Here is a 43130-nt window from a genome sequence, read left to right as displayed (position 1 = left end):
CAGAAGGTGCCCTCCGGCTCGACTGTGACGTGCTGGTGATCGGCGGCGGCACCGCAGGAACGATGGCCGCTTTGACGGCGGCCGACAACGGCGCCCAGGTGCTGCTGCTGGAAAAGGCGCACGTGCGACACTCCGGTGCGCTCGCGATGGGCATGGACGGGGTGAACAACGCCGTCATCCCCGGCAAGGCCGAGCCTGAGGACTACGTCGCCGAGATCACCCGCGCCAACGACGGAATCGTCAACCAGCGCACCATCTATCAGACCGCGACGCGCGGGTTCGCGATGGTGCAGCGTCTCGAGCGCTACGGCGTCAAGTTCGAGAAGGACGAACACGGCGAGTACGCGGTGCGCCGGGTGCACCGGTCCGGTTCCTACGTGCTGCCGATGCCCGAGGGTAAGGACGTCAAGAAGGCGCTGTACCGGGTGCTGCGGCAGCGCTCGATGCGGGAGAAGATCACGATCGAGAACCGGCTGATGCCGGTGCGAGTGCTGACCGACGACCCGGGCGAGCGCAGTGACGGGAAGTCAACATGCCGGGCCGTCGGCGCCGCCGCAGTCAACTCGCGCACGGGGGAATTCGTCGCGGTCGCGGCCAAGGCGGTGATCCTCGCCACCGGTGCTTGCGGGCGGCTTGGCCTTCCCGCGTCGGGATACCTTTACGGCACCTACGAAAACCCGACCAACGCCGGCGACGGCTATTCGATGGCGTATCACGCAGGTGCCGAACTGTCCGGTATCGAGTGTTTCCAGGTCAACCCGTTGATCAAGGACTACAACGGGCCGGCGTGCGCATACGTGGCCAATCCGTTCGGCGGTTATCAGGTCAATGCGTTGGGGGAGCGGTTCGTCGACTCCGACTATTGGTCGGGCCAGATGATGGCCGAGGTGAAACGTGAGATCGAATCGGCCCGCGGGCCCATCTATCTGAAGGTCTCGCACCTGCCCGACGAGACGCTGACCGCGTTGGAAAACATCCTGCACACCACCGAACGGCCCACCAGGGGCACGTTCCACGCAAACCGCGGTCACGATTACCGTACCCACGACGTCGAGATGCACATCTCCGAAATCGGCTTGTGCAGTGGGCATTCCGCGTCCGGCGTGTGGGTTGACGAACACGCTCGCACCACGGTTCCTGGACTGTATGCGGCAGGGGATCTGGCCTGCGTACCGCACAACTACATGATCGGCGCGTTCGTCTATGGCGACCTTGCCGGGGAGCATGCGGCGTCGACGGTTCCGCACGTCGCTGCCCCGCAGACGGTTCCCGCCGATCAGTTGCGTGATGCCCACGAGCTGGTTTATCGCCCACTGCGTCAGCCCGACGGCCCGCCGCAGCCACAGGTCGAATATAAGCTGCGCCGGTTCGTCAACGACTACGTGGCCCCACCCAAGACCGCGACCAAATTGTCGATCGCTGTGCAGAGCTTCGAGCGGATGCACGCCGAGATCGCCGAGATGGGCGCCACCACACCGCACGAGCTGATGCGGGCCGTCGAAGTGTCGTTCATCCGCGACTGCGCCGAGATGGCCGCGCGCGCGTCGCTAACCCGCACCGAATCGCGATGGGGCCTCTACCACGATCGCGCCGACATGCCGGAGCGCGATGACGAGTCATGGCGCTACCACCTGAACCTGCGGAAGGCCGCCGACGGCTCGATGGAGTTCCTGAAGCGACCCGTCGCAGCATATTTCGTGCCCGTGCCCGACCTGGAACACCTGCCATCTGAGCTGCCGGTGATACACGTCGAACAGCCGGCGCTGGCGAACAGCCGGGCACCCGCCACCGCGGCATCACGGCTGCGTACGGCGGGCGCCACCCAGCCGCCGTCGCCGCGAATAGTCGAAGTGCTGGCCCTGGAATCGCCTACGGTCACCGACCTGGCAGACTTCCTGAGCGATGCCGACCCCGGAGTGCGACGTACCGCGGTGTCCACGCTCGTCGAGCATCTGCCCGACGGTTATCCCGGCGCGCTGCTGAAGGCGTTGGGTGACGACGACACCGAGGTGCGCCGGGTTGCCGCCGACGGTGTGCGCGAACTCGTCGAGGTCCTTCCTGCACCGGAACATGTTGGGAAGCAGCTGAATTCGGAGGATCCGGTGGTGCGGGCGGTGGCGGTGTACCTGCTCGGCGCCCGCCGGGTGGGCGAACAGGGGCAATACCGGCACGCTTCAGCGGACGTCGACCACCGGGTGCGCATCGAAGCGGTGCGGGCACTGGTGTCCGTCGACGACTCCGACGGTGTCGCGGCCGCGGCCGGTGACGACAACCGTGAGGTCAGAATCGCGGCGGCCAACGGGCTTTCGACGCTGCGCAGGGGCGCGAACGCGGTGCGCCGGCTGGTCGGCGATGCCGACCCGTTGGTGCGCGCGGCGGCGCTGGCCGCACTCGGCGCCGTCGGATGCGGCGAAGACGATCTGGCCGATGTGCAGCGCGCGCTGACGGAGCCGGCATGGCAGGTGCGAGAGGGCGCGGCCAGGGCGCTGGCGGGAGCGGCGCCGACAGTCGCAGTGCCGAGGCTGTCACGCGCGCTTACCGATCAGCACCTCGACGTGCGTAAGGCGGCGGTGCTGACCCTGACGCGGTGGGCGGCGTCGGAGCAAGCGGCGCGCGATGCGCTCGGACTGGCGCTGGAAGACGGCGACGCCGACGTACGTGCGTACGCCCGCCACGCCCTGGCGGCTCAGGTCAGCTGACGGACGATGGTCGCCGACGGGGGTCCGCTGGCTGTGAAGAGCCCTGTTGAGGACGGCCGAACCCGGCGGCGCAACGATCAGTAGTCCGGCAGCTCGATGGCGTCGGCGGTGGTGAACCACTTTCTCTCGGCGACGTAACGAAAGGGCCAGCGCTGCATCCACTTCATCACCGCGGCGGTGACCGCGATATCGCTGGCCGACTTCGGGAGGTAACCGTCGATACCGTTCGGCAGGTCCTGGCACCGGTCGATGTAGGGCCGCATGACGGATTCATAGCGCTGCAGTGCCGCGGCCATCTCATTCGCGTCAAGGGAATCGGCGTGCCCGAGCTCGCCTGCCAAGACATACGCGCCGACGAGCGCGAGACTGGTGCCCATGCCGCTCAGCGGTGAGGCGCAGTATCCGGCGTCACCCGCGAGCGTGACCCGCCCCTGCGAGATCGTCGGCATGTGTACTTGCGCGAACGCGTCGAAGTAGAAGTCGTCGGCTGTTGCCGCCCCCGCAAGCAACGCGTCGCACTCCCAACCCGCGCCTGCGAAATATCTTGTCAGCAAGGCGCGTTGCTCGTCGGCACTGCGGCGGTCATAGGCGACGGGTCTCAACGCGTCGGAACGAAACGCCAGCCCCGCCTTACACATCGTCGGGTCATGCGACGGTCGCATCGACGCGTTGAGGCCCGGTGCCTGATACATCAGATACCAGCCGTCGAGCCCGACGGTGTCGGGCGCAGTGAACCATGCGTTGTATCCGCCGAGTTGCTTGACGAACTGCTCCTCGGGGCCGAACACCAAGCGGCGCACCGTCGAATGCGGCCCGTCGGCGCCGACCACGAGGTCCACCGACAGCGTTGTCCCGTCGGTCAGGGTGGCTTCTGCGGTGTCGCCGTTCTGGCTGAGTTCTGTTATGCCGGTGTTGAAGCGGTACTCGGCCCGATCCTTGGTCGCCTGATACAGCACATCGACCAGGTCGCCACGCAGGATCTCGAGCTTGGAGACCAAGCCGTTGCCGTGAAAGGCCGTCACCGGCATCTCCGCTCGGCGCTGTCCGTCGGATTTGATCCAGGCCACGCCGCGCTGGTCGAGCGAGTGTGCGCGCATCTCGGGGAGCAGGCCCATCCGCCGGGCCGCTTCACCGCCGGCACCCCGCAGATCTACGGTTTGTCCGCCAGGGCGGATGCCATCGGCGAGCTCAACGATCGTTACGCGAAAACCGCTTTTGTTCAGCCAGAAGGCCAGTGCAGGCCCCGCGATTCCGGCTCCGCTGATCAGGACGGTCGGCTGCGCCATGGCCGCAACGGTAACGCCTAGATGTCGAGCGCCTGATATGTCCGGCGCACAAATTTCGGCTGTGTTGATTGAAGCTTCAGCAATGACGTGTTGCCCGCAACCGCGGCCGCCGCGTCGGCGCCGAAGTTCGGGAGGTTCTGGATGAGGTAGATCAAGATGAGATTCTCGCTCGGATCAGCCTGCCACCATGTGCCGTAGGCACCGGGCCAGCTGAACGTCCCGACACCTCCTGGCCCGAACAGCGGACGGGACTGGGCCGGGTCGGTCACCACCGAAAGGTTCAGGCCGAAACCGCGGCCAATCCAGAAAGGCATACCGAGAAATGGATGACGCTTCTGCTCGTCGGTCAGCCGGTCGCCGCGCATCAACCGCACCGACTCTTCGGATAACACCCGTACACCGTCGACTTCACCGCCGGCCAGGAGCATCCGCGCAAAGGTCAGATAGTCGTCGGCGGTAGCGAACAGATTCGCGCCACCCATGCAGAACGGGGGCGGCGAGATGGGCGGTGGGCCCATCGCGTCATGGCTGAGCGTGTCGTCGTCCTCGAGCTTGTACATGGTGGCGGTCCGACCGCGGTTGCGAGCCGCCACGAAGAATCCGGTGTCGGACATGTTCAGTGGACCAAGGACCCGCTCGGTGAGCACGTCCTGAAGGGACTTGCCTTCGCTGCGTTCAAGCACGATCCCCAACACATCGGTGGCGTTGCTGTAGGTCAACCTGTCACCGGGTTGATGCTGAAGCGGTAATGCGGCCACCTCGGCCAGCCAGCTGTCCGGGTTCTGCCGCGCCGAGATGCGCGAGTACGCCTTCGCCAGTGGCCCTGTCACGGAGAAGAAGTACGCGAGCCCGCTTCGATGGGTCATCAGGTCTTCGACGGTGATCGGCCGGCGCGCCGGATGCGTCTTGTCCAGCGGGCCCCCCGGTGAGTCGAGCACCCGCATGTTCGACAGCTCCGGCAACCACTTCGCGACCGGGTCGGTCAGGGCCAGCTTGCCTTCGTCGAGCAAGGACATCGCGGCGGCGACGGTCACGGGCTTGGTCATCGATGCGACGCGGAAAATCGTGTCCCGTTGCATCGGGAGGCCGGCATCGACGTCGCGGTGGCCGAGTTCATGGACCTGCAGCACCTCGCCGGAGCGCCAAACGAGCGTGACCGCGCCCGCTAGCAGGCCGGCATCGATCGCTTCGCTGATGGAGGCCTGGTTGGTGTCGAGCTTCATCGGCGCCAGCGTACCCAGCGACGCAGCCGGCTCCGCTGGTGGCGCCGATTCGAGTACCCGACTACTCAATCGGAATCGGTCAGACCCGCGCACCATCGAGTTAGGTCTACCGAGCGGAGGAACGGACATGGACGACGCATCGGCTGTGAGTTCACCGACCGACGAATCCTCGCTGGTTGATGGCCATCGGCCGGCACCACCGCCGCCAGATGGCGGGTCGCCGTCTGCCGAGCCGATGTCGGCGAAGGTGGCCCGGCTGCTCGCCAACGGCTTCCCGCACTGAGATCTGCGGTGATCGACACGACCGCGGTCAGTTGTTCGCCACGCTGTCGCGGGCAGCCAATGAGCGGCGGTGTCGCTGCCGGCCGCCCGGATCGCGGGTGCTAAGCTCCCCCGGAAGTTCGACGTCCTTTAACGATCCGTCCCGAGAGGCGGAGAAGGAGGTCAGAGTCGCATCGTGGGCTCTCCCGACACCGAAAGGGAATTGTTGTCCGCCGCGGACGTCGGCAGGACCATCTCCCGCATCGCCCATCAGATCATCGAGAAGACCGCACTTGACGGTCCCGACGCTCCCGGGGTCATCCTGCTCGGCATCCCCACCCGCGGTGTGACACTGGCGGCCCGGCTCGCCGACAAGATCAAGGAATTCTGCGACGTCACGGTGCCGCACGGTGCCTTGGACATCACGCTCTACCGCGACGACCTCAACTTCAAGCCGCCTCGGCCACTGGAGGACACCTCCATTCCCGAGGGCGGCATCGATGACGCGCTGGTGATCCTCGTCGACGACGTGTTGTACTCCGGGCGGTCCGTTCGCTCCGCGCTGGACGCCCTGCGCGACATCGGCCGGCCTAGCGCCGTGCAACTCGCTGTGCTCGTCGATCGCGGCCACCGCGAACTGCCGCTGCGCGCCGACTACGTCGGAAAGAACGTGCCCACCTCGCGCAGCGAGAACGTCAAGGTGCGGCTGGCCGAGGACGACGGCTACGACGGCGTGTCCATCACACCGCACGGAGGGCCGAGACGATGAAGCATCTACTTTCGGCGGCCGATCTGACCCGCGACGACGCCATCGCGATCCTCGACGACGCCGACCGATTCAGCCAGGCGCTGCTTGGCCGCGAGGTCAAGAAGCTGCCGACGCTGCGCGGCCGCACCATCATCACGATGTTCTACGAGAACTCCACCCGCACCCGGGTCTCGTTCGAGGTGGCAGGCAAGTGGATGAGCGCCGACGTGATCAACGTCAGCGCATCGGGATCCTCGGTGTCCAAAGGGGAATCGCTGCGCGACACGGCGTTGACCCTGCGCGCCGCGGGGGCCGACGCGTTGATAATCCGCCATCCGGCGTCGGGGGCCGCCCAGCAGCTCGCAGAATGGACCGCCACCACCGACGGTGGTCCGTCCGTGATCAACGCCGGCGACGGTACCCACGAACACCCCACTCAGGCGCTGCTCGACGCGCTGACGATCCGGCAGCGGCTGGGCAGCATCGAGGGCAAGCGGGTGGTGATCGTCGGTGACGTGCTGCACAGCCGGGTGGCGCGGTCCAACGTCCTGCTGCTCGACACGCTGGGCGCCGAAGTGGTTCTCGTCGCGCCGCCCACGCTGCTGCCGGTCGGCGTCGCCGACTGGCCGGTGACCGTGTCCCATGACCTCGACGCCGAGCTACCCATCGCCGACACGGTGCTGATGCTTCGGGTGCAGGCCGAGCGGATGAACGGCGGCTTCTTCCCGTCGGCCAGGGAGTACTCGGTGCTCTACGGGCTCTCCGAGAAGCGGCAGGCGATGCTGCCCGGCAATGCGGTAGTGCTGCATCCCGGCCCGATGGTTCGCGGCATGGAGATTGCTTTCTCGGTCGCCGATTCGACGCAATCAGCGGTCCTGCAACAGGTTTCCAACGGCGTGCACGTTCGAATGGCGGTGCTGTTCCACCTGCTGGTTGGCGCTGAGCGGGAAGCGATCAGCGCATGAGCCTGCTGATCCGAGGAGTGCGGCTCTACGGCGAAGGCGACCGCCTCGACGTGCTCATATCCGATGCCCAGATCGCCGAGATCGGTCCGGAGCTGGCCATCCCCGACGATGCCGACGTTGTCGACGCCACCGGCCAGATCCTGCTTCCTGGCTTCGTCGATCTACACACCCACCTGCGTGAGCCCGGTCGCGAGTACGCCGAGGACATCGAAACCGGTTCGGCGGCAGCGGCGTTGGGCGGCTACACCGCGGTGTTCGCGATGGCCAACACCAATCCGGTCGCCGACAGCCCCGTCGTCACCGACCACGTCTGGCACCGCGGCCAGCAGGTCGGCCTTGTCGACGTGCATCCGGTCGGCGCCGTCACCATGGGCCTGGCCGGATCGCAGCTCACCGAGATGGGCATGATGGCCGCCGGCGCCGGCCAGGTGCGGCTGTTCTCCGACGACGGCGTCTGCGTGGACGATCCGTTGATCATGCGCCGCGCGCTCGAGTACGCCACGGGCCTCGGTGTGCTGATCGCGCAGCACGCCGAAGAGCCGCGGCTCACGGTCGGCGCCGTCGCCCACGAGGGACCCAACGCCGCGCGGCTCGGTTTGGCCGGCTGGCCCCGCGCCGCCGAGGAATCCATCGTCGCCCGCGACGCGCTGCTGGCCCGCGATGCAGGAGCGCGCGTGCACATCTGCCACGCCTCCACGGCGGGCACCGTCGAGATCATCAGATGGGCTAAGGCGCAAGGCATTTCGATCACAGCCGAGGTAACGCCACATCACTTGATGCTTGACGACCGTCGGCTGGCCACCTACGACGGCCGCAACCGGGTCAACCCGCCACTGCGGGAGGCCACCGACACCGATGCGCTGCGCCGTGCCCTCGCCGACGGCGTCATCGACTGCGTCGCCACCGACCACGCACCTCACGCCGAACACGAAAAGTTCTGCGAGTTCTCCGCCGCCCTGCCCGGCATGCTCGGCCTGCAGACCGCTCTGTCGGTCGTCGTCGACACGATGGTGCGGCCCGGCCTGCTGACGTGGCGCGACGTCGCCAGGGTGATGAGCGAGAACCCGGCCCGCATAGTCGGATTGCCGGACCAGGGCCGGCCCCTCGAGATCGGCGAACCGGCCAACCTGACCGTCGTCGACCCCGACGCTACCTGGACCGTTGCCGGTGGGCAGCTGGCCAGCCGCTCGGACAACACCCCGTACGAATCCATGGAATTGCCTGCGGCCGTGACGATGACGCTGCTGCGGGGCAAGGTCACCGCGCGCGACGGGAAGAGCCCGGCGTGAACGGCGAGCGAGGAGCGGATCGCGCATGAACGGCAAGCGAGAAGCGCAGGCGGATCGCGCATGAACACCGGAACCCTCGTCGCGTCGCTGACCATGGCCGCGGTGCTTGCGGTGCTGGTCGCGTTCCTGATCCGGCAGATGATGCGCGGCTGGCTGCACCGCGCGCAGCGCCAGGCGCAATTGATTGGCACGCTGCCGCCGCTGCCGGATAGCGTTGGCCCGGCGCTGATCCCCGCGACCAAGGGCCTCTACGTCGGCAGCACGCTGGCGCCCAGCTGGCTGGACCGCATCGCCGTCGGTGACCTCGGCTACCGCGCCAAGGCCGTGCTGACCCGCTATCCCGAAGGAATCATGTTGCAGCGCAACGGTGCCGGCCCGATCTGGATACCCGACGACGCGATCGCGGCGATCCGCACCGAGAAGGGCATCGCGGGCAAGGCGATGACCCACGAAGGCATCCTTGCCATCAGGTGGCGGTTGCCGTCGGGTGCCGAAATCGACACCGGATTTCGCGCCGACGATCGCCGGGAATACGACCGCTGGCTGAAGGAGGCCGCATGAGGGGCGTGGCGGTGCTGGTGCTCGAGGACGGCCGCATCTTCACCGGCACCCCGTTCGGAGCCGTCGGGCAGACGCTCGGCGAGGCGGTGTTCTCCACCGGCATGTCGGGCTACCAGGAAACCCTCACCGACCCGAGTTACCACGGGCAGATCGTGGTGGCCACGGCGCCGCAGATCGGTAACACCGGGTGGAACCATGAGGACGCAGAGAGTCGCGGCGACAAGATCTGGGTGGCCGGCTATGCGGTGCGCGATCCGTCGCCGCGGGCGTCGAACTGGCGCGCCACCGGCACGCTCTCCGACGAACTGGTCCGGCAGGAGATCGTCGGCGTCGCGGGCATCGACACCCGCGCCGTGGTGCGACACCTTCGCAGCCTCGGCTCGATGAAGGCGGGCGTGTTCAGTGGAGATGCGGCGGACGCGGCCGTTGACGAGCTGCTCAGCCGAGTGCGCAGCCAGCCGTCGATGCTCGGCGCCAACCTCGCGGGCCAAGTCAGCACCGAGGCCAGCTATGTGGTGGAACCAGATGGGCCACAACGGTTCACCGTCGCAGCCATCGACCTCGGCATCAAGACCAACACGCCGCGCAACTTCGCAAGGCGCGGCATTCGCAGCCATGTGCTGCCGTCGACGGTGGCGTTCGACCAGATCGCCGAGCTCAAGCCTGACGGGGTGTTTCTGTCCAACGGGCCCGGCGACCCGGCGACCGCCGACCACATCGTCGGGGTCACTCGAGAAGTGCTCGGTGCCGGCATCCCGCTGTTCGGCATCTGCTTCGGCAACCAGATTCTCGGTAGGGCGCTCGGCCGCTCGACCTACAAGATGGTGTTCGGGCACCGGGGCATCAATGTGCCGGTCATCGATCACGCCACCGGTCGGGTCGCGGTGACCGCGCAGAACCACGGATTCGCACTCGAAGGCGAAGCGGGGGAGCGGTTCGATACCCCGTTCGGCAGCGCGGAAGTCAGCCACACCTGCGCCAACGACGGCGTTGTCGAAGGCATCAAACTGGTTGACGGGCGCGCCTTTTCGGTGCAGTACCACCCTGAGGCGGCGGCAGGCCCACACGACGCGGAGTACCTGTTCGACCAATTCGTCGACTTGATGGCAGGGGTGGGCCCCCAGCCTGCGAGGGGAGACCGCTAGATGCCGCGTCGCACCGACCTGCGCCACGTGCTGGTGATCGGCTCGGGGCCGATCGTCATCGGCCAAGCCTGCGAGTTCGACTATTCGGGGACCCAGGCCTGTCGCGTGCTGCGCGCCGAAGGGCTGCAGGTGAGTCTGGTCAACTCCAACCCGGCGACCATCATGACCGACCCCGAGTTCGCCGACCACACCTACATCGAGCCGATCACCCCCGCGTTCGTCGAGCAAGTCATCGCCCAGCAGGCCGAGCGCGGTAACAAGATCGACGCGCTGCTGGCCACGCTGGGCGGGCAGACCGCGCTGAACACCGCCGTCGCGCTCTACGAAAACGGGGCGCTGGAACGCTACGGGGTCGAGCTGATCGGCGCCGACTTCGAGGCGATCCAGCGCGGCGAGGATAGACAGCGGTTCAAGGACATCGTCGCCAAGGTCGGCGGCGAATCCGCCCGCTCCCGCGTGTGTTTCACCATGGACGAGGTCCGTGAGACGGTCGAGGAACTCGGGCTCCCTGTGGTGGTGCGTCCCTCGTTCACCATGGGTGGACTCGGCTCGGGCATGGCGCATTCCGCCGTGGACGTCGAGCGGATGGCCGGCGACGGGTTGACCGCCTCGCCCAGCGCCAACGTGCTGATCGAGGAATCCATCTTCGGCTGGAAGGAATTCGAGCTCGAGCTGATGCGCGACGGTCACGACAACGTGGTCGTGGTGTGTTCGATCGAGAACGTCGACCCGATGGGTGTGCACACCGGCGACTCGGTGACCGTCGCTCCCGCGATGACGCTGACCGACCGTGAATACCAGAAGATGCGCGACCTCGGCATCGCGATCCTGCGCGAGGTCGGCGTCGACACCGGCGGCTGCAACATCCAGTTCGCGGTCAACCCACAAGACGGGCGCCTGATCGTCATCGAGATGAACCCGCGGGTGTCGAGGTCAAGCGCGCTGGCGTCCAAGGCCACCGGCTTCCCGATCGCCAAGATCGCCGCCAAGCTGGCGATCGGCTACACCCTCGACGAGATTCTCAACGACATCACCAAGGAAACGCCGGCGTGCTTTGAGCCGACTCTGGACTACGTCGTGGTCAAGGCGCCGCGGTTCGCGTTCGAGAAGTTCCCTGGCGCCGACGCGACACTGACAACCACGATGAAGTCCGTCGGCGAGGCAATGTCGCTTGGCCGCAACTTCATCGAAGCGCTCGGCAAGGTGATGCGTTCCCTGGAAACCGACCGGGCCGGCTTCTGGACCAAACCCGATCCCCCGCAAGGCTCGGTGTCGGTCGAGGACCTGCTTGAGGGTCTCAAGACGCCCACCGACGGGCGGCTCTACGACATCGAGCTTGCGCTGCGCCTCGGCGCCACCGTCGAACAGGTCTCGCAGGCCTCCGGCGTCGACCCGTGGTTCGTCGAACAGATCGCGGGACTGGTTGCGCTGCGGTCCGAGCTTCAGGACGCGCCCGTGCTGGACGGCGAACTGCTGCGGCGAAGCAAGCATCACGGATTGTCGGATCGCCAGATCGCCGCGCTGCGACCGGAACTTGCCGGTGAGGTTGGTGTGCGCGCGCTGCGTCGGCGGCTCGGCATCCATCCCGTCTTCAAGACCGTCGACACCTGCGCGGCCGAGTTCGAGGCCAAGACGCCGTATCACTACAGCAGCTACGAGACCGACCCCGCCGCCGAGACCGAGGTCGCCGCGCAGGCCGACAAGCCCAAGGTGCTGATTCTCGGGTCCGGACCGAACCGAATCGGGCAGGGCATCGAGTTCGACTACAGCTGCGTGCACGCCGCGACCACGTTGAGTGAGGCCGGATTCGAGACCGTCATGATCAACTGCAACCCCGAAACCGTGTCAACCGACTACGACACCGCCGACCGGCTCTACTTCGAACCGCTGACGTTTGAGGATGTCCTCGAGGTGTACTACGCCGAATCCGCCTCCGGTAAGGGTGGTCCTGGCGTGGTCGGCGCCATCGTGCAACTCGGCGGGCAGACCCCACTCGGACTGGCGCAGCGGCTCGCCGACGCCGGCGTGCCGATCGTGGGCACCAGCCCCAAGGCCATCAACCTGGCCGAGGACCGTGGTGCATTCGGCGAGGTGCTCAACATCGCGGGGTTGCCCGCGCCTCGGTTCGGCACCGCGACCAGCTTCGAGCAGGCCCGCCGCATTGCCGCCGACATCGGCTACCCGGTGCTCGTCCGGCCGTCCTACGTGCTCGGCGGCCGCGGCATGGAGATCGTGTACGACGAAGAGACCCTGCAGGGCTACATCACCCGAGCAACCGAACTGTCGCCCGAGCACCCGGTACTGGTCGACCGATTCCTCGAGGACGCCATCGAGATCGACGTCGACGCGCTGTGTGACGGCACCGAGGTGTACATCGGCGGGGTGATGGAACACATCGAGGAAGCCGGCATCCACTCCGGCGACTCGGCGTGCGCGCTGCCGCCGGTCACCTTGGGCCGCCAGGACATCGAGTCCGTGCGGCATGCCACCGAAGCCATCGCACACGGCATCGGGGTCGTCGGTCTGCTCAACGTGCAGTACGCGCTGAAGGACGACGTGCTCTACGTGCTGGAGGCCAACCCGCGCGCGAGCCGCACCGTGCCGTTCGTGTCGAAGGCCACCGCGGTGCCGCTCGCGAAGGCGTGCGCGCGAATCATGCTGGGCGCCACGATCGCCCAGCTGCGCGATGAGGGCGTGCTGGCCAAGACCGGCGACGGGGCCAGCATCGCGCCGAACGCCCCGATCGCGGTCAAGGAGGCGGTGCTGCCGTTCAACCGGTTCCGCAAGGCCGACGGCTCGCAGGTCGACTCGCTGCTCGGACCCGAGATGAAGTCGACTGGCGAAGTGATGGGCATCGACCGCGACTTCGGCACCGCCTTCGCCAAGAGCCAGACCGCCGCCTACGGCTCGCTGCCCGCCGAGGGCACGGTCTTCGTCTCGGTGGCCAACCGCGACAAGCGCTCACTGGTGTTCCCGGTCAAGCGACTGGCCGATCTGGGTTTCCGCGTGCTGGCCACCGAAGGCACCGCCGAGATGCTTCGCCGCAACGGCATTCCGTGCGACGTCGTGCGCAAGCACTTCGAGGAGCCGGGTGGCGGCCGTCCTGTGATGTCGGCGGTCGACGCCATCCGCGCTGGCGATGTGGACATGGTGATCAACACGCCCTACGGCAACTCCGGCCCGCGCATCGACGGCTACGAGATCCGGTCGGCGGCGGTCGCGATGAACATCCCGTGCGTCACGACGGTGCAGGGTGCGTCGGCCGCGGTGCAGGGCATCGAGGCGGGCATCCGCGGCGACATCGGCGTGATGTCGCTGCAGGAGTTGCATGCGCGGCTGGGCGGACGCGAGGAGCGGTTGGGCAAGGGTGCGCCGGAGTGACGGCATTCGGGGCCAGGCTGGCCGCGGCCACGGCCGAGCGGGGACCGCTGTGCCTGGGGATCGACCCGCACCCCGAACTGCTGACGGCCTGGGGGCTGACCACCGACGCCGACGGGCTCAGCGCGTTCTGTGACATCTGCGTCGAGGCCTTCGCGGGATTCGCGGTGGTCAAGCCTCAGGTGGCCTTCTTCGAGACTTACGGCGCGGCAGGCTATTCCGTGCTGGAACGCACCATCGCGGGCTTGCAGGAGGCCGCGGTGCTGGTGCTGGCGGACGCCAAGCGCGGCGACATCGGCTCCACGATGGCCGCCTACGCCGCCGCCTGGGCAGGTGATTCGCCACTGGCCGCCGATGCGGTGACCGCAACCCCGTATCTCGGCTTCGGCTCGCTGCAGCCTCTGCTCGATACCGCTGCCGCGAACGAGCGCGGGGTGTTCGTCGTCGCGGCGACCTCCAACCCCGAGGGCGCGAGCGTGCAGCGCGCGATGGTCGACGGGAAGACGGTCGCCCAGTCGATCGTCGACGCGGCGGCCGCGGTGAACCGTGCCGCGTCGCCGGAAAGGGGTTCCGTCGGCGTCGTCGTCGGCGCCACGCTCTCGGACGTCCCTGACCTCAGCGCGCTGGGCGGACCGGTATTGGTACCCGGGGTTGGCGCCCAGGGCGGCAGGCTGGAGTCGCTGGCCGGCCTCGGCGGGGCACTCCCCGGGCAGCTGTTGCCTGCCGTTTCCCGCGAGCTGCTGCGTGCCGGACCCGATGTCGCTGCGCTGCGCGCCACTGCCGAGCGGATGCGCGACACCGCCGCGTACCTGTCCGTTTAGACGCAACGGCGGGTCACCGTTACCGGTGACCCGCCGCGCTACTTCCCCGTGGCTTACAGCGGAATCCACTGGCCGAGGAACCAGAAGCCCCAGCCGTTGTGGCCCCCGTCGAACACCGGATTGACCTGCTGGCCGTACCAGTTGAACGGCTGGTGGTCGTTGCGCCCTTGGTCGATGCCGCGGTGGCCCCAGTCGAGGGGGGCGGGACCGGGCCCGCCGCGGTTGTCGTGCTGATCCTGTCCGCAGGGCGGCCTGTTCGGCGCGTTGCACTGCGGTCCTGGATCCGCGGACGCCGTGCCGAGGCCGACGCCGAACAACCCGGCGAGTCCGACTCCGGCTGCCAGCGTCGACGCGTACATGGCTCGCTTGAAGGTCATCAGTGTCTCTCCACTTCTCGTCCCGTGGGCGCGAGTTCGCCTCACACCCAAGACGTTAAGGGGCGGAAGTAGGTTGGCCCTGTGGCCGCGATGGGTGCGGGCTGTGGATCCGATAACGGATCGAAAACCGTTTGCTCTCAGGGCGATTGCGGCAGCCGGGAGGTCGCGAAGAACATTGCGAAGGGCGTTGCCAGTTCGACCACCAACATGGCCGAGTAGAACGCGTTGGGTGGTCCGGAGATCGCGATCGACACCAACCGGGCCAGACCGCAGAACAGGAACACCGCGGCGAGCAGATTGAGCGGTCGACGCTTCGCCTCGATGCCGGGCACGCACCACAGGAACGCGAGGCCGTAGCAGAGGAAGAGTGCGGCGAAGAAGCGGTGCTCACCTTCAGCGCTGGCGTTGAGCGAGCTGCCGCCGATCACGGCCGCACCGCCGAGGACGAGGTGCACCAAGGCGATGCCGACTGTCGCGAGACCGATGACCGTTACCAGGATCTGGGTCGTTCGCCGCATCGCGTCCACCGCCCTACTCGTCTACTACGCACTGTAGTTGTTCGGTGGCGCGGTGGCAACGAAATGCGGCCGGTGATGTCGCCATCACCGGCCGCACGTCGCTGGATCCGATCAGGCCGTCACAGCGGAATCCAGATGCCGAAGAACCAGAATCCCCAGTTGTTGAAGTCGGGATTGAAGATCGGCTGCACCCAGCTGCCGTTGTAGTTGAACGGTTGGTGGTCGTACCGGCCCTGGTCCAGCCCACGCCAGGCGAGGTCTGGCGGCGGCGGACCCCAGTTCGGCCCGCCCGGGCTGCCCGGTCCACCGCGCCCGTCGTCCGGCCCACCGGGGCCGTTGAATCCGCCAGGTCCGCCGGGCCCACCGGGGCCGTTGAAGCCACCCGGTCCACCACGCCCGTCGTCCGGCCCTCCAGGCCCGCCTGGAGGGCCGCTGGGCCCATCGGGAGGCCCGCCGGGTCCGCCGGGTCCGCCGCGGTCCGGCGGAGGCTGCTGGCCACCGGGCCCACCGGGCCCACCCGGGCCGCCTGCTCCACCTGGTCCACCTGGGCCCTGGCAGGTACCGCCCTGGGGCCCGCACGGCGGCGGGCCCGGCTGCGCGCCGGCGAGGCCGACCCCGGCGGTCAGTGCGGAGACACCGACGCCGATGGCGATCGCGGAGGCACAGGTCACGCGCTTGAGATGCATGGCCACTTTCCTTTCGAGGCATTCGGAAGCCCTTGATCAACCCGACAGCCGAACGCTATGCAGGCAACCTGTGCGCGAGCTTTTTACTGCGTATGAGTGGCCATAGAGGTGGCTGAAGTGACAGGTGTAACTCAAGTGACGGAAGTGGCGTTGTACCAGTGCGCGGAGACCGTGCCGACACGCCCGACTCGCCGTGACCAGCGAAAATTTCTCAACCAGCGGGCCGGTTGTGCGCTCCGGGGGCACCTGTGGGATGCCTGGCCCGGCGGCGAGGCCGGGCTGAGTCGGTCAAAACCGTTGATATGCAGGCACATCGATGGCCAGCGGGGCGCAAACGGGGCCAAATCGGGCCGGTGACGGCGTAGTCGGGCCCCGGAACGTTCTCCCTACACGCTGGACTTTTAACGCCCAAACCGGGGGGTGGGGTTAGCTTTCGTCAGCCAGCGTGGGTACGGTCGTCGTCGCTGGCTGGTTCTCCTACCAGTCAAGACAAGAGATTGACGGCGATGAGACGGAGGAAACCGTGGCCCTTCCCCAGTTGACCGACGAACAGCGCGCGGCAGCGTTGGAGAAGGCTGCTGCCGCACGTCGACTGCGAGCCGAGCTCAAAGATCGGCTCAAGCGCGGCGGCACCAACCTCAAGCAGGTCCTCAAGGACGCTGAGACCAACGAGGTCTTGGGCAAGATGAAGGTTTCCGCACTGCTGGAAGCGTTGCCCAAGGTGGGCAAGGTCAAGGCGCAGGAAATCATGACCGAGCTGGAGATCGCTCCGACCCGCCGCTTGCGCGGCCTCGGCGATCGTCAGCGCAAGGCCCTGCTGGAAAAGTTCGACTTCACGGCCGACTAGCGCCGGCTGGGACCGGACGGCGGTTGCGATGAGTCGAATTGTCGTGCTGTCCGGTCCCTCTGCCGTCGGGAAGTCGACGGTCGTGCGGTGCCTGCGCGACCGGGTTCCCGACCTGCACTTCAGCGTCTCCGCCACCACTAGGGCGCCCCGCCCGGGCGAAGTGGACGGAGTCGACTACTCGTTCGTCTCGGCCGAACGATTCCAGCAGCTCATCGACGACGGTGAGCTGCTCGAATGGGCTGAGATCCACGGTGGCCTACACCGATCCGGTACGCCCGCCGAACCCATCCGAATGGCCGCCCGCGCGGGATTTCCCGTGCTCATCGAGGTCGACCTCGCTGGTGCCCGGTCCGTGAAGGCTGCCATGCCCACGGCGGTCAGCGTCTTCCTCGCCCCGCCCAGCTGGGCCGCCTTGGAGGCCCGTTTGGTCGGTCGTGGGACCGAAAGCCCCGAGGTGATGACCCGCCGGCTCGACACCGCGAAGGCCGAACTTGCCGCTCAACACACCTTCGACAAGGTGGTCGTCAACAGCCAATTGGAGTCCGCGTGCGCGGAATTGGTATCGTTGCTGGTGGGCCGTTAAAAGATTGTGCTCCGAACCCGGCGCGAATCGACCCGACAGCTAGCTAGCCCTCAAGTGAAAACGCCAGGAGATTTCTTCGTGACAACCCCAGTCGAGAGCCCAGACTCCGACGCCGCCAACGCCTACGACACCCCGCTGGGCATCACCAATCCGCCGATCGACGAGCTGCTCGATCGCGCGTCGAGCAAGTACGCGCTGGTCATCTTCGCAGCCAAGCGGGCGCGTCAGATCAACGATTACTACAACCAGCTCGGCGACGGCATCCTCGAGTACGTCGGCCCGCTGGTCGAGCCGGGCCTGCAGGAGAAGCCCCTGTCGATCGCGATGCGCGAGATCCACGGCGACCTGCTCGAACACACCGAAGGCGAGTAGTCGAGCAGGCCGCCCGAGCACGTGAGTACGGACCGCAAGCGGATCGTTGTCGGCGTCGCCGGAGGCATCGCCGCGTACAAGGCGTGCTCGGTCGTCCGGCAGCTCACCGAAGCCGGCCACCACGTCCGCGTGGTCCCCACCGAATCGGCTCTGAAGTTCGTCGGAGCCGCCACCTTCGAGGCGTTGTCGGGTCAGCCCGTCCGCACCGGGGTGTTCGAGGACGTCAACGAGGTTCCGCACGTCCGCATCGGCCAGGACGCAGACCTGGTCGTGGTCGCGCCCGCCACCGCCGATCTGCTGTCGCGCGCTGTCGCGGGCCGTGGCGACGACCTGCTGACCGCCACGCTGCTGACCGCGCGATGTCCGGTGCTGTTCGCGCCCGCGATGCACACCGAGATGTGGTTTCACCCGGCCACCGTCGAGAACGTCGCAACGCTGCGCCGTCGCGGTGCGGTCGTACTCGAGCCGGCCTCCGGCAGGCTCACCGGCGCCGACAGCGGCGCGGGCCGGCTGCCCGAGCCCGAGGAGATCACCACCTTGGCCCGGCTGCTGCTTGAGCGTCCCGACGCCCTGCCCCACGACATGGCGGGCGTCAAGGTGCTCGTCACCGCAGGCGGTACGCGTGAGCCCATCGACCCCGTGCGCTTCATCGGCAACCGCAGCTCGGGCAAACAGGGGTACGCCGTGGCGCGCGTCGCGGCGCAGCGCGGCGCCGATGTGACGTTGGTCGCAGGCAATACGGCCGGCCTGGTCGACCCCGCGGGCGTCGAGGTGATTCACATCGGGTCCGCGAGCCAGTTGCAGGACGCGGTGTCCAAGCACGCCCCCGGCGCAAACGTGTTGGTGATGGCCGCGGCGGTCGCCGATTTCCGCCCCACCCACGTCGCCACCAGCAAGATCAAGAAGACCGCGGACTCCACAGCCGACGCCCCCATCGAACTGAGCCGCACCGACGACGTGCTGGCCGGGACGGTGCGGGCGCGCACCGACGGCCAGCTCCCCAACATGCGCGCAATCGTGGGATTCGCCGCGGAGACGGGGGACGCCAACGGCGACGTGCTGTTCCACGCCAGGGCGAAACTGCAGCGCAAGGGCTGCGATCTCCTCGTCGTGAACGCCGTCGGCGATGGCCGCGCGTTCGAGGTGGACAACAATGATGGGTGGCTGCTTGCGGCCGACGGCAACGAGGCCGCACTGGAGCACGGTTCGAAGACATTGATGGCCAGTCGTATCGTGGACGCGATCGCGGCCTTCCTCCGCAGCCGGGATGGGTGACGCGTCACACGCGACACGTTGCGTCTAAGGGTTGCGCAAGACGTGCGCACACGCTTTGCTGCGTCGGGGCACGGAGCCGCGCCGGCGGCGACATCAGACCACAGATATAATTCGCTTAACTAAGTTGTTCGGGAAGGATGACACCGTGAGCAAAGGTCGGCTGTTTACCAGTGAGTCGGTAACCGAGGGGCACCCCGACAAGATCTGTGACGCCATCAGCGACTCGGTGCTCGATGCGCTGCTTGCGCAGGATCCCAAGTCCCGTGTCGCGGTCGAGACACTCGTCACCACCGGTCAGGTGCACGTCGTCGGCGAGGTGACGACCTCTGCCAAGGAGGCGTTCGCCGACATCCCCAAGACGGTGCGTGCGCGCATTCTCGAGATCGGCTACGACTCGTCGGAGAAGGGCTTCGACGGCGAGACGTGCGGGGTCAACATCGGCATCGGCGCGCAGTCACCCGATATCGCCCAGGGCGTCGACACCGCCCACGAGACCCGCGTCGAGGGTGCCGCGGACCCGCTCGACCTCCAGGGCGCAGGCGACCAGGGCCTGATGTTCGGCTACGCCATCAAGGACACCCCCGAGCTGATGCCCCTGCCGATCGCGCTGGCGCACCGGCTGGCGCGCCGGCTGACCGAGGTCCGCAAGAACGGCGTGCTGGACTACCTGCGGCCAGACGGCAAGACCCAGGTGACCGTGCAGTACGACGGCACCACCCCGGTGCGCCTCGACACGGTCGTTCTCTCGACGCAGCACGCCGACGGCATCGACCTGGAATCCGGGCTGGCGCCTGACATTCGCGAGAAGGTCGTCAACACCGTCCTTGCCGACCTGAACCACGACACCCTGGACACGTCCGACTTCAGGCTGCTCGTCAACCCGACGGGCAAGTTCGTCCTCGGCGGCCCGATGGGTGACGCGGGCCTGACCGGCCGCAAGATCATCGTCGACACCTACGGCGGCTGGGCCCGCCACGGCGGCGGCGCGTTCTCCGGCAAGGATCCGTCCAAGGTGGACCGGTCCGCCGCGTACGCGATGCGCTGGGTGGCCAAGAACGTCGTCGCGGCCGGCCTGGCCGAGCGCGTCGAGGTGCAGGTGGCCTACGCGATCGGCAAGGCGGCCCCTGTCGGCCTGTTCGTCGAGACCTTCGGCAGCGAGACCGTCGACCCGGCCCGCATCGAGAAGGCCATCACGTCGGTGTTCGATCTGCGGCCGGGCGCCATTGTTCGTGACCTGGACCTGCTGCGCCCGATCTACGCGCAGACCGCGGCGTACGGCCACTTCGGCCGCACCGACATCGACCTGCCGTGGGAGCGGACCAACAAGGTCGACGACCTAAAGGCCTCGGTGTAGTTCCTCCTGCGTCCACTGGTCCTGGGCAGTAGCCGCTTCGGGGCGCGGCGGCACGGAGATTCCAGCAGGATGATGGCCATGGAACACGTGACGTTCTTGCCGACGGTCGACCAGCTGACCTACACCTTCGGCGGGGCCGCTGCGGTGCGGCGCATCAGTCCCGGCACGATTCTGACGCTGTGGACCGAGGACGCCTTCGGCGGCCGGATCACCAGCAAGGACGACGTCGCCAGCGTCGCTCTGGACACCGAAGATCTCAATCCCCAAACCGGTCCGTTCTGGATCGACGGTGCCGAGCCGGGGGACACGCTAGCCATCCACCTGGTCGATCTGACGCCGGCGCGGAGCTGGGGCGCCTCGACGCTGATCCCGTTCTTCGGCGGCCTCACCAGCATCCCGGCCAGCCCGACACTGCAACCCGCGCTGCCCGAGCGCACCTGGATCTACGAATACGATTCGGTCACCGAGACGCTGGGCTTCTCCGCGCTGGGCAGTGAGTTCGAGCTGAGCCTTCCCGCCAACCCCATGCTCGGTACGGTCGGCGTGGCCCCGGCGCGCCGCGAGGTACGCACCTCGCTGGTGCCGGACTACTTCGGCGGCAACATGGACACGCCCGAAATGGCGCCCGGCGCAACCTGTTATCTGCGAGTGAACGTCGACGGCGCGCTGTTCTCCCTCGGTGACGGCCACTATCGGCAGGGCGAAGGCGAATCGTGCGGCACGGCGGTCGAAGGCGCCATGAACGTCACCGCGATCGTCGATCTGATCAAGGGTGGCGGGCCGGCGTGGCCCAGGATCGAAAGCGATACCCACCTGATGTGCATCGGTTCCGGCCGACCGCTCGAAGAGGCGTGGCGGGCCGGCCAGGTCGAGATGATCGGCTGGCTGGGCGAGCTCTACGGACTGGACCGTCTCGACGCCTATCAGTTGCTGACTCAGATTTCGCAGGTTCCCATCGCGAACGTGGTGGACACCAACTACAGCGCCGTGACCAAGATCGACAAGCGGCTGCTGCCGCGGGTTCGGGTGTACGGCGGAATCCATGACGAGATGCGCACCGTCGCACGCTCGTTGGGCGCCATTTCCTACTGACAGACCCACTGACGCGGAACGGGGACGGCATGGAACTCGGATTGACCGGTAAGCGATTCCTGGTGACGGGAGGCACTCGGGGTATCGGCCGGGCGGTGGTCGACGGACTGCTGGCCGAGGGTGCCGCGGTCGCCTACTGCGCCCGCACGTCGGACGCCGTAGCCGCCACTGAGTCCGAGCTGACGGCCGAGGGTGCCACCGCGATCGGAACGGCCGTCGACGTCGGTGATGCTGCGGGATTGACGGATTGGGTGAACGGCAGCGCGAACGCCCTCGGGGGCATCGACGGCGTGGTCGCGAACGTCAGCGCCCTCGCCATTCCGGACAACCGGGAGAACTGGCACACCAGCTTCGACGTCGACCTGATGGGCACGGTGGGTCTGGTGGACGCGGCGTTGCCGCATCTGCTGGCTTGCGGCTCGGGCTCGATCGTCACGATCTCGAGTGTGTCCGGCCGCGAGATCGACTTCGCGTCCGGCCCGTACGGCACGATGAAGGCCGCGATCATCCACTACACCCAGGGACTTGCGTACAACCTCGCCGGCAAGGGAGTACGGGCGAACACGGTCAGCCCCGGAAACACCTACTTCCCCGGCGGGGTGTGGCCGTCGATCGAGGAGAACGACCCGGCGCTGTTCCAGACCGCCCTCGGACTCAACCCGACGGGCCGAATGGCGACCCCCGAGGAAGTCGCCAACGCCGTTGTCTTCCTGAGCAGTTCGGCGGCGAGCTTCATCACCGGCACCAACCTCGTTGTCGACGGCGCACTGACCCGCGGCGTGCAGTTCTGACGGGCGACGCGGTGAACCCGTAGTCCTCGATCGGGAACCGCCGGCTACGCGTACGCCTCCACCGTGGTCGTCGGCCGCAGCGGCACGTTGCCGGTGTCCATCACCTTGAACCCGGTTGCCTCCTGCGGACTCATTCGTCGACGTTCAGCGTCTCGCTGAGCCGCGTGAGGAACCGGCTGAGCCGCACCACCTCGGCCTGGCTGAACTCGTCGGTGAGCAGGTCGTCGATCTCGGCGAGCCTGGCCGATGCGCGCCGCCACGCCGCTCGGCCCGCCGCGGTCAACCGTGCGTCGATGATCCGGGCGGAGACCTCCGACTGGCTGCGTTCGATGTAGCCCTTGCGCTCGAGCGTGGTGATCAGCCCGACCATGGCCTGCGGCGTGCGAACACGGTGCGGGCGAGCTCCGCGGACGAGGCCTTGCGCATGTGGGCCAACGCCTGGATCACGCCGAACTGCGACTTGGTCAGGCCGGTGCCGCGCAGCTTCGCGTCGAGCAACCTCGCCGCGGCTCGTTCGGCGCGCTTGAGCTCCCACGGCAGGTGGGCCACGGAGGGCTCGTACTCGTCGTCTCGCTGGACTGCCATCATTGCCTGGATTGCGCGCCGCTCGGGGGATGCGGCATGGCCGCCTTCGATCGAGCCCAACCCTACCGAGGCGGCGCGGTCGCGGGCGGCAACCAGCCTCGTCCGGCCGACCGGCGTGGATGGGTGAGGTCGGCATCGCCGATTCCGACGAGGACGCCTGGGCCTACCTGGAGGCGGTCACCGAGGGCAAGGTTGCCGCCGCGCAGCGTCGCGCCTTCCTCGACGGGGCGAATCGGATGATCTCGACCTTCGAGAGCGAGACGGGGGTGCGGTTCGAACCGATGCGGGAGTATCCGGACTACGACACCGACCAGCCGGGTGCCAAACCCGGCGGCCGCGCGCTCGAGCCGCTGCCGTTCGACGGCAACCTGCTCGGCGAGGACTTCGCCACCCTGCATCCGTGTTATCCGGGCGAGTTGATCTTCGACCGGTTCATGATGCGCCTGGCCGAGGCGCGTGCCCTGCTGCAACCAGGCGTCAAGCCCAAACTTGGCCTCCTGCGGGGACTTTGGCACTACGCATTGCGCAGCCGGTCCCGCAGGCGGTGGCATGGCCGGGACCCCTATCTGACCCTGGGGCAGGCGCTGACGGCCCGGCTGCGCGCCGAGCTGACGGCAAGGGGGGTGCCGCTGCACCTCGGCACCGCGGTACGACGACTGCTCACCGATGACGGTCGGGTGGTCGGCGTCGAACTGGGTACCGGAGAGCGGATCCTGGCCCGCGCCGGCGTACTGCTCGCCACCGGCGGGTTCGAGCGCAACGACGCGATGCGCCAGCGCTATCAGCACCATCCCGTCGACGCCGGGTGGACGGTCGGTCATGTCGGCAACACCGGCGACGGGCTGACGCTCGCCGAGCAGGCAGGCGCCTGCCTCGACACGGAGATGATGCACAACTGCTGGTGGTCGCCTGCGGTGGTGCCGCCGGGGGAGCCGACCGCCTGGGTGCTGGTGATCGAAAAGAGCCTGCCGTACGGCATTTTCGTGGATCGTGATGGCCGACGCTTCGTCAACGAGGCCAGCAACTACAACAACGTCGGCAAGACGATGTACGAGGCGCAGGCCAAGAACGGCAAGGCCGTGCCGGCCTGGATGATCTTCGACGCCAAGTACCGCAAGAAGTTTCCGATCGGGCCGGTGAAGCCGGGCATGTTGCAGCCAGACCGCAGGGTGCCCGAACGACTGCCACCGGCAACGGGTGGCTGCACAAGGCCGACACGCTCGAGGCGCTGGCGACCGAGATCGGCATTCCCGCCGCGAACCTCGCCGAGAGCATCGAGCGATTCAATGGATTCGCCCGCCAGGGTCACGATCTGGACTTCGGGCGTGGGTCCACGCTCAACGACCTGCACTACTCAGACCGGCGCGTCACCCCGAACCCGTCGCTCGGGCCGATCGAGAAGGCGCCGTTCTACGCCGTTCAGGTGGTGCCGGGTGACCTGGGCACCAAGGCCGGCCTGCGCACCGACGCCGCGGGCCGCGTTCTGGGCGGCGACGGGGCGCCCATCACGGGCCTCTACGCGGCGGGCAACGTCACCTCCAGCGTGATGGGTGGCTCCTATCCGGGGGCAGGCGGCACGCTGGCTCCGGCGATGACGTTCGCGTTCCTCGCCGTGGAGGCCATGTCCACGGACGTGGGCATCGCCCGGTCGCGCGGCAGCCACGGCTGATCGTCCGTCCCCGAAGTCCTACGCCGTGAACTGGTAGTCCTCGAGCGGGAACCGTCTGCTGCGCCAGATCGCCTCAGGCGTGGAGGTGGGGCGCAACGGCACGTCGCCGTTCTGATCGAAGTAGTAACTGTTGGCCAAGCTGCAGCTGTCCTGCCAGAAGATCTGGCGGTGCCGCTTGCGCATCATCTCGGCGAAGAACCGGTCGTTTGCTTCCTGCGATACTTCGACTCGGGTCGCGGACTCGGACGAGGCCCTCTTCAGGCACCGAATGATGTGGTGGGTCTGCGTTTCGATCAGGGCGAAGTACGACGAGCCGACGTAGCCGTACGGGCCCATCACGGTGAAGAAGTTGGGGAAGCCGGGGACACTCACGCCCTCGTACGCCTGAAGGCGCTGCTCGGACCAGAACTTGGCCAGCGACCGCCCGCCCGACCCGGTGACCGGGAACGTCGGAATGCTGTCGACGTCCATCACCTTGAAGCCGGTGGCCAGGATCAGCACGTCGACGTCGCGGGTGGCTCCGTCGGTGGTCGCCACGCCGGACCCGGTGATCTTGTCGATCGGCTCGGTGACAAGCTCCACGTTGTCGCGGTTGTACGTCGCGAGGTAGGTGTTGTGGAATCCCGGACGCTTGCAGCCGACGGCGTAGCGAGGTGTGAGTTTGTCGCGCACCTCTGGGTCGTTGACCTGCTTGCGCAGATACGCCTTGCACATTCGTTCGGCGCGGTGGGCCAACGGGAACACGGTGTAGTACTGGGCGGCGAGCGTGAACGTCAGTTCGACGTATGCCTGGCTGATCAGCCGCTGGATCATCTTGCCGCCGGGTATGCGCATCGCCCAGCGCGCGGGAGCGGGCAGCGGCACGTCCAGCTTCGGCATGCACCAGATCGGGGTCCGCTGAAACACCGTGAGCCGCTCGACGATCGGGGCGATCTCGGGGATCACCTGAACCGCCGATGCGCCGGTGCCGATGATCGCGACGCGCTTGCCCGACAGATCCTGCGAGTGGTCCCACCGTGCGGTGTGCATGGTGATCCCGGCGAAGCTGTCGACACCGTCGATGTCGGGCAGGTTCGGCACGGTCAGGACTCCGCTGGCATTGATCAGGAACCGTGCCGTCAGCGACTCCCCGGTATCCAGATCGATGCGCCAGGAATCGGATTCGTCGTCGAACACCGCAGCCGTCACCTTGGTTCCGAACCGGATCTTGCGTCGCAGACCGTACTTGTCGACGCAGCGGTCGGCGTAGGCCTTGAGCTCGCGGCCAGGGGCGTAGGAGCGGGACCAGTCCGCACTCTGTTCGAACGAGAACTGGTAGGAGAACGACGGAATGTCCACGGCGATACCGGGATAGGTGTTCCAGTACCACGTTCCGCCAGGCTCTTCGCCTGCCTCGATGATCAGGTAGTCGCCGAGTCCGTCCCGGTCGAGTTGAATGCCTGCGCCGATGCCGGAGAACCCGGCGCCGACGATGATGGTGTGGAAGTCGGTCACGAATGAGTCCTCCGTCGTCCAACGACCTGCACCCCGTGCTTGGGCCGCAGCGTCAGTGTTGCCTCGAGTTCGACGGGATGTCCCGGCACCAGGTCGAAGGTGAACCGCTGACTCATGATCGCCGCCATCAGCACCATCTCCATCAATGCGAAGCTCTGCCCGATGCAGATCCGCCGTCCGCCCCCGAATGGAAGATATGCCGACCGCGGCCGCTGTTTGGCCGCATCGCCCAAAAATCGGGCCGGATCGAATTCCTCTGGGTCCGGCCACCAGCGCGCGTCGTGGTGGATCTCGTGGACGGGGACGAGCACCGTGGTGCCCGGGCGGATGTGGTGCCCGTCGATGTCGTCGTGTTCGACGGCCTTGCGCCCGATCATCCATACGGCGGAGTAGTAGCGCTGCGACTCCTGTACGCAGGCAGTGGTCCATGGCAGCTCGGCCAAGTCGGAGGCGGTGGGCCGACGACGATCGAGCACGTCGTCGATCTCTGCGAGCATCCGGTCCCGCGCGTGGGGGTTCTGAGTCAGCAGATACCAAAGCCACGACATCGCGTTCGCCGTGGTCTCGTGGCCGGCGAGCATGAAGGTCAGTGCCTCGTCGCGGATCCGTTTGCGCGGCCACGTCCCGTTGTCGGCCTGGAACAGGACGTTGAGCAGGTCGGCGGATTCGGTCGGATGCGCGATGCGGTCGTCGAGCACGTCGTTGACGGCGGTATCCAACGTCAACACGATCTTCTGTCCTTCCCGTAATGGCGGTGGCAGGGGGATTCCCGAGAACGTGCTCCAGGTCATCGCGTTGTAGACCGGTCGTGGCAGGAGCCCCAGAAGTCCGATTCTGGAGAGCCGCTCCGTGCGCCGCAGGCCGCGGGTGGTGAGGTCCTTCATGCTCTGCACGATCGGGCCGAAGTCCTGGCTGAACAGCGCATTCGCGACGACCCGCAGCGTCGTTTCGACCATCGTCGCGTGCATGTCGAACTCGACGTCGTCACCCCGGTCGGCGAGGTCGTCGGTGATCCGTTCGATCGGGTCGATCATCAGGTCCACCAGTTCGTTGAGGTGGCGCCGCGCGAACGTGGGATTCAGGCTGGTCCGATGCGCGGCCCAGGAGTAGCCCTCATCAGTCAGCAAGTTGATGCCCGCGGCCGCCCGGATGGGCTCGTATTCGTTGGACTTGACGTAACGCAGCCGGGCGGTGTGCAGGACGTGATCGATGTAGTCGGGGTGGGTGATCGATACGAAACGCCTTCCACCGCACCGGAATCGGGTGACGTCGTGCTGACGTGCCCGGGCCAGGAAGCCGCGATCGGCATCGAAACCGATGGTGATCGCCTCGCGCGTCATGGTCCAGGTGCTCAGTCGCGCCGCCGGTGCCGCCATGAATCGAGCGTATGAGCCCCGCGGCGGCGTCGGAATGGGACTATGGGACAGAGAGTTGGGAGTTTAGGACACATGGCATCGACGACGTGGTCGCCCGATCTGCGGCGTCCGGTCTACACGACCCGCGTGCTGTGCGAGGTCGCCAACGAGCGCGGAGTCGCGACATCCGACATCCTCGCGGGCACGGGGATCGGGCCGGGTGACCTCAATGATCCCGAAGCGGTGGTGGCGGCGTCGGATGAGATCGTCGCGGTGCGCAGGCTTCTGGCCGCGCTTCCGGACCCCGCCGGGCTCGGCATCGACGTGGGCAGCAGGTTCCGATTGACCCATCTCGGCTTGTTTGGTTTCGCGTCGATGTCGTGTGCGACGTTCCGTGAGCTCTTCGACGTGTCGATGCGATATTTCTCGCTGACTATGCTGAACATCGAGATCAAGCTGTTCGAGGGAGCCGAAAGCTGCCTATTGGAGTTCGAGGTCGATCATCTGCCTGCCGATGTGCGCGGCTTCTTCCTCGAGCGTGATGTCGCCAGCATCGTCACGACGGTCAGCGAATTCGCCCTTCCGGTCGTTGCCCGGTATGCCGACCAGCTGATCGTCGAGGCAACCCTCGACAAGGAGGTCGTCGCGCCGCTGATGGAGCTCCTGCCGGTCGTGAGTAGAGAGTTCGGCCGTGCGCACAACCGTATGCACTTTCCGCGCGCGATGTTCGACGAGCCACTGCCACAAGCGGTTAGCCACACACTGCAGATGTGCATCGCGCAGTGCGACGTGCTGATGCAGCGCAACGAGCAACGGCGCGGCATTACCGCGGTGGTGCGCTCCAAGCTGTTTCGGGAATCCGGCCGGTTCCCGACGCTGCCGGAGATGGCCGCGGAGCTGGACGTGCATCCGCGAACGCTGCGGCGGCAGCTGGCCGAGGAGGGCACGTCCTTCCGGGCGCTGCTGAACGAGGCCCGCTCGACGCTGGCCGTCGACCTGCTGTGCAACGTCGGTCTGACGGTGGAGCAGGTGTCGAAGCGGTTGGGCTACACCGACACCTCGACGTTCTGCCATGCGTTCAAGCGCTGGCACGGCGTGCCCCCGAGGGCCTACCCGCGTAGCGGTTAATGCTCCGGCCACCGACCGTCCGCCTTGGCGGCATCGATCTGGAATTGCCCCGCCTCGCGCATCCGCCCGCTGGCCAAGAGTCGTTGCACCCGTTCGACATTGGACTTCGACCAGGCGCTCTTGGGCTTGCGCGGGCTGAACCGCTGGATGCGCGAGACCTCGTCGTGACCGCGTGCCAGGCTGTCGATCCAGCCGAAGCACAGCGCGATCTCGACCGCTTCGGCGTAGGGCAGTGGCACGTCGCCCGCGCCCTTGTTGAACAGTCGCAGCCACACCTCGGTCACCGTGTCGTGGTTGACCTCCAGCCACTGCTCCCACTGGGCCGGGGACCGCACGTCGAGGACGAACCGTTCGGTGTCCGCCACGGCTACGGGTGCAGCGCGGCCCGCAGCGCCGCCAGCCCCCGGTTGGTGGCCTCGGCGGCCGCAGGAGAGGCGAGCGCGAGGCTGGCGTATCCGTGCACCATCGTGGGCTCGTTGCTCCGTTCCACGGGAACGCCTGCAGCGGAGAGCATTTCGGCGTAGCGGCCGCCATCGTCGCGCAGCGGGTCGTGCTCGGCGGTACCGATGAACGCCGGCGGCAGGCCCGCCAGCGTGGCCGCATTCGCGGGGGCGACATCGATCGGCAACGACGTGGGATCGCTGGCGTCCACCCCCGGCAGGTACCACGTCAGGAAGGCGTCGATGACGTCACGGGTAAGCATCGGTGCGTCGGCGTTCTCGGTGAACGAGGGTGCCGATTGGTCACCGACCGCGGACGGGTACCAGAGCAGCTGGAACACCAGGGGCGGACCGCCGGCATCGCGCGCCCGCAGCGCCATCACGGCCGACAGGTTGCCGCCAGCCGAGTCGCCGGCCACCGCGATGCGGGCAGGATCACCGCCGAGTTCGGCGGCGTGCTCGCCGACCCAGCGCAGCGCGGCCCAGGCGTCCTCGACGCCTGCCGGGAACGGATGTTCGGGGGCGAGCCGGTAGTCGACCGACACGACGATGGCCTCGGCGCCGATCGCATGTGTTCGTGCCAAGAGATCGTGGGTGTCCAGATCGCCGATCGCCCAGCCGCCGCCGTGATAGAAGACCACGATCGGCAGGTTCTGATGTGCCTCGATGGGCGGCCAGTAGATGCGCACCGGAATGTCGGCCAACTCGCCATACCCGACGGTGCGTTCCTCGATCCGCATGTCCGGCGACATCTCCGACGGCGGCGTCATCGCACGCATTCTCTCGCGGGCCACCTCGACACCGTCGTCGATGGTGAACTCCAGCGGCACCGCCTCCAACAGTGTCTTGAGAATCGGGTCGATCTCTGGCCGCGTCGTCGAGGTATCCGTCATGGGCCTCACGTTAGCGCGGTGCGCAATGGGTGGGTCTACTGGTTCCTCAGCCGCTGGTAAAGCTCGAACGAGGCGCGTTCCACCCAGTTGCACAGCAGCTTTCCGTCGTCGCGTGCCGCCCACACGGCGGTACCCGTCATGGCGAAGTCGTCGACCACGAACCTGTCGACGGCCAACGCGTGCACGATGTCGACCGAATTCTTCTGCTCATGCGCGGTGCAACGCTTCGCGCAAGGCCGACAATCCGCGGTCGGTGGCCTCGGTCGCCGCAGGTACCACGCCCGCGTAGCCGAGGTAGCCGTGCACCAGGCTGGTGGCGTTGTGGACCTCGACGGCCACTCCCGCTGCGGCCAGCAGTTCGCCGTAGCACACGCCGTCGTCGCGCAGCGGGTCATACCCGGCGACCGCGATGTAGGCCTGTGGCAGACCGGTGAGGCTTTCGGCCTTGGCGGGCACCAGCGTGGCCGGCGGGTTCTTCAGGTCGACGTGGCCTGCGTACCAACGGGACAAGCCGCCGACCGCACGGACGGCGAGCACCGGTGCGTCGGCGTTCTCGGTGAACGACGGCAGCGAGGTGTCCCACGTGGTCGCCGGATACCACAGCAGCTGAAATCGGATCGCAGGCCCGCCCGCGTCGCGCGCCAGCAGTGCGACCACCGCGGCGAGGTTGCCACCCGCCGAATCGCCCGCGATGGCAAGGCGTCGGGGGTCCCCGCCGAGCTCGGCGGCGTGTTCTGCAGCCCATCGCGTGGCCGCCCACACGTCATCGACGGCGGCGGGGAACGGATGCTCGGGTGCCAGCCGGTAGTCCACCGACACCACCAGGGCGCCCGCGCCCACCGCGTGCTGTCGTGCGGTGCCGTCGTAGGTGTCGAGGTCCCCGACGACCCACCCGCCGCCATGGAGGAACACCACGACCGGCGGCGGCGCGGCGCCCGTCTCCGGTGGCCAGTACACCCGGACCGGGATCGGGCCCGCCGGTCCGTCGACGGTGCGGTCCTCGACGCGCAGTTCGGGGTGCACGGGCCGACGCGGCAGGTCGCGGAATCGTTGCCGGGACGCCTCGGGGCCTCCGTCGGTTGTGAACTGGAACGGCACGGCTTCCAGTACCTTCTGCAGGATGGCGTCGAGGGGTGTGGAGTTGGCTGCGGGCTCGTCGGCGGCTGGCATCACCACACCGTATCCGCGGCGTAGTACCCGACTGCTATGGGTGGCGGCAGCCGTCGTCGGCGCCGGCTACGGGGTGTTCCTGATCGCCGCCGCGACGAGCTTGCCATCGGGTGCCGAACTCACCGGCCAGTTCCCCGGCCAGCCCGCGGTCAAGGCGGCGGCGGCCGTCCTGCTCGCGATCGCCGCGCTCGGTCATCCGATCCGGTGCGAACGCCGCTGGCTGGTCGCGGCGCTCGCCTTGTCCGCCGCGGGGGACTTCCTACTCGCGATGCCGTGGTGGGAGCCGTCGTTCGTGTTGGGGCTCGGCGCGTTCCTGGTCGCACACCTGTGTTTCCTCGCCGCACTGGTCCCGCTGGCGACCCACAGCGCGCCGCGGTTGGCTGGCGCGGCGGTGCTCGTCGCCGCGTGCGTCGCGCTGCTGATCTGGTTCTGGCCGCGACTGATCGCCGAGGGGATGGCCGTCCCGGTGACGCTGTACATGGCGGTGCTTGGCGCGATGGTGTGCGCCGCGCTGTTGGCGCGGTTGCCGACGCCGTGGACGGCGCTGGGTGCGGTGTGCTTCGCGGTGTCCGACGGCATGATCGGGATCGGCAAGTTCGTCTTGCAGTCCGAGGTGCTGGCGGTGCCGATCTGGTGGGCCTACGCCACGTCGTTGCTGTTGATCACCGCGGGGTTCTTCTTCGGCCGCGGACGCGTGGCGTCGGTTGGCTCTGCTAAACCGACACCGTGAGCACGGATCGGCGGGCAGTCCGCGCAAGCGCGGCTCCAGCGCAGCGACCGGGGGATGGGCAGCGGCGCGCAGCCGAGCACGAACCCGTCGCGCGGGTGGTGCCGATGCTGTCGGTGCCGCACCTCGACCGTGACTTCGACTACCTCGTCTGGGCCGAGCAGTCCGACGACGCGCAGCCCGGTGTGCGTGTGCGGGTGCGCTTCCACGGCCGGCTCGTCGATGCCTTCATCCTCGAAAGGCGTTCGGACACAGACCATGTCGGCAAGCTCGGCTGGTTGGACCGGGTGGTGTCCGCCGAACCCGTGCTGACCTCCGACGTGCGCCGCCTGGTCGACGCGGTCGCCACCCGATACGCGGGCACCCGTGCCGACGTGCTGCGGCTGGCGGTTCCGCCACGGCACGCAGGAGTCGAGAAGCAGGCCGTAGCCGATCTGCCCGCGGCAGTGCCGATCGCCGTCGACCCGACGGCGTGGGCGTCGTACGGCCGCGGTGAGCAGTTTCTCGATGCGCTCGGCGAGGGCCGTGCCGCTCGCGCGGTCTGGCAGGCGCTGCCGGGGGAGCCGTGGGCCGATCGGCTGGCCGAGGCGGGGGCGGTGGTGGTGAACGCCGGCCGCGGCGCACTGATCATCGTGCCGGACCAGCGCGATGTCGACGCCCTGCATGCCGCCGCGGTGCGGCACGTCGACGAGACCAGGGTGGTGGCACTGTCGGCAGGCCTCGGTCCCGCCGAGCGCTACCGCCGGTGGCTGGCCGCGCTGCGTGGTCGCGCCCGACTGGTGATCGGCACCAGGAGCGCGGTCTTCGCGCCGGTCGCCGACCTCGGTCTGGTGATGGTGTGGGACGACGGTGACGACACCCTGGCCGAGCCCCGTGCGCCGTACCCGCATGCGCGCGAGGTGGCCATGCTGCGGGCCCACCAGGTGCGCTGCGCGGCGCTGATCGGCGGCTACGCCCGCACCGCCGAAGGGCAGGCGCTGGTGCGCACCAAGTGGGCGCACGACCTGGTGGCGTCGCGGCCGGTGGTGCGGGCCCGCACCCCGCGGGTCATCGCGATCGACGACAGTGCGTTCGCGCAGGAACGCGACGCGGCTTCCCACACCGCACGGTTGCCGACGATGTCGCTGGACGCCGCGCGGGCCGCGCTCAACGCGCAGCGGCCGGTACTCGTCCAGGTGCCACGGCGGGGTTACGTGCCCGCGCTGGCCTGCGGTCGCTGCCGGACCATCGCCCGCTGCAGGCACTGCACCGGGCCGATGTCACTGCCGGAACGCGACCACGCCGGGGCGGTCTGCCGGTGGTGCGGCCGGACCAACCCCGCTCTGCGCTGCGTGCGGTGCGGATCCGATGCCGTGCGTGCCGTCGTCGTGGGAGCGCGCCGCACGGCCGAGGAGCTCGGCCGCGCGTTTCCCGGCACCACCGTCGTCACGTCCGGCGGGGACGCCGTCATCGGCACCGTGCCGGACGCGCCGGCTCTCGTCGTCGCGACCCCCGGCGCCGAACCGGTCGCCGAAGGCGGCTACGGGGCGGCGCTGCTGCTCGACGGCTGGGCGCTGCTCGGCAGGCAGGATCTGCGCGCCGCCGAGGACGCGCTGCGACGGTGGATGGCCGCAGCCGCCCTGGTCCGCCATCGGGGTGACGGCGGCGTGGTCGCCATCGTCGCGGAATCGTCCATCCCGACCGTGCAGGCGCTCATCCGGTGGGATCCGGTGGCGCACGCCGAATCCGAACTCGACGCCAGGACCGAGGTCGGGTTGCCTCCCGCGGTGCACATGGCCGCCATCGACGGGGCGCCCGCCGCGACGGCCGCCCTGCTCGACACCGCCCACCTGCCCGACGACGCGCAGGTGCTCGGCCCCGTCGAACTGCCCCCTGGTGCGCGGCGGCCCGCCAGTGGCGCCGAGGCCACCGGCCCGGTGATGCGAATGCTGGTGCGGGTGCCGCGCGACGGCGGCCTGGCCCTTGGGGCGACGCTGCGCCGCGCCACCGGCGTGATGAGTGCTCGTCACGATCAACAGCCCGTTCGTGTGCAGATCGACCCGTTGCACATAGGGTAGGTCGGACTTGGGGGCGCGCGGTGTCAACACCGAGCCGAGCGGGAGGTGGCATGCGGCGGCTGTTCGGCTGGTTGCTCCTTCTGGGGCTGATCGCGGTTGGATTGCTGTGGCCGCACGTGCTCAGCAGCGCAGGCGGCGCGGGCGCGGCCAACGATCCAGTCGTGTTCAGCAACTACCAGGCCGACTTCACCGTGTCCGAGGACGGCACGCTCGACGCGGTGGAGACCATCACCGGCGAGTTCCCATCCGGGCGGCACGGCATCTTTCAGTTCTGGGACGTGGCCAATCAGAACAGCCCACGGGTGCGGCAGAAGCCCGAGATCACCTCGATTCTGCTCGACGGCGAACCGGCCCCGTATCAAATGCTGTGGGAGGACGGGGAGCGACTCCGGGTGGCCAAGATCGGTGACCCGGACACGACGCTGTCGCCGGGCACCCACGTCTACGAGATCCGCTACACCATCCCCGGCGTGCTCGACCCCGGCAGCACCGGCGAGAACAAGCAGTTCGCCACCAGCACCGGCGATCCCAATTCCACCTCGGCGTTCTACTGGAACGTCATCGCGCCGTCGTGGAACAACCAGATCCAGCGCGCGCACATCAGGGCGACCTTGCCAGGCGATGTCACCGGCGCCCAGTGTTCGGTCGGCCGGGGCAACGGACGCGCCTGTTCCGATCTGACCGTCGCAGGCAACACCGTCGAGTTCTCCGCAGGCGGCCTGCCCCCACGCACCCCGGTCACGTTGCGCGCAGGCGTCGACGTGCCCGTGCCGCCACGGATCAGCCTGCCGTGGTCGTATACGTGGGACCGGATCCTCGGCCAGTCGGTGACGGGCGTCGCGTGGATCCTCGGCCTGTCCGTGGTCGCTGGCGTCGGTGCCTACCTCTGGTACCGCACCACCGTCGAACCACCACCGGGTTTCCCACTGCAGTACGCGCCGCCGCCCGGTCTGGGACCCGTGCAGACCGAGTACATCCGCACCGAGAGCGTGCCCAAGAACGGTCTGACCGCCACGCTGTTCTACCTCGGAGAGCGCGGCCTGGTCGAACTGAAGCAGGCAGGCGACGGGTGGCGCGTCCAGAGCATCGCCGAACGCGCAGCGTGGGCCGACGTGGACCCGGTCACCGTGGCGGTAGCGCACGCGCTCAAGATCAACACTCCCGGTGCCGAGTTCGAAGCGAACGAGTCCGTGCACTCGGGGCAGAAACTCAGCACGGCCAAGACCGCCATGGCCGCGGCGGTGAAGAAGTGGGCCATCAAGGACGGCCTGCTGGTCCCGCGCAAGAAGGAACTCTGGATCCGCACGGCGGGCATGGTCGCCGCGGTCCTCGCGGTGTGCGGCTTCTTCCGCTGGGGTTTCCCAGCCACGATGTGGGGCCTGCCGTTCGCGGTATTCTTCGCCGTCACGGTGCGGGCGTGGGCCGACGGCGTCGGCACCCGCCGTACGGAGGCAGGCCGCCAGTTGTGGTCGCAGGCAGGCGGATTCCACCGGCTACTGGCCACCGACTCCGCCGAGACCCGGTTCGACTTCGGCGCCCGCAAGGATCTCTACAGCGCCTATGTCCCGTTCGCCGTTGCGGCAGGCACTGCCGCGTTGTGGGCGAAGAAGTACAAAGACACGACGGGTGCCGTTGCGCCGCAACCGGGCTGGTACCACACATCGTCGTCCACCGGCTGGGGCATTGCCGGCGGCTCGGGCGGGCCGAGTTTCGACAGCTTCGAATCGGCGCTGTCATCGTCGATTGGGGCCTACACCGCGTCGCAGTCGTCGTCCTCGTCGAGCTCAAGCAGTGGGGGCTCAAGCGGTGGCGGCGGTGGCGGTGGCGGCGGCGGAGGAGGAGGAGGCTCGTGGTGACATTCTTGCTGATCCTGGTACTGGTGATACTGGTCCTGGTGTTGATCGGCTTCGTGCTGGGCTACAACAAGATTCGGTCCGCCGACGTGCGGGTCTCGGAGGCGCTGTCCGGCATCGACGTGGAGTTGACCCGCCGCGCGTCGCTGATCCCCAGCCTGGTGCACACCGTGCAGACCTTCGCGTCCCACGAGAAGGGCATCCTCGACCACGTCACGGACGCCCGCACGGCGCTGACGTCGGCCACCGGAGGGAAGTCGGTGGCGCAACGCAGTGCGGCCGAACGGGAGCTCGACACCGCGGTCGGCCAGGTGCTCGCGCTCGGGCAGAGCTACCCGCAGCTCAACTCGTCGAACAACTTTCTGAACCTGCAGGACAACCTCGCGGACACCGAGAACAAGCTGGCGTTTGCCCGCCAGTACTACAACGACGCGGTGGCCGCCCTGAACCGGACCATCGCCACGATCCCCTGGACCTTCGTCGCGCCGCTGGCCGGGGTGTCGGAGCGCGAGTACTACCAGATTCCGGCGTGAGTTTCTGGAAAGCCATGCGGATCGTCTTCGCCGGTACTCCCGAGGCCGCCCTGCCGTCCCTGCGCCGGCTCGTCGACTCGCCGCATCACGACGTGGTCGCGGTGCTGACCCGGCCCGACGCGGTGGCGGGCCGCAGGGGACGGCCCCGGCCGTCACCCGTCGCCGAACTCGCTCTCGAACAAGGCATCCCGGTCTTGCGGCCCGCGCGCCCCAACGGCGACGAATTCGTCGCCGAACTGGCCGATCTGGCACCCGACAGCTGCGCGGTGGTGGCCTACGGCGCGCTGCTGCGCGACGGCCTGCTGGCAGTACCGCGGATCGGCTGGATCAACCTGCACTTCTCGCTGCTGCCCGCGTGGCGGGGCGCCGCGCCGGTGCAGGCCGCCATCGCCGCCGGAGACGCGGTGACGGGCGCGACGACGTTCCTGATCGAGCCCAGCCTGGACTCGGGGCCGGTGTTCGGCGTCGTCACCGAGACGATCCGTCCGACCGACACCGCAGGGGACCTCCTCGGGCGGCTGTCGAACTCCGGTGCCGTCCTGCTGGAGTCGACGCTGGACGGCGTCGCCGACGGAACGCTCGCTGCCGTGCCTCAACCGACGGACGGCATCACCGTCGCGCCCAAGATCACCGTCGAGGAGGCGCGAGTGCGCTGGGACCTGCCCGCCCACGTCGTGGATCGGCGCATCCGTGCCGTCACCCCCAATCCCGGCGCATGGACGATGATCGGGGACCTGCGGGTCAAGGTCGGACCGGTCACCGTATCTTATCGAGATCCGTTGCCGCCCGGCGTGATCCGGGTCGAACGCGCCGGCGTCATGATTGGCACGGCGTCCCAGCCGGTGCTGTTGGGCTCGATCCAGCCACCAGGCAAGAAGGAGATGAACGCCGCCGATTGGGCCCGCGGTGCGCGCCTGGACGAGAACGCACGCGCCGAATGAACAGGCCGAGCCAGCGGCGACCACGCCGCAAGCCCCTCGACCCCGCCCGCCAGGCCGCCTTCGACGTGCTGCGCGCGGTGTCGGCGCGCGACGCATACGCCAACCTCGCGTTGCCCGCCATGCTGCGCGAGCGCGAAATCACCGGCCGGGACGCCGCGTTCGCCACCGAACTCACCTATGGCACCTGCCGCGCCATCGGTCTGCTCGACGCCGTGATCGCCCACACAGCGAACCGGCCCACCGACCAGATCGACCCGGTGTTGCTCGACCTGCTCCGGCTCGGCGCCTACCAACTGCTGCGGATGCGCGTCGATGCCCACGCCGCGGTTGACACCACGGTGGAGCAGGCGGCCATCGAATTCGACACGGCGCGTGCCGGTTTCGTCAACGGTGTGCTCCGCAACATCTCCAAGCGCGACGAGGCGTCGTGGGTCGCGGAGCTCGCGCCACCGGCGGACACCGACCCGGTCGGGCACATCGCCTTCGCTCACGCGCACCCCCGATGGATCGCCCAGGCGTTCGCCGACGCGCTCGGTGCGGACGCGGGCCAGCTGGGCGCACTTCTGGCCAACGACGACGAGCGGCCGGAGGTCCACCTGGCCGCGCGGCCGGGGGCGCTGACCGCCGACGAGCTGGCAGTGGCGGTGCATGGCACCCCCGGTCGCTACTCGCCCTACGCGGTCTACCTCCACGGCGGGGACCCCGGCCAGCTGGAGCCGGTCCGCGACGGGCAGGCGCTGGTGCAGGACGAGGGCAGCCAGTTGGTGGCAAGAGCGCTGACCCTGGCACCCGTCGACGGAGACACGGGTCGGTGGCTGGACCTGTGCGCTGGCCCCGGCGGCAAGACGGCGCTGCTGGCCGCGATCGGTGTCGCAGCGGGGGCCCGGGTGACGGCCGTCGAACCGACACCGCACCGCGCCGAATTCGTCGAACGGAACACCGTCGGACTGGACGTGGAGGTGCTGCGGGTCGACGGCCGCGATTCCGGGCTGCCCGCCGCCTCCTTCGACCGCGTGCTGGTCGACGCGCCGTGTACGGGTCTTGGCGCGCTGCGGCGCAGGCCAGAGGCGCGCTGGCGGCGTCAACCCGGTGACGTGTCCGCTCTGGCGAAGCTGCAACGCGAGCTGCTGGCCTCGGCCATCGCGTTGACCCGCCCCGGTGGCGTTGTGCTGTACGCGACGTGTTCGCCGCACCTTGCCGAGACCGTCGGCGTGGTGGCCGACGCCATTCGCCGCCAGCCCGTGCGGGCGATCGACGCCCGCCCGCTGTTCGAGCCCGTCGACGAACTCGGCGACGGGCCCTACGTGCAGCTGTGGCCGCATCGGCATGGGACGGACGCGATGTTCGCGGCATGCCTCCAAGTAAGCTGACCGCCATGCCAGCACCCCTGATCGCGCCGTCGATCCTGGCCGCCGACTTCGCGCGGTTGTCCGACGAGACGGCCGCGGTGGCCGGCGCCGACTGGCTGCACGTCGACGTCATGGACAACCACTTCGTGCCGAATCTCACGCTGGGGCTACCAGTGGTCGAGAGCCTGCTCAAGGTCACCGACATCCCGATGGACTGCCACCTAATGATCGACGACCCGGCCCGCTGGGCGCCGCCCTATGCGGAGGCCGGCGCGTACAACGTGACGTTTCACGCGGAGGCGACCGATGATCCCCGCGGCGTTGCCCGCGACATCCGCGCCGCGGGCGCCAAGGCGGGGCTGTCCGTCAAGCCCGGCACGCCGATCGAGCCGTACCTGGAGATCCTGCGCGACTTCGACACGATCCTGGTGATGTCGGTCGAGCCAGGATTCGGTGGCCAGAAGTTCATCCCCGAGGTGCTCTCCAAGGTTTCGGCCGTGCGCAGGCTCGTCGACGCGGGCGAGCTGACCATCGTCGTGGAGATCGACGGCGGCATCAACGCCGACACCATCGAAGCCGCCGCGGAGGCGGGCGTGGACTGTTTCGTCGCCGGCTCAGCCGTCTATAGCGCGGCCGACCCGTCCGCCGCGGTCGAGTCGTTGCGCAGGCAGGCGGCCGCGGCGGCCCATCACCTGACGTGGTGAACGCCGAAGCGGCCATGCGGCTGGCCATCGACCTGTCCGAACAGGTCAAGGGCAGCACTTACCCCAATCCGCCCGTGGGTGCGGTGATCCTGGACCGCGACGGTGACATCGCGGGCGTCGGCGCCACCGAGCCGCCGGGCGGGCCGCACGCCGAGGTAGTGGCGCTGCGGCGGGCGGGGGAGCGGGCCAGGGGTGGTACGGCCGTCGTCACGCTGGAACCGTGCAACCACCACGGGCGGACACCACCATGCGTCGATGCCCTTGTCGCAGCAGGTGTTTCGGCGGTCTCGTATGCGGTCGCCGACCCCAATCCCGTCGCGGCGGGCGGGTCGGCGCGACTGGCCGAGGCCGGCATCCAGGTGACGACCGGAGTGCTCGCCGACGACGTGGCCGGCGGTCCATTGCGCGAGTGGCTGCACAAGCAGCGCACCGGAAAGCCGCACCTCACTTGGAAGTTCGCCACCAGCGTGGACGGGCGCAGCGCAGCGGCCGACGGCAGCAGCCAGTGGATCACCAGCGAGGCGGCACGGGCGGACGTGCACCGGCGCCGCGGCGCCGCCGACGCGATAGTGGTCGGTACCGGCACCGTCTTCGCCGACGATCCGGCGCTCACCGCGCGACTGCCCGACGGCAGCATCGCCGAGCGCCAGCCGTTGCGCGTCGTCGTGGGCGAACGCGAAATATCCTCAGAGGCACGGGTTTTGAACGAGGACTCGCGGACGATGGTGATCCGTACCCGCGATCCGCTCGAGGTCGTTCGGGCGCTGTCGGACCGCACCGACGTGATCGTGGAGGGAGGGCCCACGTTGGCAGGAGCATTTCTGCGGGCGGGCGTGATCGACCGCATCCTGGCCTACGTCGCTCCGATCCTGCTGGGCGGCCCGATCGCCGCGGTCGACGACGTCGGCGTGCTGAGCATCGCGCAGGCGCACCGATGGCGGTTCGACGGCATGGAACGGATCGGCCCGGACGTCCTCCTCAGCCTGGTGCCGAGCTGAGCTGCATGAATTCCCATCCCGGGTGAGATCTGGAATTCCTTTGCCGCCGAATGTGACTCCCGTCACTGCGTCTTGGCCTCCGTTGGGCGACTCGTTATCAGTTCGATATCCGCACGGCGGGTCGCGCAGCGATCTTGACCATGGTCCGCCCGTAGACTCGTAGGTGAGTTTGGGTCACCGGCCCGCACCGCCCATATCGCGTCTTCACCGCCGACGTTCGCGCGACGGGAAGCCACGAACAAAGGACGATGAGCATGACTGCATTGCAGGACTGGCTCAGCTTTCGCCCAGTCGATCAGAGCGCAATCAAGGAAATGGTGTGCCGTCCGCTGCGCGCAGTGCTGAGCACTCCGGACGCCGCCGAGAGCACCGAGCCCAAGGTTCTCCAGCCCGGCATCGAGCGCTGCTGACGCGCTAGCGCTCGGCCGAGATCACCTCGGTCGCCGGGTCGGCGGAGTCGTCGGCGTGTTCGTTCCGACCGCTGATGAACAGACCCAGCACCGCGCCCACCACGCAGACCAACGCGGTGATGCCGAATATCTCGCCGTACTGCAGTGCGAATGCTTCGACGGATGCCTTCGCAACCCGAGCCGCTCCGGCAGCCAGTTGGCCGAGCGGTGAATCGGCCTTCGGTGCCGGCTGCGCGGCCAGCGTCTCCTGCAGGATCTGGTTGAACCGGTACAACCCCCAGGCGGACAGCGCGGCGACCCCGACCAACATGCCGGTCATCCGGGCGACGACCACCGCCGACGACGCGATGCCGTGCTGGGCCGGGGGGACCACCCGCAGCGCTGCCGAGGTCAGCGGTCCGATCACCAGGCCGAGCCCCAGGCCGGCCAACGCCAGGTCGGTGTCCATGGCGGGCAGCGTGAACAGCCCGAAATCGTGGCGGGCGGCCAGCAGGTCCACCGGCCAGTGCGAGATCAGCCAGTACGCGAACGCGGCGATCAGCAGACCGATGAAGGTGATGATCCGATCACCGACCCGGGTCGCCAGCCACCCTCCGAGCAGTGCGCCGACGGGCAGCGCCACCAGGAACCGCATCAGCAGGAACGCGGCCTCGTTCTGGTCAAGCGACAACACGCCCTGACCGAACAGCTCCACGTTGACCAGGGTGACCATCAGCGCGGCGCCTGCGGCGAACGAGGCGCCGAGGGCACACAGGAACGGCCGGAAGTGCACGCCCACCGGGTCGATCAACTTGGTGCGCGCGAACCGCTCCCACGCGAAGAACGCCACGGCGGCCACCGCGGCCCCGGCCAGCAGCCACCCGCCTCCACTCGGCAGCACCTGCTTTCCGTCGGGTGCCGGGTTGTAGAGACCGAACACGACCAGGATGAGCGTGATCGCGAGCAGTACCCCACCAACGAGGTCGATCTTCTCCGGAGGCCCGCCCTTCTGCTTCGAGGGAAGGCTGAAGTGGATCATCACCATCGCCAGTGCGGCCAGTGGCACGTTGATCCAGAACACGTCGCGCCAGGAGTTCAGTGCCCAGACCACCGCGATGCCGTAGAGCGGGCCCAGCACGCTGCCGAGTTCCTGTGCCGCACCGATACCGCCCAGCACGGCGGCGCGGTTGCGCTGCGCCCACAGGTCGGCGGCAAGGGCCAGGGTGACGGGAAGTATCGCCCCGCTGGCCGTGCCCTGCACGATGCGGCCGATCACCAGAATGGTCAGGTCGGACGACGACGCGGTGACGACGGAGCCGGCGGCGAACCCCGCCAGGCTGATCTGAATCAGCAGCTTGCGGCCGAACCGGTCGGAGGCGCGACCAAGCAGGGGCATCGCAGCGATGTAGCCGACCAGATAGCCGGTGATGATCGGCGCCACCCGTTGGATCTGGTTCACCGGAATGCCGATACCGGCAGGCGGTGCCGCCATGATGTCGCGGATCACCGTCACCACGACGTAGGTGTCGAGGGCCCCGAGCAATACCGCCAAGCCGCCTGCGGTGATCGCCAATCGGCGGTTCGTGCCCGCCGGCGCGTCTGCTGCGTGCGCCATCACACCGCGGGCTTGGTGACGGTGACGGGCTTGCCCCAGTCCGACATCGTCATCTGCACGCTGTTGCCCGGCGTCGGTTCCAGCTTCGCCTGCACCAGGTCGTGCTTGTCGCCCTCGGTCACCCAGGCCGTTCCCGGCACCGGGCCCTTGGCGGCGATCTGCGGGGCGATCTTGTTGACGGCGTCGGCGCTCACGGTTCCGGTGATCTTGACCGTCGCAACGCCGTTCACGGTCTCGCGCCCGTCGGTCTTGGGATCGGAGAAGTTGGCCAGCACGTTGGCCAGGCCATTGTCCGGGCTCAGGATCGCCGATACGTCGTAGATGTCGGCGGCGGGTCCGAAGTCCTGCCAGCTGTCCGGCGTGATCGCGCCGTAGAGCGTGCCGTCGGCGACGACGAAGGACACCCCCTCCAACTTCTGACCAAGGAACACGATGTCGGCCTTGCCCTGGGCAGCGACGGCAGGGACGTTGGTCAGATCGCCGGTCATCGACGCAATCGGCAGTTCCTTGATCTCACCGTTGACGGTCAGCTGCAGGTGAACGCTCTGCTGAGCCCTGGTGGCCGCTTGGGAGTCCTTCAGCAGCGTGGCCGCGTCGGGCAGTGCGGCGTCGGCCTTCTTGTCCGACGAGCAGCCAGCGGTGAGGGCGGCCGCCGTGAGGAGTGCGGTGAGCAGGGATACGAGCACGGCAATGCGAGGGCGCGTCTGCATGACTGCATCGTAGAGGGTCAGCGCGGGTGGACCTGTTGCCCGGGCACCCGGTAGAAAGGGAATCATGGGTTCTGAGCTGGACTTTCGCCCTGTGCCTGCCGGGACGGGCGATGGCGCTGCTCTGGTGGCGGCGATGATCGACGAGATGCGCGAGCTCTACTGGGACATCGCGGGCGGTCTCGATCTCAACTCACCAGACATGCCGAAGGCCACGCCCGCCGAGCTGGGTCCGCCGGCGGGCGTGTTCCT

Annotated in this window: 43 protein-coding genes and 3 pseudogenes; 30 read left to right on the top strand and 16 right to left on the bottom strand. The window is 68.2% G+C overall.

Features of this window, described 5'->3' with window-relative positions:
* Positions 1-2699: fumarate reductase/succinate dehydrogenase flavoprotein subunit (locus QOC69_RS33545; RefSeq protein ID WP_526446790.1), on the top strand; the 2699-nt coding region annotated here is incomplete at its 5' end.
* 77 nt (positions 2700-2776) lie between these two features.
* Here QOC69_RS33545 and QOC69_RS33540 read toward each other — a convergent pair.
* Entirely contained in the window at positions 2777-3985 is a 1209-nt protein-coding gene (locus QOC69_RS33540; RefSeq protein WP_353359649.1) for an FAD-dependent monooxygenase, read from the bottom strand.
* Between the two features lie 17 nt (positions 3986-4002).
* A complete protein-coding gene (locus tag QOC69_RS33535) occupies positions 4003-5208 on the bottom strand; it encodes a serine hydrolase domain-containing protein (protein WP_353359651.1) in 1206 nt (401 codons plus the stop codon).
* A 127-nt stretch (positions 5209-5335) separates the two neighbouring features.
* Between QOC69_RS33535 and QOC69_RS33530 the strand changes: the two genes are divergently transcribed.
* From QOC69_RS33530 to pyrF, 8 genes are all read left to right on the top strand, one after another.
* Positions 5336-5491: a hypothetical protein gene (locus QOC69_RS33530; protein ID WP_353359652.1), complete on the top strand. Its 156-nt coding sequence runs from the start codon at positions 5336-5338 to the stop codon at positions 5489-5491.
* Positions 5492-5665: 174 nt separating this feature from the next.
* Positions 5666-6238, top strand: a complete 573-nt coding sequence (gene pyrR, locus QOC69_RS33525) for a bifunctional pyr operon transcriptional regulator/uracil phosphoribosyltransferase PyrR (RefSeq protein WP_353359653.1) — start codon at positions 5666-5668, stop codon at positions 6236-6238.
* Positions 6235-7182, top strand: coding sequence for an aspartate carbamoyltransferase catalytic subunit (locus tag QOC69_RS33520; RefSeq protein ID WP_353359655.1), 948 nt, complete (start codon positions 6235-6237; stop codon positions 7180-7182). Before pyrR ends, QOC69_RS33520 begins: the two co-directional genes overlap by 4 nt.
* A complete protein-coding gene (locus tag QOC69_RS33515) occupies positions 7179-8471 on the top strand; it encodes a dihydroorotase (RefSeq protein WP_353359656.1) in 1293 nt (430 codons plus the stop codon). The genes QOC69_RS33520 and QOC69_RS33515 overlap by 4 nt, the downstream gene beginning before the upstream one ends.
* Before the next feature lie 60 nt (positions 8472-8531).
* Positions 8532-9032, top strand: a complete 501-nt coding sequence (locus QOC69_RS33510; protein WP_353359658.1) for a PH-like domain-containing protein — start codon at positions 8532-8534, stop codon at positions 9030-9032.
* Positions 9029-10177, top strand: a complete 1149-nt coding sequence (carA, locus tag QOC69_RS33505) for a glutamine-hydrolyzing carbamoyl-phosphate synthase small subunit (RefSeq protein ID WP_353359659.1) — start codon at positions 9029-9031, stop codon at positions 10175-10177. The genes QOC69_RS33510 and carA overlap by 4 nt, the downstream gene beginning before the upstream one ends.
* Positions 10178-13558: a carbamoyl-phosphate synthase large subunit gene (carB, locus tag QOC69_RS33500; RefSeq protein ID WP_526446789.1), complete on the top strand. Its 3381-nt coding sequence runs from the start codon at positions 10178-10180 to the stop codon at positions 13556-13558.
* Positions 13555-14376, top strand: a complete 822-nt coding sequence (gene pyrF / locus QOC69_RS33495) for an orotidine-5'-phosphate decarboxylase (protein ID WP_526446788.1) — start codon at positions 13555-13557, stop codon at positions 14374-14376. Before carB ends, pyrF begins: the two co-directional genes overlap by 4 nt.
* A gap of 53 nt (positions 14377-14429) precedes the next feature.
* On the opposite strand, the gene QOC69_RS33490 is transcribed toward pyrF, so the two are convergent.
* The 3 genes from QOC69_RS33490 to QOC69_RS33480 form a co-directional block, all read right to left on the bottom strand.
* Positions 14430-14753 carry a hypothetical protein gene (locus QOC69_RS33490; RefSeq protein WP_526446787.1) on the bottom strand — a complete coding sequence of 108 codons (324 nt, stop codon included), beginning with the start codon at positions 14751-14753 and terminating at the stop codon, positions 14430-14432.
* 137 nt (positions 14754-14890) lie between these two features.
* Positions 14891-15271, bottom strand: a complete 381-nt coding sequence (locus QOC69_RS33485; RefSeq protein WP_526446786.1) for a DUF4345 family protein — start codon at positions 15269-15271, stop codon at positions 14891-14893.
* Positions 15272-15390: 119 nt separating this feature from the next.
* Entirely contained in the window at positions 15391-15957 is a 567-nt protein-coding gene (locus QOC69_RS33480; RefSeq protein ID WP_526446785.1) for a hypothetical protein, read from the bottom strand.
* 523 nt (positions 15958-16480) lie between these two features.
* Between QOC69_RS33480 and mihF the strand changes: the two genes are divergently transcribed.
* The 7 genes from mihF (at position 16481) to QOC69_RS33445 (ending at position 22271) form a co-directional block, all read left to right on the top strand.
* Positions 16481-16804, top strand: a complete 324-nt coding sequence (gene mihF, locus QOC69_RS33475) for an integration host factor, actinobacterial type (protein ID WP_184433511.1) — start codon at positions 16481-16483, stop codon at positions 16802-16804.
* Between the two features lie 28 nt (positions 16805-16832).
* Positions 16833-17387, top strand: a complete 555-nt coding sequence (gene gmk / locus QOC69_RS33470) for a guanylate kinase (protein ID WP_526446784.1) — start codon at positions 16833-16835, stop codon at positions 17385-17387.
* Between the two features lie 78 nt (positions 17388-17465).
* Entirely contained in the window at positions 17466-17759 is a 294-nt protein-coding gene (rpoZ, locus tag QOC69_RS33465; RefSeq protein ID WP_526446783.1) for a DNA-directed RNA polymerase subunit omega, read from the top strand.
* Positions 17760-17780: 21 nt separating this feature from the next.
* Positions 17781-19034 carry a bifunctional phosphopantothenoylcysteine decarboxylase/phosphopantothenate--cysteine ligase CoaBC gene (gene coaBC / locus QOC69_RS33460; RefSeq protein ID WP_526446782.1) on the top strand — a complete coding sequence of 418 codons (1254 nt, stop codon included), beginning with the start codon at positions 17781-17783 and terminating at the stop codon, positions 19032-19034.
* 145 nt (positions 19035-19179) lie between these two features.
* On the top strand, positions 19180-20388 hold the full coding sequence (metK, locus tag QOC69_RS33455) for a methionine adenosyltransferase (protein WP_526446781.1): 1209 nt from the start codon (positions 19180-19182) through the stop codon (positions 20386-20388).
* 78 nt (positions 20389-20466) lie between these two features.
* The gene (locus QOC69_RS33450; protein WP_526446780.1) at positions 20467-21480 is read left to right on the top strand and encodes an acetamidase/formamidase family protein; all 1014 of its coding nucleotides are present in this window, start codon (positions 20467-20469) and stop codon (positions 21478-21480) included.
* Between the two features lie 29 nt (positions 21481-21509).
* Positions 21510-22271: an SDR family NAD(P)-dependent oxidoreductase gene (locus tag QOC69_RS33445; protein WP_526446779.1), complete on the top strand. Its 762-nt coding sequence runs from the start codon at positions 21510-21512 to the stop codon at positions 22269-22271.
* Positions 22272-22290: 19 nt separating this feature from the next.
* Here the strand turns inward: QOC69_RS33445 and QOC69_RS33440 are convergent.
* The 3 genes and pseudogenes from QOC69_RS33440 to QOC69_RS33430 form a co-directional block, all read right to left on the bottom strand.
* Positions 22291-22363, bottom strand: a pseudogene (locus tag QOC69_RS33440) (hypothetical protein); the annotation flags it as partial.
* A gap of 38 nt (positions 22364-22401) precedes the next feature.
* Entirely contained in the window at positions 22402-22641 is a 240-nt protein-coding gene (locus QOC69_RS33435) for a winged helix DNA-binding protein (protein ID WP_526446778.1), read from the bottom strand.
* The gene (locus tag QOC69_RS33430) at positions 22629-22859 is read right to left on the bottom strand and encodes a winged helix DNA-binding protein (RefSeq protein ID WP_526446777.1); all 231 of its coding nucleotides are present in this window, start codon (positions 22857-22859) and stop codon (positions 22629-22631) included. Before QOC69_RS33430 ends, QOC69_RS33435 begins: the two co-directional genes overlap by 13 nt.
* Before the next feature lie 26 nt (positions 22860-22885).
* On the opposite strand from QOC69_RS33430, the pseudogene QOC69_RS33425 reads away from it, so the two are divergent.
* From QOC69_RS33425 to QOC69_RS33415, 3 genes and pseudogenes are all read left to right on the top strand, one after another.
* Positions 22886-23950, top strand: a pseudogene (locus QOC69_RS33425) (FAD-binding protein); the annotation flags it as partial.
* Positions 23944-24378, top strand: a pseudogene (locus tag QOC69_RS33420) (FAD-binding protein); the annotation flags it as partial. The pseudogenes QOC69_RS33425 and QOC69_RS33420, both read left to right, overlap by 7 nt.
* Before the next feature lie 24 nt (positions 24379-24402).
* Complete coding sequence (locus QOC69_RS33415; protein WP_526446776.1) at positions 24403-24525, top strand: hypothetical protein; 123 nt, start codon at positions 24403-24405, stop codon at positions 24523-24525.
* Between the two features lie 18 nt (positions 24526-24543).
* Here the strand turns inward: QOC69_RS33415 and QOC69_RS33410 are convergent, their stop codons facing one another.
* Together QOC69_RS33410 and QOC69_RS33405 are read right to left on the bottom strand one after the other, a co-directional pair.
* Entirely contained in the window at positions 24544-26019 is a 1476-nt protein-coding gene (locus QOC69_RS33410) for a flavin-containing monooxygenase (RefSeq protein ID WP_526446775.1), read from the bottom strand.
* Positions 26016-27395, bottom strand: a complete 1380-nt coding sequence (locus QOC69_RS33405; protein WP_526446774.1) for a cytochrome P450 — start codon at positions 27393-27395, stop codon at positions 26016-26018. Before QOC69_RS33405 ends, QOC69_RS33410 begins: the two co-directional genes overlap by 4 nt.
* A 72-nt stretch (positions 27396-27467) precedes the next feature.
* On the opposite strand from QOC69_RS33405, the gene QOC69_RS33400 reads away from it, so the two are divergent.
* Entirely contained in the window at positions 27468-28502 is a 1035-nt protein-coding gene (locus tag QOC69_RS33400; RefSeq protein ID WP_526446773.1) for a helix-turn-helix transcriptional regulator, read from the top strand.
* Here the strand turns inward: QOC69_RS33400 and QOC69_RS33395 are convergent.
* From QOC69_RS33395 to QOC69_RS33380, 4 genes are read right to left on the bottom strand one after another with little or no spacing between them, the layout of a single operon-like run.
* Positions 28499-28867: a YdeI/OmpD-associated family protein gene (locus QOC69_RS33395; protein ID WP_526446772.1), complete on the bottom strand. Its 369-nt coding sequence runs from the start codon at positions 28865-28867 to the stop codon at positions 28499-28501. The genes QOC69_RS33400 and QOC69_RS33395 overlap by 4 nt on opposite strands.
* 2 nt (positions 28868-28869) lie before the next feature.
* Complete coding sequence (locus QOC69_RS33390; RefSeq protein ID WP_526446771.1) at positions 28870-29835, bottom strand: alpha/beta hydrolase; 966 nt, start codon at positions 29833-29835, stop codon at positions 28870-28872.
* Positions 29836-29870: 35 nt separating this feature from the next.
* Positions 29871-30020 (bottom strand): hypothetical protein, encoded by a 150-nt coding sequence (locus QOC69_RS33385; RefSeq protein WP_526446770.1) that lies wholly within the window; start codon positions 30018-30020, stop codon positions 29871-29873.
* 22 nt (positions 30021-30042) lie between these two features.
* Positions 30043-31005 carry an alpha/beta hydrolase gene (locus QOC69_RS33380; RefSeq protein WP_526446769.1) on the bottom strand — a complete coding sequence of 321 codons (963 nt, stop codon included), beginning with the start codon at positions 31003-31005 and terminating at the stop codon, positions 30043-30045.
* 40 nt (positions 31006-31045) lie between these two features.
* Here QOC69_RS33380 and QOC69_RS33375 point away from each other — a divergent pair, with 40 nt between their 5' ends.
* The 9 genes from QOC69_RS33375 (at position 31046) to QOC69_RS33335 (ending at position 40577) form a co-directional block, all read left to right on the top strand.
* A complete protein-coding gene (locus QOC69_RS33375) occupies positions 31046-31735 on the top strand; it encodes a lysoplasmalogenase family protein (RefSeq protein ID WP_526446768.1) in 690 nt (229 codons plus the stop codon).
* Between the two features lie 104 nt (positions 31736-31839).
* Positions 31840-33789, top strand: coding sequence for a primosomal protein N' (locus QOC69_RS33370; protein WP_526446792.1), 1950 nt, complete (start codon positions 31840-31842; stop codon positions 33787-33789).
* Between the two features lie 50 nt (positions 33790-33839).
* Entirely contained in the window at positions 33840-35645 is a 1806-nt protein-coding gene (locus QOC69_RS33365; protein ID WP_526446767.1) for a DUF2207 domain-containing protein, read from the top strand.
* On the top strand, positions 35639-36175 hold the full coding sequence (locus QOC69_RS33360; RefSeq protein ID WP_526446766.1) for a LemA family protein: 537 nt from the start codon (positions 35639-35641) through the stop codon (positions 36173-36175). Before QOC69_RS33365 ends, QOC69_RS33360 begins: the two co-directional genes overlap by 7 nt.
* 14 nt (positions 36176-36189) lie before the next feature.
* Positions 36190-37116, top strand: a complete 927-nt coding sequence (fmt, locus tag QOC69_RS33355) for a methionyl-tRNA formyltransferase (protein WP_526446791.1) — start codon at positions 36190-36192, stop codon at positions 37114-37116.
* Positions 37113-38486: a transcription antitermination factor NusB gene (locus tag QOC69_RS33350; RefSeq protein WP_526446765.1), complete on the top strand. Its 1374-nt coding sequence runs from the start codon at positions 37113-37115 to the stop codon at positions 38484-38486. Before fmt ends, QOC69_RS33350 begins: the two co-directional genes overlap by 4 nt.
* Before the next feature lie 5 nt (positions 38487-38491).
* The gene (gene rpe, locus QOC69_RS33345; RefSeq protein ID WP_526446764.1) at positions 38492-39169 is read left to right on the top strand and encodes a ribulose-phosphate 3-epimerase; all 678 of its coding nucleotides are present in this window, start codon (positions 38492-38494) and stop codon (positions 39167-39169) included.
* Complete coding sequence (gene ribD, locus QOC69_RS33340) at positions 39166-40167, top strand: bifunctional diaminohydroxyphosphoribosylaminopyrimidine deaminase/5-amino-6-(5-phosphoribosylamino)uracil reductase RibD (protein ID WP_526446763.1); 1002 nt, start codon at positions 39166-39168, stop codon at positions 40165-40167. Before rpe ends, ribD begins: the two co-directional genes overlap by 4 nt.
* 254 nt (positions 40168-40421) lie before the next feature.
* Entirely contained in the window at positions 40422-40577 is a 156-nt protein-coding gene (locus tag QOC69_RS33335) for a hypothetical protein (RefSeq protein ID WP_526446762.1), read from the top strand.
* A gap of 4 nt (positions 40578-40581) precedes the next feature.
* On the opposite strand, the gene QOC69_RS33330 is transcribed toward QOC69_RS33335, so the two are convergent.
* Together QOC69_RS33330 and QOC69_RS33325 are read right to left on the bottom strand one after the other, a co-directional pair.
* Entirely contained in the window at positions 40582-42171 is a 1590-nt protein-coding gene (locus QOC69_RS33330; protein ID WP_526446761.1) for an MFS transporter, read from the bottom strand.
* A complete protein-coding gene (locus QOC69_RS33325) occupies positions 42171-42881 on the bottom strand; it encodes an LppX_LprAFG lipoprotein (protein ID WP_526446760.1) in 711 nt (236 codons plus the stop codon). The genes QOC69_RS33330 and QOC69_RS33325 overlap by 1 nt, the downstream gene beginning before the upstream one ends.
* Before the next feature lie 64 nt (positions 42882-42945).
* Between QOC69_RS33325 and QOC69_RS33320 the strand changes: the two genes are divergently transcribed.
* A partial coding sequence (locus QOC69_RS33320; protein ID WP_526446759.1) for a hypothetical protein occupies positions 42946-43130 on the top strand: 185 nt, incomplete at its 3' end.

The sequence above is a fragment of the Mycobacterium sp. genome (assembly GCF_032162105.1).
In the GTDB taxonomy this organism is placed as follows: domain Bacteria; phylum Actinomycetota; class Actinomycetes; order Mycobacteriales; family Mycobacteriaceae; genus Mycobacterium.
Note: the sequence above shows the minus strand (reverse complement) of the source record. Positions and strands in the feature narration are given on the sequence as shown.

Bases quoted from the DNA above. Each gene is read 5' to 3' on its own strand.
- QOC69_RS33540 (WP_353359649.1), bottom strand. From the start codon at position 3,985: ATGGCGCAGCCGACCGTCCTGATCAGCGGAGCCGGAATCGCGGGGCCT.
- QOC69_RS33535 (WP_353359651.1), bottom strand. From the start codon at position 5,208: ATGAAGCTCGACACCAACCAGGCCTCCATCAGCGAAGCGATCGATGCC.
- QOC69_RS33530 (WP_353359652.1), top strand. From the start codon at position 5,336: ATGGACGACGCATCGGCTGTGAGTTCACCGACCGACGAATCCTCGCTG.
- QOC69_RS33520 (WP_353359655.1), top strand. From the start codon at position 6,235: ATGAAGCATCTACTTTCGGCGGCCGATCTGACCCGCGACGACGCCATC.
- QOC69_RS33515 (WP_353359656.1), top strand. From the start codon at position 7,179: ATGAGCCTGCTGATCCGAGGAGTGCGGCTCTACGGCGAAGGCGACCGC.
- QOC69_RS33510 (WP_353359658.1), top strand. From the start codon at position 8,532: ATGAACACCGGAACCCTCGTCGCGTCGCTGACCATGGCCGCGGTGCTT.
- carA (WP_353359659.1), top strand. From the start codon at position 9,029: ATGAGGGGCGTGGCGGTGCTGGTGCTCGAGGACGGCCGCATCTTCACC.
- carB (WP_526446789.1), top strand. From the start codon at position 10,178: ATGCCGCGTCGCACCGACCTGCGCCACGTGCTGGTGATCGGCTCGGGG.
- QOC69_RS33490 (WP_526446787.1), bottom strand. From the start codon at position 14,753: ATGACCTTCAAGCGAGCCATGTACGCGTCGACGCTGGCAGCCGGAGTC.
- QOC69_RS33485 (WP_526446786.1), bottom strand. From the start codon at position 15,271: ATGCGGCGAACGACCCAGATCCTGGTAACGGTCATCGGTCTCGCGACA.
- QOC69_RS33480 (WP_526446785.1), bottom strand. From the start codon at position 15,957: ATGCATCTCAAGCGCGTGACCTGTGCCTCCGCGATCGCCATCGGCGTC.
- gmk (WP_526446784.1), top strand. From the start codon at position 16,833: ATGAGTCGAATTGTCGTGCTGTCCGGTCCCTCTGCCGTCGGGAAGTCG.
- QOC69_RS33450 (WP_526446780.1), top strand. From the start codon at position 20,467: ATGGAACACGTGACGTTCTTGCCGACGGTCGACCAGCTGACCTACACC.
- QOC69_RS33445 (WP_526446779.1), top strand. From the start codon at position 21,510: ATGGAACTCGGATTGACCGGTAAGCGATTCCTGGTGACGGGAGGCACT.
- QOC69_RS33435 (WP_526446778.1), bottom strand. From the start codon at position 22,641: ATGGTCGGGCTGATCACCACGCTCGAGCGCAAGGGCTACATCGAACGC.
- QOC69_RS33430 (WP_526446777.1), bottom strand. From the start codon at position 22,859: ATGATGGCAGTCCAGCGAGACGACGAGTACGAGCCCTCCGTGGCCCAC.
- QOC69_RS33415 (WP_526446776.1), top strand. From the start codon at position 24,403: ATGGGTGGCTCCTATCCGGGGGCAGGCGGCACGCTGGCTCCGGCGATG.
- QOC69_RS33405 (WP_526446774.1), bottom strand. From the start codon at position 27,395: ATGGCGGCACCGGCGGCGCGACTGAGCACCTGGACCATGACGCGCGAG.
- QOC69_RS33400 (WP_526446773.1), top strand. From the start codon at position 27,468: ATGGCATCGACGACGTGGTCGCCCGATCTGCGGCGTCCGGTCTACACG.
- QOC69_RS33390 (WP_526446771.1), bottom strand. From the start codon at position 29,835: ATGACGGATACCTCGACGACGCGGCCAGAGATCGACCCGATTCTCAAG.
- QOC69_RS33380 (WP_526446769.1), bottom strand. From the start codon at position 31,005: ATGCCAGCCGCCGACGAGCCCGCAGCCAACTCCACACCCCTCGACGCC.
- QOC69_RS33370 (WP_526446792.1), top strand. From the start codon at position 31,840: ATGCTGTCGGTGCCGCACCTCGACCGTGACTTCGACTACCTCGTCTGG.
- QOC69_RS33365 (WP_526446767.1), top strand. From the start codon at position 33,840: ATGCGGCGGCTGTTCGGCTGGTTGCTCCTTCTGGGGCTGATCGCGGTT.
- fmt (WP_526446791.1), top strand. From the start codon at position 36,190: ATGCGGATCGTCTTCGCCGGTACTCCCGAGGCCGCCCTGCCGTCCCTG.
- QOC69_RS33350 (WP_526446765.1), top strand. From the start codon at position 37,113: ATGAACAGGCCGAGCCAGCGGCGACCACGCCGCAAGCCCCTCGACCCC.
- rpe (WP_526446764.1), top strand. From the start codon at position 38,492: ATGCCAGCACCCCTGATCGCGCCGTCGATCCTGGCCGCCGACTTCGCG.
- QOC69_RS33335 (WP_526446762.1), top strand. From the start codon at position 40,422: ATGACTGCATTGCAGGACTGGCTCAGCTTTCGCCCAGTCGATCAGAGC.
- QOC69_RS33330 (WP_526446761.1), bottom strand. From the start codon at position 42,171: ATGGCGCACGCAGCAGACGCGCCGGCGGGCACGAACCGCCGATTGGCG.
- QOC69_RS33325 (WP_526446760.1), bottom strand. From the start codon at position 42,881: ATGCAGACGCGCCCTCGCATTGCCGTGCTCGTATCCCTGCTCACCGCA.